Here is a 56,697-nt window from a genome sequence, read left to right on the forward strand (position 1 = left end):
CCCGAAAACCTTCCACGAAGCAGCCCATCTTGGCGGCGACGTGAACATGGTTGCGGTGGTGGATGCCATTCTCTCTGAAGAGGTACGTCGTAAGCAGGCGGGGGATGTACGTCCTATCCCGTTCCGTCCGGATCACGGGCACCAGATGCTGGACGATCTGCGCAAGAAAACGAATCCAGGGTATTCGGCGATTGGCCGTCTGAAAGGGATGGCGGAAGTGCGCGGTATCGAGCTGGCGCTGAAAATGACGAAGTATCCTGAACTTCTTTAAGCCTGATCGCCCGGTGGCGCTACGCTTACCGGGCCTACGAAAAACCGGCTCTGAGGCCGGTTTTTGTGTTTTTGTAGGCCGGGTAAGGCGCAGCCGCCACCCGACAAACGCCGCAATCAGTCAGCACGACCCATATAGCGTTTTTCTTCGATATGGATACGGATTTTCTCGCCCGCTGACAGGTACTCTGGCACCTGTACGACCAGACCGGTAGTCAGGGTAGCCGGTTTGTTACGCGCACTTGCAGACGCGCCTTTGATGCCCGGTGCCGTTTCAACAATTTCCAGATCAACGGTCTGCGGCAGCTCCAGCGCCAGCAGCACGCCATCCCAGGTCAGCACCTGCATGTCCGGCATTCCACCTTCTGGAATAAACAGCAGCTCTTCTTCGATCTGATCTTTGGTGAAGATATACGGGGTGTAATCTTCTTTATCCATGAACACGTATTCGTTGCCGTCGATGTAAGAGAAATCAACGTAGCGACGGGTCAGGGTCACGGTATCAACGATATCGTCGCCTTTAAAACGTTCTTCCACTTTCAGGCCGGTGCGGACATCGGAGAAACGCATTTTGTACAGCGTTGCTGCGCCACGGGCGCTGGGTGCCTGAATGTCGATATCTTTCACAATCAGCAGTTTGCCGTTGTAATTCAGTACCATACCTTTCTTAATTTCGTTCGCTCTTGGCATTGCAGTAATCCTGTTTACGGGAGGTAAAAAATATCGCGCCAAATTACTCGCGCGGGGCCTTTCAGGCAAGCGGAATTCGTGGGTTTTGCTATCAATACATAAAAGGTGTTACTGTGCGCGCAATGCCCGACTGCGCGGGCATCTGCCACCAACAGAGAGCATGTATGGATTGTCGTTCCGACTGTGGCGCGTGCTGTACCGCACCGTCCATCTCAAGCCCCATTCCAGGCATGCCGGAGGGCAAGCCTGCCAATACCCGCTGCGTTCAGCTCTCTGACACTAACCTGTGCATGATCTTTGGCTCGCCCCTGCGCCCGAAGGTGTGCTCCGGGCTCCAGCCAACCGCCGAAATGTGCGGCAGTACGCGCCAGCAGGCCATCACTTATCTGCTTGAGCTGGAAGCGCTCACCGCGCCTTAAACATCTTTGATTCGCGTCAGGCAGCTCAGCGTCAGGACGCACATCACCAGCGCAATCCAGAACACCGTATGATAGTTCCAGATTTCAGCCACAACGCCCGCCAGTGAGCCTGCAATAATCCAGCCCACGCGGGTGGTATTAGTATAAAGGGTGGTGGCAGAGCCTGCCTGACCCGGCATCAGATCCTGGAAGTAGAGCATGCCGATACCGGCCAGAATGCCGATGTAAATGGCGTTCAGCAGCTGTAAAGCCAGAAGCAGGGCTGGCGTATGAACCGTCAGCATACCGACATAAAACAGCAGCCCGGCTACGGCGGCGACGCGCATCAAAAAGCGCTTGCCGAAGCGCTTCGCGTAATAGCCCGCAATCAGCATGGTGGGGATCTCAAGCCCCGCGGCGGTTCCCATCATGATCCCGGCCAGCTTCTCCGGCAGATGCAACTCATCAATAATAAACAGCGGCATATTAATGATATAGAGGCTGTTGGTTCCCCACATTAGCGTACAGATAATGAATAACAGCAGCGCGTCGCGCCGGTTACGTCGCGGAGCTTCCAGCGTACCGGTCGCCACTTTCGGCTCTTTGCGCATGGAGGGCAGAAAGAACCAGACCATTGCGCCGCATACCACGAAGGCCACGGCTGCGCTGAGGTACATCACCGTAAAGCCAAAACCCATCGCCAGCGCGTAGGCGAGCGGGGGGCCAATCACCCAGGCCAGCGACACCTGCGCGCGCAGTATCGAGCTGAACATCACCGCTTCTCGCCCGGTGCGGTCGGCATGCTCGCGGGCAAGGGCGAACATCTGCGGGTTGGCGGTCGAGCCGAAACTGCTCAGGAAGACGCCCACGAACAGCAGAATGAAGTAGTTACGGTTCCACGCAAACAGCAGGCAGGCAAACACCCCGAGCAGGCAGCAAAAAACGATCAGGCTTTTGCGATCGCCTTTGCGGTCTGAACGCCCGGCTAGAAACTGGCTGACGAAAATGCCGATGATGGCGCTCCCGGTGAAGAAGAAGCCAACCATCGCCGGGCGGGCGTGAACTTCGTTGGTCAGAAACAGGCTCAGCGTAGGCGTTTGTAACGCACCGGCAATACCGGTGAGAAAAGCAACGATCAAAAACGCCGTTGACGTCAAATCAAAAGGCTTTGGTGAGGCGGCAGCGGGGGTGTTATGCATGTTCAGTCTTTGCGAGTAACAGAGAGAGGCGGAGTTTACGCCGCCTGTCATTAAATAAACAGAGGGCAAAATCAAGATTGCCACAATAAATCAAAATAGCATTTCAGTTTATCGCCGTTTCGCTGAAGCGTGCTGAACCTGTTTGCTGAACATCAGCAAAAACCTCCCGACTGAAGAAGAAATGTGCTGCACTTCTAAATTCTGCAACAAGAAATGTAACTTTTCTTGCAACCTTTTGTAGAAAAGACAAGACTTCTTGAAACGTTTCAGCGCTATCTTGTCTGTCCTGACGAAGCAGGTTAGCGCCTGGTTTCTCAGTTAAGCTGAAACGATTCAATTTCAGCAGGAGAGGAGAATCATGTTCCAGTTATCTGTTCAGGATATTCACCCGGGCGAACAGGCCGGGAATAAAGAAGAGGCTATTCGCCAGGTCGCCGCTGCGCTCGTGCAGGCTGGCAACGTGGCTGACGGCTACGTCAACGGCATGCTGGCGCGTGAACAGCAGACCTCCACCTTCCTCGGTAACGGTATTGCAATTCCGCACGGCACCACGGACACCCGCGATCAGGTGCTGAAAACCGGCGTGCAGGTCTTCCAGTTCCCGCAGGGCGTGCTGTGGGGCGAGGGGCAGGTGGCTTATGTGGCGATCGGCATCGCGGCCAGCGGTGACGAACACCTGGGCCTGCTGCGTCAGCTGACGCACGTGCTGAGCGATGATGCCGTCGCGGAACAGCTTAAATCCGCCACCACTGCTGAAGAGCTGCGTGCCCTGCTGATGGGCGAAAAACAGAGCGAAGCGCTGAAGCTGGATAATGAAACCCTGACGCTGGACGTCGTTGCGTCCGATTTGCTGACGCTCCAGGCGCTGAACGCGGCCCGCCTGAAAGAAGTGGGAGCGGCAGATACCACTTTTGTGACGCGCGCCATCAATGATAAGCCATTAAACCTGGGTCAGGGCATCTGGCTGAACGACAGTGCGGAAGGCAACCTGCGTAGCGCTATCGCGGTCAGCCGTGCTGCGGTTGCCTTTGAGACAGACGGCGAACGCGCCGCGATGCTGGTAACGGTCGCCATGGCGGACGATCAGCCGGTATCCGTGCTGAAGCGTCTGGGCGATCTGCTGCTGAACAATAAAGCTGAAAAACTGCTGAACGCAGACGCGGCGACGGTGCTGGCCCTGCTGACCAGCGACGATGCGCTGACGGATGACCTGCTGAGCGCAGAGTACGTGGTGCGTAACGAACACGGCCTGCATGCCCGTCCGGGCACCATGCTGGTGAATACCATTAAACAATTTGCAAGTGAGATCACCGTGACCAATCTGGACGGTTCGGGTAAACCAGCCAACGGGCGCAGTCTGATGAAAGTTGTCGCGCTGGGCGTGAAGAAAGGCCATCGTCTGCGCTTTACCGCGCAGGGTGCGGATGCTGAACAGGCGCTGAAAGCGATTGGCGACGCCATCGCGGCCGGTCTGGGGGAGGGCGCATAATGAGCAGACGTGTTGCGACCATTACGCTGAACCCGGCTTACGATCTGGTGGGCTTCTGCCCGGAAATTGAGCGTGGCGAAGTTAACCTGGTGCGGACGACCGGCCTGCATGCCGCAGGAAAAGGGATTAACGTGGCGAAGGTGCTGAAAGATCTCGGCATCGACGTCACCGTTGGCGGCTTCCTCGGTAAAGACAACCAGGACGGTTTTCAGCAGTTGTTCAGTGAACTGGGCATCGCTAACCGTTTTCAGGTTGTGCAAGGCCGTACCCGCATCAACGTTAAGCTGACCGAGAAAGACGGTGAAGTGACCGATCTGAACTTCTCCGGCTTCGAAGTGACCCCGGCTGACTGGGAGCGCTTTGTTGCCGATTCCCTGAGCTGGCTGGGCCAGTTTGACATGGTGTGCGTCAGCGGCAGTCTGCCGTCCGGCGTCAGCCCGGAAGCGTTCACCGACTGGATGACGCGCCTGCGCAGCCAGTGCCCGTGCATTATTTTCGACAGCAGCCGCGACGCGCTGGTCGCCGGTCTGAAAGCCTCGCCATGGCTGGTTAAGCCTAACCGCCGCGAACTGGAGATCTGGGCGGGCCGTAAGCTGCCAGAATTAAAGGATGTGATTGACGCTGCCCATGCGCTGCGCGAGCAGGGTATCGCTCACGTGGTGATTTCGCTGGGTGCAGAAGGTGCCCTGTGGGTGAACGCCTCCGGGGAATGGATTGCCAAACCGCCTTCAATGGAGGTGGTCAGCACCGTGGGTGCCGGGGATTCGATGGTTGGCGGCCTGATCTACGGTCTGCTGATGCGCGAATCCAGTGAACATACCTTACGTCTTGCTACCGCCGTTGCGGCCCTGGCCGTGAGCCAGAGCAATGTCGGTATTACCGATCGTACCCAGTTAGCCGCGATGATGGCGCGCGTTGACTTAAAACCTTTTAACTAACAGCAGGAGAGGAATAATGAAAACGCTGCTGATCATTGACTCCGGTCTCGGACAGGCTCGTGCCTATATGGCGAAGACCCTGCTGGGCGCGGCGGCACAAAAAGCGCATCTGGATATCATTGATAACCCGGGTGATGCTGAAATGGCGATTGTTCTGGGCGACAAAATCCCCGCTGACAGCGCCCTGAACGGCAAAAAAGTGTGGCTGGGTGATATTAATCGCGCGGTGGCACACCCTGAACTGTTTCTGAGCGAAGCAAAAGGTCATGCGACGGTTTACAGCGCACCTGTTGAGGCGGCGCCGGTTGCCGCCGCTGGGCCGAAACGCATTGTTGCGGTAACGGCCTGCCCGACAGGTGTGGCGCACACCTTTATGGCGGCTGAAGCCATTGAAACCGAAGCGAAAAAACGTGGCTGGTGGGTGAAGGTTGAAACCCGCGGCTCTGTTGGTGCGGGCAATGCCATCACGCCTGAAGAGGTGGCGGAAGCCGATCTGGTGATTGTGGCGGCGGATATCGAAGTGGATCTGGCGAAGTTTGCCGGCAAGCCGATGTACCGTACCTCTACCGGCCTGGCGCTGAAGAAGACCGCGCAGGAGTTTGATAAGGCGCTGGCAGAAGCCAAACCGTATCAGGCAACCGGTGCGGCTAAAACTGCGACCGAAGGGAAAAAAGAGTCTGCGGGCGCGTATCGTCACCTGCTGACCGGCGTGTCCTACATGCTGCCGATGGTGGTGGCGGGCGGCCTGTGTATTGCGCTCTCCTTCGCCTTTGGTATCGAGGCGTTTAAAGAGCCGGGCACACTGGCGGCCGCGTTGATGCAGATTGGCGGCGGCTCCGCGTTTGCGTTGATGGTGCCGGTGCTGGCGGGCTTTATCGCCTTTTCCATTGCTGACCGTCCGGGTCTGACGCCGGGTCTTATCGGCGGTATGCTGGCCGTGAGCACCGGTTCTGGCTTTATCGGCGGTATCATTGCCGGTTTCCTCGCCGGTTATGTGGCGAAGCTGATTAGCTCGAAACTGAAGCTGCCGCAGAGTATGGAGGCGCTGAAACCTATCCTGATCATCCCGCTGATTTCCAGCCTGGTGGTCGGTCTGGCGATGATTTACCTGATTGGTAAGCCGGTCGCGGGCATTCTGGAAGGTCTGACCCACTGGCTGCAAACCATGGGGACGGCGAACGCGGTGCTGCTGGGCGCAATCCTCGGCGGTATGATGTGTACCGACATGGGTGGTCCGGTGAACAAAGCGGCATATGCGTTTGGCGTTGGCCTGCTGAGTACCCAGACCTACGCGCCGATGGCGGCGATCATGGCGGCCGGTATGGTGCCTCCGCTGGCGCTCGGTCTGGCGACGATTATTGCCCGCCGTAAGTTCGATAAAGCGCAGCAGGAAGGCGGTAAAGCGGCGCTGGTGCTGGGCCTGTGCTTCATCACCGAAGGCGCAATCCCGTTTGCGGCACGCGATCCAATGCGTGTTCTGCCGTGCTGTATCGTGGGTGGTGCGGTGACGGGGGCTATCTCCATGGCGGTAGGTGCGAAACTGATGGCGCCGCACGGCGGTCTGTTCGTCCTGCTCATCCCTGGCGCCATCACGCCGGTGCTGGGTTATCTGCTGGCGATTGTTGCCGGTACGCTGGTGGCAGGCCTGTCTTACGCGGTGCTGAAGCGCCCGGAAGCGGAAGTGGTCGCAAAAGCAGCCTAAAAGAGGTGTCGGGTGGCGGCTTCGCCTTACCCGACCTACAAAAAAAGCCGGGTGCGTAAGCAGCCCGGCTTTTTTTATGCCGCCTGTTCAGCGGTTTGCTGCGCCTTCAGCCAGGCAATCTCTTCCGCCCAGATATCCGGGTTAATGGTTTCGAGCACCATCGGAATACCGTCGAAGCGGGCGTCCTGCATGATAAAGCGGAACGCATCATGGCCGATGTTGCCTTCGCCCAGGCTGTGGTGGCGGTCAACGCGGCTGCCGAACGCGCTTTTCGCATCGTTTAAGTGCATACCGCGAAGGTATTTAAAACCGACAATACGCTCGAACTCCTCGAAGGTATTTTTCGTGGCCTCGGTTGTGCGCAGGTCATAGCCGGCGGCAAAGGCGTGACAGGTATCGATGCACACCCCCACGCGGGATTTATCTTCCACGCCGTCGATGATCGCCGCCAGATGCTCAAACTTAAAGCCGAGGTTGCTGCCCTGACCGGCGGTATTCTCAATCACCGCCGTCACGCCCTGGGTTTTATCCAGCGTCATGTTGATGGACTCGGCGATGCGCGCCAGACAGGCGTCTTCGTCAATCTGCATCAGATGGCTGCCGGGATGGAAGTTCAGCAGCGTCAGCCCCAGCTGTTCACAGCGCTGAACCTCATCCAGGAACGCTTCGCGGGATTTTTCCAGCGCCTCGGCAACCGGGTGACCGAGGTTAATGAGGTAGCTGTCGTGGGGAAGGATTTGGCCAGGCCCGTAGCCGTATTTCTCACAGGCGGCTTTGAAATCATCAATCACTTCAGCGGTGAGCGCTGCGGCGCGCCACTGGCGCTGGTTTTTGGTGAACAGGGCGAAAGCGGTCGCCTCGATTTCGGCGGCGCGAATGGCGGCATTCGCAAGGCCACCGGCAGCGCTGACGTGCGCTCCAACATATTTCATAAAAAGACTCCTGTTAACCCGAAATGCCTATGATAGCGGGTTAACAGGAGAAGGACGAGATGGTTTATGCTAACAGGCTGTGCACGGCGAGGTTAATCGCACCACCGCCAACGATTAGCCAGATGAACAGCACCAGCGCCATCAGCAGCGGTTTCGCGCCGGCTTTTTTCAGCGCGCTGACGTGTGTGGTGACGCCCAGCGCCGCCATCGCCATCGCCAGCAGGACCGTATCCAGCGTCACCAGCATATCCACCATCGCTTTTGGCAGCAGGTGGAAAGAGTTGAAGACAGCGACCACGATGAACAGGATCGCAAACCACGGAATGGTGATTTTGCTTTTCTCGCTGCCGCCTGCCGGAGCAAGCTGTTTAACCCGCGCCGCGAGGAAAATCAGGAACGGGGCCAGCATCATCACGCGCAGCATTTTGGCGATGACCGCCGCGTTTTCCGCTTCCGGGTTAATGGCGTGACCTGCCGCCACCACCTGCGCCACTTCGTGCATGGTTGAGCCGATATAAATGCCGTAGGTTTCCGGACTAAACCAGTGCGCCACCAGCGGATACATGGCCGGATACAGGAAGATCGCCAGCGTACCGAAGATAACTACCGTTGCGACGGCAACCGTGACTTTACTGGCTTCGGCTTTAACGACGGGTTCTGTTGCCAGTACCGCCGCCGCGCCGCAGATGCTGCTACCCGCACCGATCAGCCAGCTGGTCTGTTTGTCCAGCCCAAAGATCTTCTGGCCGATAAAGCACGCCAGTAAAAAGGTGCTCGAAAGGGTCAGGACGTCAATGGCAATCCCGCTGACACCGACATCCGCAATCTGCGAAAAGGTGAGACGGAAGCCATAAAGGATGATCCCGAGACGTAATAAATGCTGCTTGGCGAAAAGCACGCCGCCGTCGCAGGATTTCCAGATGTGTGGATAAACGGTGTTCCCGACCACCATGCCAAGCAGAATGGCCAGCGTCAGGGCGCTGAACCCTGCGCCGGCAACCGCCGGTATACTCCCGCCCCATAAAGCCACGCCGGTAACCACGGCGCTGAGCGCGAGACCCGGCACGAAGTGCCACACTGTACGATGATGTTGTAAGGTGATTTCTGACATAACCTTCTCCTTTGTCTGGCTAAAGGTTACGGCGCTCTGGCTTAAAAATAAAATTGATTATATATTTATAATCAATCTTTATAAGTGGTAAGCAACCATGCACATTACATTGCGTCAGCTGGAAGTTTTTGCCGAGGTGCTGAAAAGCGGCTCGACAACCCAGGCGTCACAAATGCTGGCGCTCTCGCAGTCCGCCGTTAGCGCGTCCTTGACCGATCTTGAAGGGCAACTGGGCGTTCAGCTTTTCGACAGGGTAGGAAAGCGGCTGGTGGTGAACGAACATGGCCGCCTGCTGTACCCGCGTGCCCTGGCCTTGCTGGAGCAGGCAACGGAGATCGAACAGCTGTTCCGCGAGGACAACGGCGCTATTCGCGTCTACGCCAGCAGCACGATCGGTAACTACATCCTGCCGGAAGTGATTGCCCGCTACCGCCGGGATTTTCCGACCCTGCCGCTGGAAATGAGCGTCGGCAACAGCCAGGACGTGATCAACGCGGTGATCGATTTCCGCGTGGACATCGGGCTTATCGAAGGGCCGTGCCACAACGTGGATATCATTGCGGAACCCTGGCTGGAGGATGAGCTGGTGGTGTTTGCCTCCCCGGCCTCTTCTTTACTCCAGGGCGAGGTGACGCTGGAGCGTCTGGCGCAGGCGCAGTGGATCCTGCGAGAGCAGGGCTCCGGCACGCGTGAGATTGTCGATTATCTGCTGCTGTCCCATCTGCCGCAGTTCCAGTTAGGGATGGAATTAGGTAACTCCGAGGCGATTAAGCATGCGGTGCGTCATGGCCTGGGCATTAGCTGTCTTTCCCGACGGGTGATTGCCGAACAGCTGGAAACCGGCTCTCTGGTTGAGATCCCCGTTCCGCTGCCGAAGCTGGTGCGCACGCTGTGGTGCATCCATCATCGTCAGAAACACCTTTCCAGCTCGCTCCAGCGTTTTCTGCGCTACTGCGCCATTTAACGTTCCCCGGTGGCGCTTCGCTTACCGGGGCTATGTGCGCTTATCACCCCACATTTTTATGCTTTACTTATAATCTTGGCCGAGTCATGAAGCTCTCTTATAACTGAGCATTTCTGCCGGAAGCAACGCAGATCGTCTGCTACAATCGCGCCTCATTTATTGAATGGACAGCATTTTCACATGGTTTCAGAAACTAAAACCACAGAAGCGCCCGCGCTACGTCGCGCACTTAAGGCGCGTCACCTGACGATGATCGCCATTGGCGGCTCCATCGGTACGGGTCTTTTCGTTGCCTCTGGCGCAACAATTTCGGCAGCCGGCCCGGGTGGGGCATTATTCTCTTATATCCTGATTGGCCTGATGGTCTACTTCCTGATGACCAGCCTGGGTGAACTGGCGGCATACATGCCGGTGTCTGGTTCGTTTTCGACCTACGGACAAAAATACGTTGAGGAAGGCTTCGGCTTCGCGCTGGGCTGGAACTACTGGTACAACTGGGCGGTGACCATCGCCGTTGACCTCGTCGCGGCACAGCTGGTGATGACCTGGTGGTTCCCGGACACGCCAGGCTGGATCTGGAGCGCCCTGTTCCTGGCGGTCATCTTCCTGCTGAACTACATCTCCGTGCGCGGCTTTGGCGAAGCGGAATACTGGTTCTCTTTGATTAAAGTGGCAACCGTCATCATCTTTATCGTTGTCGGTGTGGCGATGATCGTTGGTATTTTCAAAGGGGCTGAACCGGCGGGCTGGAGTAACTGGACTATAGGCGATGCGCCGTTTGCCGGGGGCTTCTCGGCGATGATTGGCGTGGCGATGATTGTCGGCTTCTCCTTCCAGGGTACCGAGCTGATTGGTATCGCGGCCGGTGAATCCGAAAACCCGGAGAAGAACATTCCGCGCGCGGTGCGTCAGGTGTTCTGGCGTATCCTGCTGTTCTATGTGTTCGCGATCCTGATTATCAGCCTGATTATTCCGTATACCGACCCAAGCCTGCTGCGTAACGATGTGAAAGACATCAGCGTCAGCCCGTTCACGCTGGTCTTCCAGCACGCGGGTCTGCTCTCTGCCGCGGCGGTGATGAACGCGGTGATCCTGACGGCGGTACTGTCTGCGGGTAACTCCGGGATGTACGCCTCCACCCGCATGCTCTACACCCTGGCCTGCGACGGTAAAGCGCCGCGTATTTTCTCGAAACTGTCTCGCGGTGGCGTGCCGCGCAACGCGCTGTATGCGACCACGGTGATTGCGGGTCTCTGTTTCCTGACCTCCATGTTCGGCAATCAGACGGTCTACCTGTGGCTGCTTAACACCTCTGGTATGACGGGCTTCATTGCCTGGCTGGGCATTGCCATCAGCCACTACCGTTTCCGTCGCGGGTACGTCAAGCAGGGGCATGATCTGAATAATCTGCCGTACCGGTCAGGGTTCTTCCCGCTGGGGCCGATCTTCGCCTTCGTTCTGTGCCTGATTATTACCCTGGGTCAGAACTATGAGGCCTTCCTTGCGGACACCATTGACTGGGGCGCCGTCACGGCCACCTATATTGGCATTCCGCTGTTCCTGATCATCTGGTTTGGCTACAAACTGACGAAAGGAACACGCTTCGTTCGCTACAGTGAAATGGATTTCCCGGAACGATTTAAACAATAACCGCACTTCCTCTCTTTTAGCCCGCTCAGTTGAGCGGGCTTTTTTATGGGCAGATCAGAAGCTGTAGGTCATGCCGACGGTGTAGCGACGGCCATCCAGCACGGTGTCATACGTATCGTAATCAATCTGCTTATCGAGCACGTTATACACACCGGCAGTAACCAGCAGGTTTTTGTTGGCGTTGTAGCGCATACCGACATCAACCTGAGTGTAGGACGGCGTACCCTGGGACATTGACGTGCGGCTCAGGTACTCAGACGTTTTACCGCGCAGGTTCAGACGGCTCCAGAATCCGACATCTGGCGTCGCCTGCCAGTCCAGGGTGGTGTTGAACATGTGTTTCGGCATTTTGTTCAGTGGCTTGCCGGAGAACTGGCCGCTCTTCTGCTCAGACTCCGTATAGGTGTAGTTTGCAGTCCAGTTCACATCGCGCGTGATTTTCCACCCGAAGGAGGACTCCACACCGCGCATGTTGGCTTTGTCCACGTTGACGCGATCGCTGACGAAATCATAGCTGTGATCGCCAATCGTACAGGCGGGATCGGCGCTGCTGTTACAGCGCCGAACTTCCGTAATCTTGTCCTTGAAGTCGGTATTAAACAGCGTTACGCCGGCATTCAGGTTATCGTTGTTATCCCAGAGCAGGGCGAGCTCTTCGCTCAGGCTCTTCTCTGGTTTCAGATCCGGGTTGCCAACGATGATACCGTCAAGACGGCCGCCACCCGTTACCTGGCCCCAGCTGGCAGACGACTGACGCAGATCCGGCGCACGATAGCCAGCCGAAACCCCGCCTTTTAACGTCCACTGATCGGCCAGGTGCCATACGCCGTAACCGCGCGGCGTCCAGTTAGTACCGTAGTTTTGGTCTTTGTCCATACGCAGGCCGCCGGTCAACGTAAAGCTTTCCGTCATTGCCCATTCATCTTCGGCAAACAGGGCCCAGCTCCAGCGCGTCAGTTTGTTCAGGCCGTCAGCAGCTTCCAGCTGATTACCCTTGTCGCGCAGTTTCTCATAACGATACTGCCCGCCGAGGGTCAACGTATGATCGCCGAGGAAAATCTGGTTCTGGTTGTTGAAGGTGGTGTTATAGGAGCGCATTTTGCGACCTGGATTATTGGTCTCTTCCTGCTGGATATAGCTGGTGGTATTGAAGTCGTCGTAATACCCGCTGTGCGTTAAGGAGTAGGTCGTGTGCTCATAGCGCGAGTCGCTTTTGGTATTTGGCGTACAGGTTGTTCCCCGGCAGGTTTCAGCCGCTTTCGACATCCCCGGGGTGCTGTTTCTGTCCTGAAGCTCGCGAGCAAAGTCGAGGTCGAAATCGTTCTTCTCGTCCGGCGTGAAGTTCAGCGTAATGCCACCGTTACGCATTTTCTGCTCGTTATAGCCGTTCACGATTTTATCTTCTGCGCGGCGTGACAACAGCCCCGTCACTTTTGCGCCCAGCAGTCCGTCGATCAGGGGACCAGAAGCGTAGGCGTTGGTCTGGAAGATATCGCCGGAATCATTGTTTTCCTGGAAGGTCGCATCGCCATGCAACGAACCGGTCCAGGCTTTAGTGTTCGAGACTTTTTTGGTAATGACGTTAATTACGCCACCCATAGCATCGGAGCCGTAAAGCGAGGACATCGGGCCGCGGATGACCTCGATGCGCTCAATGGACTCCAGCGGCGGCAGCCAGCCTTGTTCAATACCCGAGTTGTCGCTGTTGGGGCGGGTGCTTCGCGTACTGACGCGTTTGCCGTTCACCAGGAACAGGGTGTACTGAGAGGCCATGCCGCGAATACTGATATCACTGCTGCTCCCGCCGCCAGTGACGACAACGCCCGGGACGTCTCTCAGGGCATCGGTAACATCACGGTAGGCTTTATCTTCAATCTGCTGTTTTGAAATCACAGAGATGGAGGCGGGGGCATTCTGGATTTTTTGTTCAAAACCCGTCGCGGTGACGACAACGGTGTCCTGATCGGCTGCGTGAACGAAGGGGGAACATGTGGCAGCGCCAATGGCGACGGCCAGGAGCTTAATGCGCGGTATTGTCATTTGTACATTCCGTATAAAAATGAATAAAACTCCATCGGGATAACCCTGAGAACTGTATGTTTTTGTCTTGTAAGAACTCTTTGAGATGGAGAAGAGCCTGGAATTGTACAAAAGAATGTAGAATTGTAAACACAAATGATAATTGAAATCATTTGTGTTTGGGTGTCGGAGACAGAAATCAGGCTGGATTCAAGCGGATAGAAGTATGTAAAGAGGGGGAGGGGAAGACCCGGTAGGCAGGAGGGCTACCGGGCAAAAGGCGGAACTTATCTGAACAGATGCTCCGCATGGAAGCGGAGATGATCCTCAATAAAGGACGCCATGAAGTAATAGCTGTGGTCGTATCCCGGCTGAATGCGCAGCGTTAGCGGCCAGTCCTTCTGGCGCGCGGCTTCCGCCAGCACCGCAGGCTGTAGCTGTCCGGCGAGGAACTGATCCGCATCGCCCTGATCGATAAGCATCGGGATCGCATTCACCGAATCGCTCGCCAGCATCAACGCGCAGCTGTCCCATTCCTGCCATTTTTCTGCTTCTTCACCCAGATAGTGCGTAAAGGCTTTTTGCCCCCACGGCACCTGCGTTGGGTTCACAATCGGCGCAAATGCGGACACGCTGGTGTATTTCCCCGGATTTTTCAGCGCCATTATCAGCGCCCCGTGGCCACCCATCGAATGTCCGCTTATCGCGCAGCGCTCGCTGACCGCGAACTGAGAGTGCACCAGGGCAGGCAGTTCATCGCGAATGTAGTCATACATGCGGTAATGGCTCGCCCACGGTTCTTCCGTGGCGTTGAGATAGAACCCGGCGCCTTTACCCAAATCGTATCCGGCATCGTCGGCCACGTCATCGCCACGCGGGCTGGTATCTGGCATCACCAGCGCAATGCCCAGTTCGGCGGCAATACGCTGGGCACCCGCTTTGGTGGTGAAGTTTTCGTCGTTGCAGGTCAGGCCTGAAAGCCAGTACAGCACCGGTGGATTGTCCGCAGGGGGCAGGAAAATGCTGAACGTCATAGCACAATTCAGCGTGGTGGAGTCGTGCCGCCAGCGCTGCTGTCGACCTTCAAAACAACGATGCTCTTCGAGCAGTTCCATGCAGGGCTCCTTAAAGGTAAGACGATTCATAAAACGCATAATACAGAGTTTTCATTGACCTGTGAGCAACTTTCACTTTCGCAGGACGGCGAGATGTTGCATCATAAATTTACTTTTCTTTAACAATTGGAGCGATCATGGCGCTGCGTATCGCGCTCAGCGGATTTGTGGTTCTGGTCGTGGCGATGGGGATAGGGCGCTTCGCCTTCACGCCTCAGGTGCCGCTGATGATAGCCGCCGGGCAACTCACGCTTACCAGCGCGGGGCTGGTGGCGGCAATGAACTATCTGGGCTATCTGGTGGGGGCATGGGATGCCATGCGCGCCCATCGCTTCGTTGAAACGCGTCTCTGGCTTGGCATCACCGGTGCGGTGGCGCTAACGCTGCTCTCCGCGGCGGCAGATAATGCCGTTGTTCACGGTCTGCTGCGCTTTGTGATCGGCTGCATGAGCGGCTGGTCGATGGTGCTGATTGCCGCCTGGACCAACGAGCGGCTGGGGCAGCTGGGCAAACCGGGACTCAGTGCGGCCGTCTTTGCCGGACCCGGGGCCGGCATCGCCCTGAGCGGCTTGCTGGCGGTCTATATTCAGGCGAAATCCTTGTCCGCCGGGGCGGCATGGCAAATCTACGGCGTACTGGCGCTGGTGCTGATTGTGCTGGTGGCGCGCTACCTGCCGCGGTCCGGGCAGCTCCATCGGCCCGGTACCGCGCCTGAACCGCTGCTGCTGACCGCAGATCTCAAGCGTCTGGTCTGGAGCTACAGCCTGGCAGGGTTCGGCTATATCCTCCCGGCGACCTTTTTATCGCAAATGGCGGCGGTGCGTTTTCCTGGCAGCCTGTTTGCCCAGTTTGTCTGGCCGATATTTGGCGCCGCCTCGGTGGTGGGAATTGCGCTCAGCATTGCCCTGCGGCATACATCAAGCGCTAACCGCAGGCTGGCGATTGTTCTGTGGTTACAGGGGATTGGCGTGCTGGCGGCCTGGCTGCTGCCGGGCATAGGCGGCTTGCTGACGGGTGGGCTGCTGGTGGGCGGCGGGTTCCTCTGCGCCGTGCAGCTCTCTCTTTTGTACGGTCGCGAGCTGGCGCCAGACCACACGCGTTATATGGCGGGACTGCTCACCACCGGGTATGCCATTGGTCAGCTGGTGGGTCCGGTCACGTCGGCACTGTCGACCTGGCTCACGCATCGGCTGGAACCTGCGCTGGGGCTGGCGGGGATCGCGCTGTTCGTTGGCGGAGCGTTAGTCTGGAACCGTCAGGCTGAAAGGCAACAGCAATTGCAATAATTATCGTCGTGAATACTGGATTATGTGCGTCGCCTCACGCACAATGAGCGCACACTTTTGCCACAACGAGGGCAAAAGACGCCACACCTGCAGGAGAAAAGAATGTCATCACTCAGTAAAGAAGCAGCCCTTGTCCATGAAGCGCTGGTTGCGCGCGGTCTTGAAACGCCACTGCGCCCGCCCGTGCAGGAGCTGGACAATGATACCCGCAAGAGTCTGATCGCCGGCCATATGACGGAGATCATGCAACTGCTGAATCTCGATCTGAGCGACGACAGCCTGATGGAGACGCCGCACCGCATCGCGAAGATGTACGTCGACGAAATTTTCTCCGGCCTGGATTACGCGAACTTCCCGAAAATCACCGTCATTGAAAATAAGATGAAGGTCGATGAGATGGTGACGGTACGCGATATCACGCTGACCAGCACCTGCGAGCATCACTTTGTGACCATCGATGGTAAAGCGACGGTGGCCTATATTCCAAAAGATACGGTCATTGGCCTGTCCAAGATCAACCGCATCGTGCAGTTTTTTGCCCAGCGTCCGCAGGTGCAGGAGCGTCTGACGCAGCAGATCCTGACCGCACTGCAAACTCTGTTGGGTACTAACAACGTGGCGGTGTCTATCGACGCGGTGCACTACTGCGTGAAGGCGCGCGGCGTGCGTGATGCAACCAGCGCAACCACCACCACTTCGCTGGGCGGCCTGTTCAAATCGAGCCAGAACACCCGCCAGGAGTTCCTGCGCGCCGTGCGTCACCACAACTAATCAGACAGGGCAGGGACCATGGAGCGAAACGTCACGCTCGATTTTGTTCGCGGCGTCGCCATTCTCGGTATCCTGCTGCTGAATATCAGCGCCTTCGGTCTGCCGAAGGCCGCTTATCTGAATCCTGCGTGGTATGGCGACATCACGCGCAGCGACGCCTGGACGTGGGCAATCCTCGATCTCTTTGCACAGGTTAAATTCCTGACCCTCTTTGCGCTTCTGTTTGGCGCGGGACTTCAGCTTCTCCTCAAACGCGGTACGCGCTGGATCCAGTCGCGTTTAACGCTGCTGGTTATCCTCGGTTTTATTCACGGGCTGCTGTTCTGGGACGGCGATATTCTGCTCGCGTATGGTCTGGTGGGGCTGATTTGCTGGCGGCTGATCCGCGACGCGCCCGGTGTGAAAAGCCTGTTTAATACCGGCGTGATGCTCTATGTCATGGGACTGGCCGTGTTATTGCTGCTTGGCATGATTGCCGATGCTTCCACCAGTCGTTCATGGATCCCGGATGCGGCCAACCTGCAATATGAGCAGTTCTGGAAGCTGAAAGGCGGCATGGAAGCGATAGGCAACCGGGCCGATATGCTCGGCGATAACCTGCTGGCGCTGGGCGCGCAATACGGCTGGCAACTGGCGGGGATGATGCTGATGGGCGCAGCCCTGATGCGCACCGGCTGGCTGAAAGGGGAATTTAGCCTGCGACACTATCGTCGTACGGGAGCAGGGCTGGTGCTGCTCGGCGTGATCATCAACCTCCCGGCGGTGATGATGCAGTGGCATCTTCAGTGGGATTACCGCTGGTGTGCATTCCTGTTGCAGGTGCCGCGCGAACTGAGCGCGCCGTTCCAGACTATTGGCTATGCGGCGCTGATCTACGGCTTCTGGCCCCAGCTTTCCCGCCTGTGGATCGTCAGTGCGGTGGCCTGCGTTGGGCGGATGGCGTTAAGCAATTACATCCTGCAAACGCTGATATGCACCACGCTTTTCTACCGATTCGGCCTGTTTATGAAATTCGACCGCCTGACGCTGCTGGCGTTTGTTATTCCGGTCTGGATTGTTAACGTGGTGTTTTCGGTTGTCTGGCTGCGTTTTTTCCGCCAGGGCCCGCTGGAATGGGCATGGCGACGGTTAACCGCCCGTGCTTCGGGCGTGTCATTGCGTAATACATCCAGATAACGATCTGGATCACAATCATTAACAAAACGGATGTAAGCGTTTTCATCTGTGTGAGCTTCTTCACGTAGTCTCCTCTCTCTCGCTGCCAGAATAGCCACCTTGCTAAACACAGGGGGTGTCTGTGAGTTGCTGCAATCCTTTAAAGGGTGGTGAATATGATCACCATTCGTGACGTCGCCCGCCAGGCGGGTGTTTCTGTTGCTACTGTCTCCCGCGTGCTGAACAACAGTGCGCTGGTCAGCCCTGAAACGCGTGAAACCGTAATGAAAGCCGTGACCCAGTTGGGGTACCGGCCAAACGCTAATGCCCAGGCGCTGGCGACGCAGGTCAGCGATACCATTGGCGTAGTGGTGATGGACGTGTCGGACGCCTTCTTCGGCGCGCTGGTCAAAGCGGTGGACGTCGTTGCCCAGCAGCACCAGAAATATGTGCTGATTGGCAACAGCTATCACGAGGCTGAAAAAGAGCGTTATGCCATTGAGGTACTGATCCGCCAGCGCTGTAACGCCCTGATTGTGCACTCTAAAGCCCTGAGCGATGAAGAGCTGGCCGGGTTTATGGAGCAGATCCCCGGCATGGTGCTGATCAACCGTATCGTCCCCGGCTACGCGCACCGCTGCGTCGGTCTGGATAACATCAGCGGCGCGATGATGGCGACGCGGATGCTCATCAGCAACGGCCATCAGCGCATTGGTTATCTGGCCTCCAGCCACGGTATTGAAGACGACATGATGCGCCGCGAGGGCTGGCAAAACGCCCTGAAAGAGCAGGGCATTGCGCCGCTGGAAAGCTGGGTAGGTACCGGTTCGCCGGACATGCAGGGCGGTGAAGCGGCAATGGTGGAACTGCTGGGGCGTAATCTTCAGCTGACGGCCGTGTTTGCCTATAACGACAGCATGGCGGCAGGTGCGCTTACCGCGCTGAAAGACAACGGCATTGCGGTGCCGCAGCATTTATCGCTGATCGGCTTTGACGATATCCCGATTGCCCGTTACACCGATCCGCAGCTGACAACGGTGCGTTACCCCATTGCGTCGATGGCGAAACTGGCGACAGAGCTGGCGTTACAGGGGGCGGCAGGGCTGTTAGATCCTAACGCAACGCATTGTTTTATGCCGACTTTAGTACGCCGCCATTCGGTCGCTATCCGACAAACTGTGGCTCCGATCACTAACTGATAACATCACGTGATGTAACCGTTTTCAATCTGTGAGTAAATTCACAGTATCTTAACAAGCCGCTGTCTATGATGTCAGCGTTTTAGGGGCTGAAACACAATGTAACGGTGATTATTCACTTTTACCGTTACCAGCATGCCTCAAACAACGAATAAAACGCATTCCTGGAGCGTTACCGAACACGGAAGCTGGACATTTTATAAGTGAACTTCGGCGATCAGTAACGTTTTATTAACATCTGCCCGCCGACCGTTTTTCACAAGAACTACCCTGCATAAAAAAAACCGGAGATACCATGAATAAGAAGGTGTTGACTCTGTCTGCTGTCATGACAAGCATGCTTTTTGGCGCAGCAGCGCACGCAGCGGATACCCGTATTGGCGTGACTATCTATAAATACGACGACAACTTCATGTCCGTTGTGCGTAAAGCAATTGAAAAAGATGCTAAATCAGCGCAAGACGTGCAGCTGCTGATGAATGACTCCCAGAATGACCAGTCCAAACAGAACGATCAGATTGACGTTCTTCTGGCAAAAGGCGTGAAAGCGCTGGCTATTAACCTGGTTGACCCGGCTGCGGCAGGCACGGTGATCGAGAAAGCGCGCGGCCAGAACGTGCCAATTGTCTTCTTCAACAAAGAACCTTCCCGTAAGGCGCTGGACAGCTACGATAAAGCGTATTACGTGGGTACCGACTCCAAAGAGTCCGGGATTATCCAGGGCGATCTGATTGCGAAACACTGGGCGGCGAACCCGAACTGGGATCTGAACAAAGATGGTCAGATTCAGTTCGTTCTGCTGAAAGGCGAACCGGGCCATCCGGATGCTGAAGCACGTACCACCTACGTTATTAAAGAGCTGAACGACAAGGGCCTGAAAACCCAGCAGCTGGCGTTAGACACCGCAATGTGGGACACCGCTCAGGCGAAAGATAAGATGGACGCGTGGCTCTCTGGTCCGAACGCCAACAAAATTGAAGTGGTCATCGCCAACAACGATGCGATGGCAATGGGTGCGGTTGAAGCGCTGAAAGCCCACAACAAATCCGCCATTCCTGTATTCGGTGTGGATGCCCTGCCAGAAGCGCTGGCGCTGGTGAAATCTGGCGCTATGGCCGGTACCGTGCTGAACGATGCCAACAACCAGGCGAAAGCCACCTTCGATCTGGCGAAAAACCTGGCCGACGGTAAAGGCGCCGCTGACGGGACTAACTGGAAAATTGACAACAAAATCGTTCGCGTTCCTTACGTGGGCGTAGACCAGTCCAACCTGGCTGAGTTTATCGGTAAATAAGTTATCTGCATTGTCTTCACTGGGCGCAATTCGTTGCGCCCTTTTATAACGCGATATGCGAGGCCAACAAGGTATAATTATGGTCAGCACAACTACTCAGTCGTCCGGTGAATACTTGTTGGAAATGACCGGTGTCAACAAGTCATTCCCCGGTGTTAAGGCGCTCGATAATGTTAATTTAAAAGTTCGTCCACACTCTATTCATGCGTTAATGGGTGAAAACGGTGCGGGTAAATCAACATTATTAAAATGCCTCTTTGGGATCTATCAAAAAGATTCTGGCAGCATTCTTTTTCAGGGAAAAGAGATCGACTTCCATTCAGCGAAAGAAGCGCTGGAGAACGGTATCTCGATGGTACACCAGGAATTAAACCTGGTTCTGCAACGTTCAGTTATGGATAATATGTGGTTGGGTCGTTATCCAACCAAAGGTGTCTTTGTCGATCAGGATAAAATGTATCGCGACACCAAAGCCATTTTTGATGAGCTGGATATTGATATCGACCCGCGCGCACGCGTCGGGACATTATCCGTTTCCCAGATGCAGATGATCGAAATTGCCAAAGCGTTCTCCTATGATGCGAAAATCGTGATCATGGATGAACCGACATCGTCATTAACGGAAAAAGAGGTTAACCACCTTTTTACCATTATTCGTAAGCTGAAAGATCGCGGCTGCGGCATTGTCTATATCTCACATAAAATGGAAGAGATCTTCCAGCTATGCGATGAAATCACCATCCTGCGCGACGGCCAGTGGATCGCCACCCAGCCGCTGGAAGGGCTGGATATGGACAAGATCATCGCCATGATGGTTGGCCGTTCTCTGAACCAGCGCTTCCCGGATAAAGAAAACAAGCCAGGCGAAGTGATTCTGGAGGTGCGTAACCTGACCTCGCTGCGTCAGCCGTCTATCCGCGATATCTCTTTCGATCTGCACAAGGGGGAGATCCTTGGCATCGCAGGGCTGGTGGGCGCCAAGCGCACCGATATCGTGGAAACCCTGTTTGGTATCCGTGAGAAAGCCGAAGGCACCATTACGCTGCACGGTAAGAAGATCAACAACCACAACGCCAACGAAGCCATTAATAATGGCTTTGCGCTGGTGACGGAAGAGCGTCGTTCCACCGGTATTTATGCTTATCTGGATATTAACTTTAACTCGTTAATTTCTAATATTCGCAATTACAAAAATAAAGTCGGGCTGCTGGATAATTCCCGTATGAAGAGCGATACCCAGTGGGTGATTGACTCCATGCGCGTGAAAACGCCGGGCCACCGCACGCAAATTGGCTCACTCTCGGGAGGGAACCAGCAGAAAGTCATTATTGGTCGCTGGCTATTAACCCAGCCTGAAATTCTGATGCTGGATGAACCTACGCGCGGTATCGACGTTGGTGCAAAATTTGAGATTTACCAGCTGATCGCCGAGCTGGCGAAAAAAGATAAAGGGATCATTATTATTTCTTCCGAAATGCCGGAATTGTTAGGGATCACAGACCGTATTCTGGTTATGAGCAATGGTCTCGTTGCCGGTATTGTTGAAACCAAAACGACAACGCAAAACGAAATTTTGCGTCTTGCGTCTTTGCACCTTTAAGATCAGGGGCTCCTCATGAGTGCGTTAAATAAAAAAAGTTTTCTCACTTATCTGAAAGAAGGCGGTATTTACGTTGTTCTTTTAGTCTTGCTGGCGATTATTATTTTCCAGGACCCTACGTTCTTAAGTCTGCTGAACTTGAGTAACATTCTGACCCAGTCTTCCGTACGTATTATTATCGCGCTTGGCGTGGCGGGACTTATCGTTACCCAGGGGACTGACCTTTCGGCAGGGCGCCAGGTGGGTCTGGCGGCGGTCATTGCGGCAACCCTGTTGCAGTCGATGGAAAACGCCAACAAGGTGTTCCCGGAGATGGCGACCATGCCGATTTTCGTGGTGATCCTGATCGTGTGCGCCATCGGCGCGGTAATTGGCCTGATTAACGGCATCATCATTGCTTACCTGAACGTGACGCCATTCATCACCACGCTTGGCACGATGATCATCGTTTATGGTATCAACTCCCTGTACTACGATTTCGTCGGCGCGTCTCCAATCTCTGGCTTCGACAGCGGCTTCTCGACCTTCACGCAGGGGTTTGTTGCGCTGGGCAGCTTCCGTCTCTCCTACATCACCTTCTATGCGCTGATTGCGGTGGCGTTCGTCTGGATCCTGTGGAACAAAACCCGTTTCGGTAAAAACATCTTTGCTATCGGCGGTAACCCTGAAGCGGCGAAAGTGTCCGGGGTCAACGTGGCTCTGAACCTGCTGATGATTTACGCCCTGTCCGGGGTCTTCTACGCCTTCGGCGGGATGCTGGAAGCGGGCCGTATCGGCTCTGCAACCAACAACCTCGGCTTTATGTACGAACTGGATGCGATTGCAGCCTGCGTGGTTGGCGGCGTCTCCTTCAGCGGCGGCGTGGGGACCGTGCTGGGCGTGGTGACCGGTGTGATCATCTTCACCGTTATCAACTACGGCCTGACCTACATCGGCGTGAACCCGTACTGGCAGTACATCATCAAGGGTGCCATCATCATCTTCGCGGTTGCGCTGGATTCACTGAAGTACGCGCGTAAGAAGTAAGATCTTCAGAATGAAAAGGCCCGCTCACGTAGCGGGCCTTTTTTTGCCTGGTGGCGCGACGCTTACCGGGCCTACAAAATCGCGATCGTAGGTCGGGTAAGGCGAAGCCGCCACCCGACAAAAGTTATTACTTCTTCTGAATTTCCAGCAACTGCTCTGGCGTTACCGCCGGGTAACCCTGTGCATTCTCCGGCACTTCGTGCATCGTTGGGATCGGCACCAGCGGGCCTAAAAAGCGCGGTTCACGTTTGAACAGGTACAGGTCAGCCAGCGCGCCAAAACGAGCGCCAAACTCACGTACGCGCACGCTCAGCATATCCTTTGGCGATGGCACCGCATAACACTGCGCCTGAATGCCCATATGCAGGGCGATAAACAGCGCCCGCTCGCAGTGGAAACGCTGGGTAATGATGATGAAATCATTGGTGTCGAACACCTTGCGGGTACGCACGATGGAATCAAGCGTGCGGAATCCGGCGTAGTCGAGCACGATATCGGCCGGGTCGACGCCTGCGGCAATCAGATCTTTGCGCATCGTCACCGGCTCGTTATAGCTTTGCAGCGCGTTATCGCCGCTCAGCAGCAGATAGTTCACCTTGCCGCTGTTATAGGCGTTCAGCGCGCCCTGAATACGATACCGGTAATACTGATTTATGACGCCAGTGCGGTAATACTTGGCGGTGCCAAGCACCACGCCAACCTGACGGTAGGGGAGATCCTGTAGGTCATCAAAAATGTAGGGGGCTGTTTTCCAGCTCATCCAGCGGTCGAGACCCAGCACGATCAACAGCAGTATGCCGACCAGGACAGACAGGCTGTAAAACACGCGCTTTAACATGCAGATGGCTCGTACCGATGATGAAATTTCCCTCAGGCTACTGTACCCGCCTGGTTAGCGCAAGAAACAGCGATTCAACTGAGGGGTTTTTCGTCAGACTGGCGGGCAACTCTGCCCGCCGAACAGATTATGCCAGCAGCACGCGGTCGATGGTTGAACAGCCCAGCGCTTTCAGCGTGGCTGCGGTCGCGTCCCACTGGATCAGCGGCGCATCGGCCTTTTCAGCCAGGATTGCGCGCTGAATATCCGGGTAGTCATACCCGTTCAGGCTAAGCAGGTTCAGGGCACCCTGGAGCGGAGGCAGCGTCGGGTTAAATGCGGCGTTCTCTGCATAGCTGCCGGTGAAGATGCGGCCGTCGCGGCACTGAAGGGCGACGCCGCTTGGAGATTTGCTGTAGGGCGTGTGGCTTTTATTGGCGGCGGCAATGGCCGCTTCGCTCAGCTCATCTCCCGAGAGCGCATAATCGTGGTCCTGCTCGTCCATCAGCAGGGTTTTGATCTCAAGATCTTTCGGGCCGAAAGCATCCGGCAGGTAATCACCCAGCGTATGCGGTGCGCGTCCCGGCAGGTTGATACGCAGTTCAAGACCGCTGTTCAGCTCATTCATAAACTGGCGGCAGTGGCCGCAAGGGGTATAGTTGACGGTGATGGCGCGCAGGGCTTTTTCGCCGCGCAGCCAGGCGTGACTGATGGCGCTCTGCTCCGCGTGGACGGTTTGCTGCATGGTCGCACCAAGAAACTCCATGTTTCCGCCGAAGTACCAGGTTCCGCTCACGCCGCGCGCAATTGCGCCTACGTTAAAATGGGAAAGGTCAGCGCGGGCGCAGGCAGCCGCAAGGGGCAGCAGGGCGAAAGCCAGCGCGTCTTCGTCCAGCCCCGTTGCCTGTTTAAGGGCCGTGACCTGATCTGCCGTCAGCAGGGCGGGGAAATGCGCATCCGCCAGAACCGGAGCCAGGGCTGATTGCAAATTCTCTGCAAGCTGAGAGAAAGCAGCTTGAAAACGTGGATGCATGACGTTGCCTCATCAAGGTTAATGGATCGGTAGTGTACGGAGCCGTACGGCCTTTATATGTGATCCAAATCTCATTATGTGTGCAACTTATGAAATGAAAATGAAATTTGCGCGACGCATCGCAAATTTTAGCCCATGACTGCCAGAATAATCGGGAAGATAAACGGCGCGACCAGGGAAGTGATAATCCCGCAGATCACCAGCGCCAGCGAGCTGAATGCCCCTTCCTGATAATCCAGTTCCGCGCAGCGTGCGGTGCCCAGCGCGTGCGAGGCGGTACCCATCGCCAGACCGCGTGCCGCTTTGGTCCGAATTTTCATGATATTGAGCAGCGTATGACCAAACACCGCGCCCAGGATACCGACAAAAATCACGCACACGGCGCTGATGGCCGGAATGCCCCCGATGCTGCCGCCCACGGCCATGGCAATCGGCGTGGTGACGGATTTAGGCAGGATAGAGGCGGCGATCTGCGGCGACGCGCCCATCAATAAGGCCACCGAGGTACCGGTGATCATCGCAACAAGGCTACCCACAAAGCAGATGGTAATGATGGATTTCCAGCGCGCGCGGATCTGATGCAGTTGCTCATATAAAGGAAACGCCAGCGCCACCACGGCAGGCTGCAACAAATCGTTGAGGATCTTGCTCCCGGCGAAGTAACGTTCATAAGGAATGCCGGTGAGCAGCAGAAAAGGAATAATCACCACCATGGCGACCAGCAGCGGGTTGAGCAACGGCATTTTGAAACGCACCGCAAGCTTACGCGCAGCAAAGAACACCACCAGGGTTAACGGCAGGGACCACCAGATATTCGCCATCATTTTTTTGTTTTCTCCCCGACGACCTTGCGTTCGCCATGCACAATGTGTGAACTCCAGCTGACGACCAGGAATACCACCAGCGTACTGATGGCGCAGGAGACCACAATCGGGCCGAACTGCGCTTTAAGCACATCGTAATACTGCATCACCCCAACGCCGATAGGCACAAAAAGCAGGGCCATATAGCGAATGAGAACGAAGCACCCCGGATTAACCCATTTCGCGGGCAGCACCTGTAATGCCAGCAGCACAAACAGGATCAGCATGCCGATAATGCTGCCGGGTATCGTAATCGGCAGCAGCGAAGCGATAAAAATGCCGGCGTATAGGCAGGCATAAATGAGGACGAAGGCGCGAAGGTATTGCCAGATAGTATTCAGTGATTTGCTCATGGTGAAAGTCCTTGCTGAGACGTATTCATCATACAATTAAACCTGAAAATGTGCCACGGATCACATCATGAATTTTGGGCATACCAGACATTCCGCAATGGAACGCCGGGCTTTCAACATACATAGAGAGCAGCTACTATAGCGCGTCTTTTTTCACAGGTACTCAGAATGCGTGTTTTACTGGCCCCGATGGAAGGTGTGCTCGACTCTCTCGTGCGCGAGCTGCTTACCGAGGTGAACGATTACGATCTCTGCGTGACGGAGTTCCTGCGCGTGGTCGATATGTTGCTGCCAGAAAAATCATTTTATCGTCTCTGCCCGGAACTGCATCGTCAGAGCCGTACCCCGTCCGGTACGCTGGTGCGTGTCCAGCTGCTCGGCCAGTATCCCGAGTGGCTGGCTGAAAACGCCGCCCGCGCGGTAGCGCTTGGTTCGTACGGCGTCGATCTTAACTGCGGCTGTCCGTCAAAGCTGGTCAACGGCAGCGGCGGGGGGGCGACGCTACTTAAAGATCCGGAGCTGATTTATCGCGGCGCAAAGGCCATGCGTGAGGCGGTGCCATCGCACCTGCCGGTGACGGTCAAAGTGCGTCTGGGATGGGACAGCGACGACAAGCAGTTCGAAATTGCTGACGCGGTGCAGCAGGCGGGCGCCACCGAGCTGGTGGTGCACGGGCGAACCAAAGAGGATGGTTATAAAGCCGAGCGCATTAACTGGCAGGCGATTGGCGAGATCCGCAAACGGCTTACGATCCCGGTGATTGCCAACGGCGAAATCTGGGATTATGAGAGCGCGCAGGCCTGCCTCAAAGAGACCGGCTGTAATGCCGTGATGATTGGCCGCGGTGCGCTGAACGTGCCGAACCTCAGCCGGGTGGTGAAATATAATGAGCCGCGGATGCCGTGGGCGGATGTGGTGAAACTACTGCAAAAATACACGCGGCTGGAAAAGCAGGGCGATACCGGCTTGTATCACGTCGCGCGCATTAAGCAGTGGCTGAGTTATTTGCGTAAAGAGTACGACGACGCGCTGGGATTATTTCAGGAGATCCGTACGCTACAGACGTCTGCGGATATTGCCCGGGTGATCCAGTCAAAATCCTGAGCGAAGTGTGAAGTGTTTGCCCGGCGCGGAGCCGGGCTACGGAATCAGAAAATCATCTTGAATACGCCGGTTACCACCAGCAGCCCTATCAGAAATATAATCAAAATAACCCACAATAATATTTTCATTCGCCTCTCCTGCGTATGTCTGTCGAAGTAAGTGTAGCAGTCAATTCATAATTAGCATGAATACATGAAATTAAATCATTGTCTTGGGGAATAAATTTCCGGATATGAAAATGTATAACAATATGCGGATTGCCACGCGTTACTAAAAAACGGAACGTCAGTAAGCGTAAGTTGCGCCTTTATTTTTTTGAGTTCATGGCGTAATGAAACGTTCTCTTACTTTATCTCTGAGTGCTCCTCTTGTTTTTATGCTGGCCGCCTGCGCGCCGGAACATGCCACGGTGTCTCCAGTAAAAACGCAAGCCGCCGCCGCAGCTGTAAATACCCAACTGCGTCATGCCGACTGGCCAAAAAGCGAATGGTGGAAAGACTTTAACGACCCCCAGCTCAACGCGCTGATCGACAAAGCGCTGGCGGATGCGCCGGATATGCAAATTGCCCGTCAGCGTATTACCCTGGCGGAAGCACAGGCGAAAGCCGCTGTCGCTGCTGAGGGTCCACAGCTGGATTTTTCCGCAGATGTTGAACGGCAAAAAATGTCGGCAGAGGGGCTGATGGGTCCATTTGCGCTGACCGATCCGGCGGCGGGGACAACCGGCCCCTGGTACACCAACGGCACCTTTGGTCTGACGGCGGGTTGGGATTTGGATTTATGGGGTAAAAACCGCGCCCAAATTGAGGCCCGCATCGGTCAGGTGAATGCGCAAAAAGCGGAGCTGGAGCAGACCCGCCAGCTGCTCGCCAGCAGCGTCGCGCGGCTGTACTGGGACTGGCAGACCGAGGCCGCGGTGGGTGACGTACTCGCGCAAATCAAACGGGAGCAGGAAAATATCATCGGTGCCGATCGTGAGCTTTATCAGCACGGCATTACCTCCTCGGTGGAAGGCGTTGAAACGGATATTAATGCCAGCAAAACCGATGAGCAGCTCGCTGACGAGCACGGCAAAATGAAGGTCATTGAGGCGCGTCTGAATGCGTTGACCCATACCCCTTCAGTCACGCTCGCCCGGCATGCCTTACCTGACGCAGAGGCGTCGTTGCCATCAACGCTCGGTTATGAACTGCTGGCTCGGCGCCCGGATTTGCAGGAGGCGCACTGGTATATCGAAGCATCCATGAGCGAAGTGGATGCCGCCAGAGCCGCGTTCTACCCTGACATCAATTTGATGGCATTCTTGCAGCAGGATGCATTGCACCTGAGTGACCTGTTCCGCTCATCTGCGCAGCAAATGGGCGTAACCGCCGGGCTGACGCTGCCAATTTTTGACAGCGGTCGGTTGAATGCGAACCTGGATATCGCCCAGGCGCAAAACAACCTCTCCGTGGCGAACTACAACAAGGCCGTGGTAGATGCCGTAAACCAGGTTGCCCGGACGGCCAGCGAAGTGGAAACGCTGACCGCCAAAAATCAGCACCAGCAGCAGATCGAAAAAGATGCGGCGCGCGTCGTTGCGCTGGCACAGGCGCGCTTCAGCGCCGGGATCATTGCCGGCTCCCGGGTGAGTGAAGCAAAAATTCCGGCGCTCAAAGAGCGTATTACCGGGTTGATGCTGAAAGGTCAGTACGTGGATGCCACGCTCCAGCTCACCTCCGCGCTGGGTGGCGGATATCATCACGGCTAACATTGCGCATTATCTATACTTACCTCTTTGCAGATTATCAGGAGGTGAGTATGACGCGAGTCGCAATTGTTACCGCATCGGATTCAGGAATTGGCAAAACGACGGCCCTGATGCTGGCCGAACGCGGGTTTGATGTCGGAGTAACCTGGCATTCAGATGAGAAAGGGGCGCTGGCAACCTGCCGTGAAATTGAAACGCGCGGGCAGCGTGCCGAGGCCATTCATCTCGACTTAAGCAATTTGCCGGAAGGCGCAAAGGCCATTGAAACCCTGATTACGCGTTTCGGGCGGCTGGATGTGCTGGTTAACAATGCCGGGGCGATGAATAAAGCGCCATTTCTGGACCTGTCGTTTGACGACTGGCGGCACATATTCACCGTTGACGTGGACGGCGCGTTTCTCTGCTCGCAAATCGCGGCGCGTCAGATGGTGAAGCAGGGGGAAGGGGGGCGGATCGTGAATATCACCTCGGTGCATGAACATACGCCATTGCCGGACGCCAGCGCCTATACGGCGGCCAAACATGCGCTGGGCGGGTTAACGAAGTCGATGGCGCTGGAGTTGGTTAAACATAAGATTCTGGTGAACGCCGTTGCGCCCGGAGCGATCGCCACGCCGATGAATGATATGGACGACAGCGAAGTGAAAGAAGGCGCAATGCCGGAAATCCCGCTGGCACGGCCAGGGCATACCAAAGAAATTGCCAGCCTGGTGGCGTGGCTGTGTGACAGCGACGCCAGCTACACCACCGGGCAGTCGTTTATCGTCGACGGCGGTTTTATGCTGGCGAATCCGCAGTTTAAGCCTGCGGAATAAGCATTCCCCTCACCCCCAAGGGGAGAGGGTGTATAGCGTTTGGGGAGAGGGGTAGGGTGAGGGGCAGCAGGCCGAACTCACTCTTCATCCCGCCGCTTTTCGCGATGCTTGAGCCACAGCCGTACCACAATCACCACTGCAACAACCAGGATCAACCAGGCCCAGTGTTTAAGATGCTGATCGAGATTATGCAGCCACGGACCTATTACTTCGCCACCCACGTAGCCAAGCGTGGTGAAAATCAGCGCCCAGGCAATCGCCCCGAGAATGTTCAGCGGCAGGAAGATTTTCGGCGGTAAGCGGCTCGCGCCAATCAGTATTGGCCCGATGATGCGAAAGCCGTACATAAAGCGGGTACCAATCACAAACAGCCAGGGACGTCGCTGGATAAGCCGCTGAGCACGGCGAATTTTCTTTTGATGCTTAGCAAAACGTTGCAAAAGCGTCGGGCCAAAGCGCAGCCCCAGAAAGTAGAGCAGCTGATCGCCAATCATACCGCCCAACGCGACGGCGGCGACCACCAGCGAGAATTTCAGCAATCCCTGATGTGCGGCCACCCCGCCCAGCAGCGTGATGGTTTCGCCTTCCGCGACGCTGCCGATCACCAGCGCGGCGTATCCATATTGTTCAATAAGACCGTTGATATCCATTACGTAAACGTCATCTCCCTTACTGTGCCTGCGTTAATCATATACCCCATCCATCAACCGCGCGGCAATCAACGGAAATTTCCCACTGTACATAAAATAATCTAAAGCCTGCATTATACTTAAGCTATCGCTGACGGGCCGACAACAAGGGGGCGTTATGAACCATGTCTGGGGACTTTTCTCCCATCCCGATCGTGAAATGCAGGTGATCCGTAACGAGAACGAAACGGTCGCGCATCACTATACCCACCATGTCCTGCTGATGGCAGCGGTGCCGGTGGTCTGCGCGTTTATTGGTACTACGCAGATAGGCTGGAACTTTGGTGACGGCACCGTGGTTCAGCTTTCCTGGTTTACCGGACTGTACCTGGCCATTCTGTTTTATGGCCTTATGCTGGCCGGGGTGGCGGTGATGGGGCGGGTCATCCACTGGATGGCGCGCAACTATCCGCAGCGCCCGTCGCTGGCACACTGTATGGTCTTCGCCGGATACGTCGCGACCCCGCTGTTTTTAAGCGGTATTGTCGCGCTCTATCCACTGGTCTGGCTGTGCGCGCTGATCGGTACGGTTGCCCTCTTTTACACCGGTTATCTGCTGTATGTAGGGGTGCCAACCTTCCTCAATATCAATAAAGAAGAGGGCCTGAGCTTCTCCAGCTCTACGCTTGCCATCGGCGTACTGGTCCTTGAGGCGCTACTGGCCCTGACAGTTATTCTTTGGGGTTATGGATACCGTCTCTTTTAAGTTCCCTGCATTGCTGGCGTAAATGCCAGCAATGCAGCATCTGGTTATGATTCTCCGCTGGCGACAACGCACGGTGACCGCTATGATGCCGAAGCCAGCCTGTGTTTATCCGTTGACACAGGCGGTGTACGTCATAACGTGCGTGAATCATTATCAGAAGTCTCATCATGCTGAAATTTCGAGTGTCACTCCTTAGTCTTGCGCTGCTGCTGGGCGTCTCCGCTACCGCGCCAGCCATCGCCAAAACGACCGCAGTCGCCACCGCTGCTGCGCAACCCCAGATTGCGTCCGGCAGCGCGATGATCGTTGACCTGAATACCAACAAGGTGATCTACGCCAGTCATCCGGATCTGGTGCGCCCGATCGCTTCCATAACCAAAGTCATGACCGCGATGGTGGTGCTTGATGCACGACTGCCGCTGGACGAAAAGCTGAAGGTGGATATCAGCCACACGCCAGAGATGAAAGGGATCTACTCTCGCGTGCGTCTGAACAGTGAAATCAGCCGTAAAAATATGCTGCTGCTGGCGCTGATGTCCTCTGAGAACCGCGCGGCGGCGAGCCTTGCCCACCATTATCCTGGTGGTTACGACGCGTTTATCCGCGCGATGAACGCCAAAGCCAAAGCGCTGGGGATGAAAAATACCCATTTCGTAGAGCCAACCGGTCTGTCGATTCATAACGTCTCGACGGCGCGTGATTTAACCAAGCTGCTGATCGCCAGTAAGCAATACCCGCTGATCGGTCAGCTCAGTACCACGCGTGAGGAGATGGCGACATTCTCGAACCCGGCGTATACGCTGCCGTTCCGCAACACTAACCATCTGGTGTATCGCGATAACTGGAATATTCAGTTAACCAAGACCGGATTCACTAATGCGGCAGGGCACTGCCTGGTGATGCGCACCGTGTTTAACGGTAAGCCAGTGGCGCTGGTGGTGATGGATGCCTTCGGCAAATATACCCACTTTGCGGACGCCAGCCGCCTGCGCACCTGGATTGAAACCGGGAAAGTGCAGCCGGTGCCGGCTTCAGCGCTGGCGTATAAAAAGCAGAAAGCGGAACAGATGGCGACGGCGCAGAACGACTGAGCCGCCTGTCTGTGCCGGGTGGCGGCTTCGCCTTACCCGGCCTACGGCCCTAAAGCGGCCCCGATACGTAGGCCCGGTAAGCGAAGCGCCACCGGGCGAAAGCGCCTACTCCGGCAGCGTCCAGTCACCATCGTTGAGTGGACGCTGCATGATCAACGTATCCCGCCAGTCGCCCTTCTTATACCCCACGCTGCGCAGTTGACCGACAACCTCGAAGCCATGTTTTTTATGCAGCCGTAACGATCCCGCATTATTGTTTCCGTCACCAACCACGGCAATCATCTGCCGCCAGGGTCCTTGTTCACAACGGGCGATCAGTGCCTGGAGTAAGGCCGAGCCAAACCCGCGCCCGGTAGTGCTGGCATCCACATAGATGGATTCCTCAAGGGTGTACCGGTAGGCCTGGCGTGGACGATAAAACGTGGCGTAGCAGTAGCCGACAACAATGCCGCGATACAGCGCAACCAGCCACGGTAAACCGCTGTCGGTCACGCTCTTCATCCGCTGACGCATCTCATCGACGGTGGGAGGAATTTCCTCGAAGGACGCACGGCCATGAAGCACATGCCAGGCGTATATCGCCGAGATGGCATGCGCATCGTCAGGAAGGGCGTCGCGCACCTCGATTTCAGTTTCGGGGAAAATTTCTACAGCCGACATGTTCTGCCCGCTCCATGTTTGGAAAGCCAGAAAAACGTTTCTCTGGCAACAGGCAGATACTCTAGTACGTTTGAGGAGGGCTTAACAATCTCTTAAATTTGGCTATAAGAGTTCATCAGAGGCTTGCGTATTGTGTTCCTCTGTTTCGGCACTCTCTTTCCAGTATTTCTTCCGCGTTGTCTTACCAATGCCCGGGTTCATACTGTTTGTAGGGTCATTTTTGCGATAAAACTGTTTAAGCGTCTCCGGCGCTTTGTACAGGTGTCCTACGTTGTGCTCGGCAGGATATTGCGCGCCACGCTCGTGCAGCAGCGCCAGCATCTGTTCTTTCAGCGCGTGTGCATCGACCCCTTTTTTGACGATGTAATCCTGATGGAAGACATAGCACATAAAGTGGCCGTAATAGAGCTTATGCACCAGCTTGCTGTCGATCTCCGGCGGCAGATGTTCAAACCACTCGGTATCGTTGCGACGCAGGGCGATATCCAGCGCCAGAATATCCTCCACCTCTTCGGAATGCACCGCCTGATAACGGATGGCAGCACCCGCCGCGGCGAAGCGGTGCAGGAAGGCTTTGCTGCCTTCTTCCGGCGTACAGGCAAAGAAATCCCCGTCGGCGGTTTTGAAGAATTCGGTGAGCCAGCTCTGCGCTTCGGCAATTCCGTCCCCGGCCATTTTCAGCAGCAGATGGTGCTCATACTTGTCGTGCCAGGTCTTCATCCGCTCCGGTAAATGCGCCGGGAAGACGTTACCCAGCTTCTGCATAAAGCGGTCGGTGAAGTGCGGTTTGAACAACGATACTTTCTCCAGCATCGCGTCGGTGCGGCCCTTCATAGTGAAGAAGAACGGCATTTTGTCGGTGCCGAGCTTGTCGATCATCAGGAAGGTATCTTTGCCGTAGCGCTCGGCGATGTCGTAAATGTCCCGGTGCATATACTCGCCCGCCACCGGCAGGTGAGTGAACTCGGCCAGAATATGACGACGGATCTCCGTCAGCACCTCCGGCTGATTGGTGCCGATGTAAAACACCTGCTGCTTTTTCTCTGCCGGGAAGGTATCGAGGCGCACCGCAAAAACGGCCAGCTTGCCCGCGCAGCCGGAGGATTCAAACAGGCGATCCGGATCGGCGTTATAGCGCGCCGGCGTATCGGCATTGATATCGCGCACGCGGGTGATGTAATCGTGGTCATGCGCGTGACGGCCATCGTGCTGAACGTCTTCGTCCTTTACGCGGTCATCGTCGAGTTTGCTGAGGATCTGCTCTGGCGTTACGCCCAGATCGATCCCCAGATGGTTAACCAGCGTCAGCTTGCCGTTTTCATCGATACGGGCGAACAGCGACATTTCCGTGTAAGCCGGGCCGCGCTGCACCAGCGAGCCGCCGGAGTTATTGCAGATCCCGCCGATCACCGAGGCGCCAATGCACGATGAGCCGATCACCGAGTGCGGTTCGCGTCCCAGCGGCTTAAGCGCTTTTTCCAGCGAGTAAAGCGTGGTGCCGGGGAAGGCGAGCACCTGTTCGCCCTTGTCCAGCAGGTGTAGTTTGTCGAGGCGCAGGGTGCTGATAATCACGATGTCACGATCGTAATCGTTGCCGTTCGGCGTGGAGCCTTCGGTCAGGCCGGTATTCGCAGCCTGCATTAAAATAATCTTGTCTGCCGCAACGCAGGCGCTGAGCACGCGCCACAGTTCGAGCAACGTACCGGGGAAGACTACCGCCAGCGCGTCGCCCTGGCCGGAGCGAAAGCCCTTACGATAGCGGGCGGTTTTGGCCGGGTCGGTAAGCAGGTGAGAGTGACCAACCAGGCGAGACAGTTCGTTAATAAATGTAGTGTTATCGTCAGTTCGAACAGAAGACATCTTCCACTCCTTGTGGTGGGGCAAATTTCTCGCTGTAAAGCATAGCGCGATTAGCCGTTGAGCGGTCGGGTATTCATGAGAAAAATCAGAGAATAACCCTGCAAGGTTTTCAGGCTTTATGGCACACTGCGCTTTTCGCACGGTCTGGCCGGGTGCTTCCCGCGGTTATTGATGAGAGAGAATAACAACATGAAATGGCTATGTTCTGTAGGTGTCGCCGTCAGCCTGGCGCTGCAACCTGCGCTGGCAGAGGATTTGTTTGGTAATCACCCGCTCACGCCCGAAGCCCGCGACGCCTTTGTCACGGATTTACTCAAAAAGATGACGGTCGATGAGAAAATCGGCCAGCTGCGCCTGATCAGCGTCGGTCCGGATAACCCGAAAGAAGCCATTCGCGAGATGATCAAAGACGGGCAGGTAGGGGCCATTTTTAACACCGTTACCCGCCAGGATATCCGCAAGATGCAGGATCAGGTGATGGAGCTGAGCCGCCTGAAAATTCCACTGTTCTTCGCTTATGACGTGGTGCACGGCCAGCGTACCGTCTTCCCGATTAGCCTCGGCTTAGCCTCCTCTTTTAATCTTGATGCGGTGAAAACCGTCGGGCGCGTTTCGGCATATGAAGCCGCAGACGACGGCCTGAATATGACCTGGGCGCCGATGGTTGACGTCTCCCGCGATCCGCGCTGGGGCCGCGCTTCGGAGGGCTTCGGTGAAGACACGTATTTAACCGCCACGATGGGCAAAACCATGGTGGAAGCGATGCAGGGCAAAAGCCCGGCAGATCGTTACTCGGTCATGACCAGCGTCAAGCACTTCGCCGCCTATGGCGCGGTGGAGGGCGGTAAAGAGTACAACACCGTCGACATGAGCCCACAGCGCCTGTTCAACGACTACATGCCGCCATACAAGGCAGGGCTGGACGCGGGCAGCGGGGCGGTGATGGTAGCGCTGAACTCTCTCAACGGCACGCCTGCCACCTCCGATTCGTGGCTGCTGAAAGACGTGTTGCGCGACCAGTGGGGCTTTAAGGGCATTACCGTCTCTGACCACGGCGCGATTAAAGAGCTGATTAAACACGGCACGGCGTCCGATCCGGAAGACGCGGTACGCGTGGCGCTCAAGTCCGGCATCAACATGAGCATGAGCGACGAGTACTACAGCAAATACCTGCCGGGGCTGGTGAAGAGCGGCAAAGTGACGATGGCAGAGCTGGACGACGCCGCTCGCCACGTGCTGAACGTGAAATATGACATGGGGCTGTTTAACGATCCTTACAGCCATCTGGGGCCGAAGGATTCAGACCCGGCGGACACTAACGCCGAAAGCCGTCTGCACCGTAAGGAAGCCCGGGAAGTAGCGCGCGAAAGCCTGGTGCTGCTGAAAAACCGTCTCGACACGCTGCCGCTGAAAAAATCCGGCACCATTGCCGTGGTTGGTCCGCTGGCCGACAGCAAGCGCGACGTCATGGGCAGCTGGTCCGCCGCAGGCGTGGCGGATCAGTCCGTTACCGTGCTGACCGGCATTAAGAGCGCCGTGGGTGATAATGCAAAAGTGGTTTACGCCAAAGGCGCGAACGTCACCAACGATAAAGACATCGTGACCTTCCTCAACCAGTACGAGGAAGCGGTGAAGGTGGATCCGCGCACGCCGAAAGAGATGATCGACGAAGCGGTGAACGCCGCGAAGCAGTCCGACGTGGTGGTCGCGGTGGTGGGTGAAGCGCAGGGGATGGCGCACGAAGCCTCCAGCCGTACCGACATTACCATCCCGCAAAGCCAGCGCGATCTGATCGCGGCCCTGAAAGCCACCGGCAAGCCGCTGGTGTTGGTGCTGATGAACGGGCGTCCGCTGGCGCTGGTGAAAGAAGACCAGCAGGCTGACGCCATTCTGGAAACCTGGTTCGCCGGTACCGAAGGCGGTAACGCCATTGCCGACGTGCTGTTTGGCGATTACAACCCGTCCGGCAAGCTGCCGATGTCCTTCCCGCGCTCCGTCGGGCAGATCCCGGTTTACTACAGCCACCTGAACACCGGTCGTCCGTATAACGCCGACAAGCCGAACAAGTACACGTCTCGTTATTTCGATGAGGCGAACGGCCCGCTGTATCCGTTTGGCTATGGCCTGAGCTACACCACCTTTAAGGTCTCTGACGTGAAAATGTCAGCGCCGACCCTGAAGCATGACGGCAAAGTGACCGCCAGCGTGGAGGTGACCAACAGCGGCAAACGCGAAGGCGCGACGGTGATCCAGATGTACATTCAGGATGTCACGGCCTCCATGAGCCGTCCGGTGAAACAGCTGCGCGGCTTCGAGAAGGTCAACCTGAAACCGGGCGAAACCAGAACGGTCAGCTTCCCGATTGACGTGAATGCGCTGAAGTTCTGGAACCAGCAGATGAAATACGATGCCGAGCCTGGCAAATTCAACGTCTTCATTGGCGTGGATTCCGCCCGCGTGAACAAAGCCGAATTCGAGCTGCAATAATCTTACCTTCCTCCCCATCCCCCGCCTGGCGGGGGATGCCTCTCATCTTGTACGAAAAACGGTTAAATTCGCTGTTTTAAGCTACGCTTTTGTCTCAAGCCTATGAAAAAGGCCACAAAATAATGAGGAAAGCAGAATGACGATTATTAAGGGGATAACAGGATCGGCGGTGCTTCTGGCGGCGCTAAGCCTGCCGCTACAGGCCGCAGAGCCGGTTAAGGTGGGTTCCAAAATTGATACCGAGGGCGCGTTGCTCGGCAATATCATTTTGCAGGTACTCGAAAGCCACGGCGTGAAAACGGTCAATAAAGTACAGCTTGGCACCACACCTGTCGTACGCGGTGCCATCACGTCCGGCGAGCTGGATATCTACCCGGAATACACCGGCAACGGGGCATTCTTCTTCAAGGATGAAAACGATCCGGCCTGGAAAAATGCCAAAGCCGGGTACGAAAAAGTCAAAAAGCTGGACGCGGAAAAAAATAAGCTGGTCTGGCTTACGCCGGCACCGGCCAACAACACCTGGACCATCGCGGTGCGTAAAGATATTGCCGAGAAAGGCAAGCTCACCTCGCTTGACGATCTCAGCCGCTACCTGAAAGAGAAGGGCGAGTTTAAGCTCGCGGCCTCGGCAGAGTTTATCGAACGCGCTGATGCCCTGCCAGCGTTTGAAAAAGCCTATGATTTCAAGCTCGATCAGTCCCAGTTGCTCTCGCTGGCGGGCGGCGACACGGCGGTGACCATTAAGGCGGCGGCGCAGCAAACCTCCGGCGTCAACGCGGCGATGGCCTACGGCACCGACGGCCCGGTCGCGGCGCTTGGTCTGCAAACCCTGACCGACCCGAAAGGCGTTCAGCCCATTTACGCCCCAACCCCGGTCGTGCGCGAGGCGGTGCTGAAAGCCTACCCGGATATTGCGGAATGGCTCAAACCGGTGTTTGAAAAACTGGATGCGAAAACGCTGCAACAGCTGAATGCCAGCATTGCCGTTGAGGGGCTGGATGCCAAAAAGGTGGCTGCCGACTTCCTGAAACAACAAGGGCTTGTGAAGTAACGGGACAAGGCTGTGCCAATAAAATGTTATAACCGCGTCCTGCTGCTGTTGGCCTGTGTGGCCATTGCGGCGGTCGCGTTACCCTTTGTAAATGTCGCGCCAAACCGTCTGGTGTCGGGCGAACCGCGCGCGCTCTGGCAGATCTGGTCATTTACGCCGCTACTGCTGGGCGCGGCGCTGGCGAGTACTGTAGCCTTAGCCTTCTGGCCAGGGCGAGCCGCCCTTTGGCTGACGCTTCTGCTCAGCGAAGCACTGTTTATCGTGCTGTTCTGGAGCGCGGGACAGGCGGCAACGCAGATGGCCTCGGTTGAAAGCCCGCTGGCGCGCACGTCGATTGGCAGCGGGCTGTGGCTGTGGCTGGCACTTTGTCTGCTGGTCTGTAGCGATGCCATTCGCCGTCTCACGCCGCTACCCGTCTGGCGCTGGCTGCTGAACGCGCAATTCTGGGTCATCCCTCTGCTGATCCTCTTCAGCGGCGATCTGAATCAACTCTCGCTGTTAAAAGAGTACGCCAACCGCCAGGAGGTGTTTGACAACGCGCTGGCGCAACATCTGACGATCCTGTTCGGGACGCTGATCCCGGCGCTGCTGCTGGGCGTGCCGCTGGGCATCGGGTGCTACCGGCATCCCAGCCGCCAGGGTGCCGTCTTTACCGTGCTCAACGTTATTCAGACCATCCCCTCCGTTGCCCTGTTTGGCCTGTTGATTGCCCCCCTGGCCGGTCTGGTGAAATCCTTCCCTGCGTTGGCCGCGGCAGGCATTGCCGGAACCGGGCTGACGCCTGCCCTTATCGCCCTTGTGCTGTATGCGCTGCTGCCGCTGGTGCGCGGCGTGGTGGCGGGGTTAAGCCAGGTTCCGCCTGACGTGCTGGAAAGCGCCCATGCGATGGGGATGAGTGCGCGCCAGTGTTTCTGGAAAATACAGCTGCCGCTTGCGCTTCCGCTGCTGGTTCGCAGCCTGCGGGTGGTGACGGTGCAAACCGTGGGGATGGCGGTGATTGCCGCGCTGATCGGGGCGGGAGGCTTTGGGGCACTGGTGTTCCAGGGGCTGCTGAGCAGCGCGCTGGATCTGGTGCTGCTGGGCGTTGTGCCCACGATTGCGCTGGCGGTCGTACTGGATGCCCTGTTTGCCCTGTGGCTCGCGCTGCTCAGGAGAAGAGCCAATGATTGAATTTCATGATGTGAGTAAAACCTTTGCGGGCCGTCCGGCGGCAAGCCACCTCAATCTGCATTTTGCCGAGGGGGCGTTCTCGGTATTGATCGGGACGTCGGGGTCGGGAAAATCGACGACGCTGAAGATGATCAACCGGCTGGTGGAACATGACAGCGGGACGATTCGCTTTGCCGGAGAGGAGAGCCGCAGCCTGCCGGTGCTGGAACTGCGGCGGCGTATGGGCTACGCCATTCAGTCCATCGGCCTGTTTCCCCACTGGACGGTGGCCCAGAACATTGCCACCGTGCTACAGCTGGAAAAATGGTCCCGGGGGAAGATCAATGAGCGTGTCGACGAGCTGATGGCGCTGCTGGGCCTGGACGCGTCGCTTCGCGACCGCTATCCGCACCAGCTTTCCGGCGGACAGCAGCAGCGGGTCGGGGTGGCGCGCGCGCTGGCCGCTAACCCGCAGGTGCTGCTGATGGATGAGCCCTTCGGCGCGCTGGATCCGGTCACCCGCGGCGCACTTCAGGCGGAGATGAGTCGCATCCACCGTATTCTAGGGCGCACCATCGTGCTGGTGACNTGCTGCTGATGGATGAGCCCTTCGGCGCGCTGGATCCGGTCACCCGCGGCGCACTTCAGGCGGAGATGAGTCGCATCCACCGTATTCTAGGGCGCACCATCGTGCTGGTGACGCATGATATCGACGAAGCGCTGCGGCTGGCCGATCGTCTGATACTGATGGATCACGGCGAAGTCGTCCAGCAGGGTACGCCGCTTGAGCTGTTAACCTCGCCGGCGAATGATTTTGTGCGTGAATTTTTTGGCCGCAGCGAGCTGGGCGTCAGGCTGCTCTCGCTACGCACCGTCAGGGACTATCTGCGTCCGCAGGATGCGCAAATCGGTGGTGAACCGCTGCACGATGGGATGAGCCTGCGCGATGCCCTGTCGGCGTTTGTCGCCCGGCAGTGCGAGGTGTTACCCGTTGCGGACGGGCAGGGGACGCCATGTGGGACGATCCATTTTCGCGATCTGCTGGCGGGGGAGGTGACGCGTGAAGTGGGTCCGTGATCCGTTACTCTGGCTGACAGGGCTGTTTATCGCCTTACTCTACCTGATGCCGCACAGCGCGGCGCTGTTTAATGCGCTTATCCCCGGGCTGCCGCGCCCGGTGTACCAGCAGGAGAGCTTTGTTAATCTCACCCTGGCGCACTTCTGGCTGGTGGCGGTGTCAAGCGTGATTGCCATCGTGCTGGGCACAGGCGCCGGGATTGCGGTGACGAGACCTGCGGGCAGGGAGTTTCGTCCGCTGGTGGAGACCATCGCCGCAACGGGGCAGACCTTCCCGCCGGTGGCCGTGCTGGCGATTGCCGTGCCGGCGATTGGTTTTGGGCAGGAGCCTGCCATCATTGCGCTGATTTTGTACGGCGTGTTGCCCATTCTGCAAGGGACGCTGGCGGGGATTGCGGCGGTGCCTGCATCGGTGCTGAGCGTAGCGGAAGGGATGGGGATGAGCGCCTGGCAGCGGCTGGTGAAGGTCGAACTGCCGCTGGCCGCACCGGTGATTATCGCTGGCGTGCGAACGTCCGTGATTATCAACATTGGTACGGCAACCATCGCCTCGACGGTCGGAGCCAATACGCTGGGAACGCCGATCATTATCGGGTTAAGCGGGTTTAATACGGCTTACATTATTCAGGGGGCGGTTCTGGTTGCGCTGGCGGCGATTGTGGTGGATCGCCTGTTTGAACGCCTGGCCGGATACCTCAGCCAACACCGCCGCGAACAATAAATGAATAACCTGCAAGCATAACGCCACCGATACCGCTGATGGCCATCAGTGCAAAGAGGGTAATTACGGCCAGTTTCGTTGCCTTCATCATGTGCTCCTGTTGTTAACGGAACAATTATACGGTGAAGCGCAGCTGTTAATGAACCATTAAATGCCGTTACGACGCATTTGGCCCCAGCGAGTAAACGGGATAACCATGTTCGCGCCATTCCGTCAGGAGCTGCTGCTGGGAAGCGGAGGGGACTTCGCCGCACCAGACCAGCAGCGTCTGTCCCTCAAACAGTTCCGGCCTGAGCTGGGCCAGGGAGTGGGCAAGCACGTCAACGCGCCAGCCCTGCTGGGTGGCAATCCAGGCTTCGAGCCACAGCCGGGTGGTATCGTGTACGTTCCAGCCGATCACCAGCGCATCTTTGCTGTTTTTATTCCGCGCTGAGGCAAGACAGACGGAAATATAGTTAATCAGCACGCCATCAAGCATGCTGAGCAGTGCCTGTAAGGTGGTTTGCTGACACTGAAGCCGACGCCGTAGGGGAATAAAAAGATGGGTGATCAGGGTTTGCGCCGGGTAGTCTCGACCCTGTTCTTTGATCCAGCCGCGCAGACGCTGCAAATTGCCACTCTGCAACAGCCTCAGCAGCGTTTCCTGCTGCTCGCGCCAGAGAAGCTGCGTATCTGGATCGTCCTGGCTCAGAAGCGATTTTACCTTGCCGACCTGTACGCCATTGTCGATCCAGCTTTTGATCTCGCGGATCCGGTCAATATCCGCATCGTTAAACAGGCGGTGCCCGCCGTCCGTTCTTTGCGGCTTAAGCAATCCATACCGTCGCTGCCACGCCCGTAGCGTAACGGGATTGATATCACACAGGAGTGCCACTTCACCTATTGTGTAAAGCGCCATTTTCGCCCCCAGGCTTGCGCGTCCCCAGCTTAACTGTAGACCCACTTTGCGGAACCAGGAAGATTTGATTCTTTTTTGTACAAATTATACGAAAGACAGGTTATCTCCGGCAAAAGGTGTGATGGCGGACACGATTTATCGCTTTTTTGGCACGTTTCAAAGAAAGTTAACCGCTATCAGTGTATGTTACGCGTTTTTAGAATGTGCGGTTTGTGAGTATGTACGAGTTTAATCTGGTGCTGCTGTTGCTTCAGCAGATGTGCGTGTTCCTTGTCATCGCCTGGTTGATGAGCAAAACGCGCCTGTTTATCCCGCTGATGCAGGTCACCGTCCGTCTGCCGCACAAATTCCTCTGCTACGTCGTATTTTCCATATTCTGCATTATGGGGACCTGGTTTGGTCTCCATATCGAAGATTCCATCGCCAATACGCGCGCCATCGGCGCGGTAATGGGCGGGCTGCTCGGAGGCCCGGTTGTCGGCGGTCTGGTGGGGTTAACCGGCGGCCTGCACCGCTATTCGATGGGCGGTATGACGGCGCTGAGCTGCATGATCTCCACCATCGTCGAAGGGCTGCTCGGTGGTCTCGTCCACAGCTATATGATTAAGCGCGGTCGCCCGGATAAAGTGTTCAGTCCCTTTACCGCAGGGGCGATTACCTTTGTGGCGGAAATGGCGCAGATGGCGATCATCCTGCTGATCGCGCGCCCGTTTGACGATGCGTTACATCTGGTCAGCAGCATTGCCGCACCGATGATGGTCACCAATACTGTAGGTGCGGCGCTGTTTATGCGCATTCTGCTCGACAAACGCGCCATGTTCGAAAAATACACCTCGGCATTTTCTGCCACCGCCTTAAAAGTTGCGGCGTCGACGGAAGGGATCCTGCGGCAGGGATTCAACGAGGAGAACAGTATGAAGGTGGCGCAGGTGCTGTATAAAGAGCTGGATATCGGAGCCGTGGCGATTACCGATCGCGAGAAGCTGCTGGCGTTTACCGGTACCGGCGACGACCACCATCTGCCGGGCAAACCGATCTCCTCGGCCTATACCCTGCGCGCTATTGAAACGGGTGAAGTGGTGTATGCCGACGGAAATGAAGTGCCGTACCGCTGTTCCCTGCATCCGCAGTGCAAACTCGGCTCTACGCTGGTCATTCCCCTGCGGGGTGAAAACCAGCGCGTCATGGGCACTATTAAGCTTTACGAAGCCAAAAACCGCCTGTTCAGCTCCATCAACCGCACGCTGGGGGAGGGGATCGCCCAGCTGCTTTCGGCGCAAATCCTGGCGGGGCAGTATGAACGGCAAAAAGCGCTGCTGACGCAGTCAGAAATTAAGCTCCTGCACGCTCAGGTGAACCCGCATTTCCTGTTTAACGCGCTCAACACGCTGAAAGCGGTGATCCGCCGCGACAGCGATCAGGCCGCGCAGCTGGTGCAATTTCTCTCGACCTTTTTCCGCAAAAATCTGAAGCGACCCTCGGAGATCGTCACCCTCGCGGACGAGATTGAGCATGTAAACGCCTATCTGCAAATTGAAAAAGCGCGCTTCCAGTCACGTTTACAGGTGTCGTTATCCGTCCCGGACGATCTGGCGTATCAGCATCTTCCGGCCTTTACCCTGCAACCGATTGTAGAAAATGCCATTAAGCATGGGACGTCGCAGCTGCTGGGAAGTGGAGAGATTATGATTTCCGCTTCCCGTTTTAACCACCATCTGGTGCTGGATATTGAAGACAACGCGGGGCTGTATGAAGCTTCCGCGTCAGGCGGTCTGGGCATGAGCCTGGTGGATAAACGCCTGCGCGCGCATTTTGGTGACGACTGCGGTATCACCGTCGCCTGTGAGCCAGACCGCTATACCCGAATTACCTTACGATTGCCGCTGGAGGAGAACGCATGTTAAGAGTGCTGATTGTCGATGATGAGCCGTTAGCACGGGAAAACCTGCGTGTTCTGTTGCAGGAGCAGAGTGATATCGAGGTTGTGGGGGAATGTGCCAATGCGATTGAAGGCATCGGTGCGGTGCATAAACTGCGCCCGGACGTGCTGTTCCTCGATATTCAGATGCCGCGCATCAGCGGGCTGGAGATGGTCGGCATGCTCGACCCGGAGCACCGTCCCTATATCGTCTTTCTGACGGCCTTTGATGAGTACGCGGTAAAGGCGTTTGAAGAGCACGCATTTGATTATCTGCTGAAGCCGATTGAAGAGAAACGCCTTGAAAAGACCCTGACCCGCCTGCATCAGGAGCGTACCGTGCAGGACGTGACGCTGCTGCCGGAGCATCAGCAGCCCCTGAAGTTTATACCCTGTACCGGGCACAGCCGGATTTACCTCCTGCAAATGGACGACGTTGCCTTTGTCAGCAGCCGTCTGAGCGGGGTATACGTCACCAGCGCTGAAGGTAACGAAGGCTTTACCGAGCTGACCCTGCGCACGCTGGAGAGTCGCACGCCGCTAATCCGCTGCCATCGTCAGTATCTGGTGAACATGGCGCACCTGAAGGAGATCCGTCTGGAAGATAACGGCCAGGCCGAGCTGGTGTTACGTGCCGGGCAAACCGTTCCCGTCAGTCGTCGCTACCTGAAAAGTTTGAAAGAGGCGATAGGGCTGTAAAACTGGTACACTGCGCGCCATTGCATCATCGACATTCGAAGGCTCTATGCTAAGTAACGATATTCTTCGTAGCCTGCGCTACACCCTGAAAGCGAACAATAATGACATGGTGCGCATTCTTGCGCTCTCCGACATGGAATCCACGTCCGCCGGGTTCGACACCTGGATGACTAAAGAAGATGAAGAGGGTTTTGTTCGCTGCCCGGACATTATTCTGTCGGGCTTTCTGAATGGCCTGATCTACGACAAGCGCGGCAAAGATGAATCTGCGCCTGAGCTGGCGCTGGAGCGTCGGGTGAATAACAACACGGTGCTGAAAAAGCTGCGTATTGCTTTCTCCCTGAAAACTGACGACATTCTGGCGATCATGACCGAGCAGAAATTTCGCGTGTCGATGCCGGAAATCACCGCCATGATGCGCGCGCCGGATCATAAGAATTACCGCGAGTGTGGGGATCAGTTTCTGCGTTATTTCCTGCGTGGGTTGACGCAGCGGGTGCATAACCAGAAGGGGTGATTTTAGCCGGATGGCGGCTTCGCCTGACCCGGCCTACAAAACCCGTAGGCCCGTGCAAGCGTAGCGCCGCCGGGCAAAAAAAAGCCGGATTCTCATCCGGCTTTTTTATTACTTCACCTGCTGACCCGGCTTCGCGCCTTCGTCAGGGCTTAACAGGAAGATATCTTTCCCGCCCGGGCCTGCGGCCATCACCATCCCCTCAGAGATGCCGAAGCGCATTTTGCGCGGCGCCAGGTTTGCCACCATCACGGTCTGACGACCAATCAGCACCTGCGGATCGGGATACGCGGAACGAATGCCGGAGAAGACGTTACGCTTCTCGCCGCCCAGATCCAGGGTCAGACGCAGCAGTTTGTCAGAACCTTCCACGAACTCCGCGTTTTCGATCAGCGCCACGCGCAGGTCGACTTTGGCGAAATCATCAAAGGTGATGGTCTCCTGAATCGGATCGTCCGCCAGCGGGCCGGTCACCGGTGCGGCGGCCGCTTTCACCTCTTCTTTGGATGCTTCCACCAGCGCGTCAACCTGCTTCATCTCGATGCGGTTATACAGCGCCTTGAAGGTGTTCACCTTGTGGCCGAGCAGCGGCTGCTGGATGGCATCCCAGGTCAGTTCGGTGTTCAGGAATGCTTCCGCGCGGGCTGCCAGCTGCGGCAGAACCGGCTTCAGCCAGGTCATCAGCACGCGGAACATGTTCAGACCCATGGTGCAGATCGCCTGCAAGTCGGCGTCGCGGCCTTCCTGTTTCGCCACCACCCACGGCGCCTGCTCGTCCACATAGCGGTTGGCCACGTCTGCCAGCGCCATGATTTCGCGAATGGCTTTACCGAATTCACGGCTTTCCCAGGCTTCGCCAACCGCAGCGGCGGCGTCGGTGAAGGTTTTATACAGTTCAGGATCGGCCAGTTCGGCAGAAAGCACGCCGTCAAAGCGTTTGGCGATAAAACCTGCGTTACGGGACGCCAGGTTCACCACCTTGTTGACGATGTCCGCGTTCACGCGCTGCACGAAATCTTCCAGATTCAGGTCGATATCGTCGATGCGGGAAGAGAGCTTCGCGGTGTAGTAGTAGCGCAGGCTGTCCGCGTCAAAGTGGTTCAGCCAGGTGCTGGCCTTAATAAACGTCCCGCGAGATTTAGACATCTTCGCGCCGTTCACCGTTACGTAGCCATGTACGAACAGGTTGGTCGGCTTGCGGAAGTTGCTGCCTTCCAGCATTGCTGGCCAGAACAGGCTGTGGAAGTAAACGATGTCTTTACCGATGAAGTGATACAGCTCGGCATCGGAATCTTTCTTCCAGTATTCGTCGAAGCTTACGGTGTCGCCGCGCTTGTCACACAGATTCTTGAACGACCCCATGTAGCCAATCGGCGCATCCAGCCAGACGTAAAAATATTTGCCCGGCGCGTTCGGGATTTCGAAGCCAAAGTAGGGCGCATCGCGGGAGATATCCCACTGTTGCAGACCGGATTCGAACCACTCCTGCATTTTGTTCGCGACCTGCTCCTGCAACGCACCGCTGCGGGTCCACGCCTTCAGCATTTCGCTGAACGACGGCAGGTCGAAGAAGAAGTGCTCGGAGTCACGCATCACCGGCGTCGCGCCGGAGACCACGGACTTCGGTTCGATAAGCTCGGTCGGGCTGTAGGTTGCGCCGCACACTTCGCAGTTATCGCCGTACTGGTCCGGGGATTTACATTTCGGACAGGTGCCTTTGACGAAACGGTCCGGCAGGAACATGCCTTTTTCCGGATCGTACAGCTGAGAGATGGTGCGGTTTTTAATGAAACCGTTCTCTTTCAGACGGGTGTAGATCAGCTCTGACAGCTCGCGGTTTTCGTCGCTGTGCGTGGAGTGATAGTTGTCATAGCTGATGTCAAAGCCAGCAAAATCGGTCTGATGCTCCTGACTCATTTCGGCGATCATCTGTTCCGGGGAAATGCCCAGCTGCTGCGCTTTCAGCATGATCGGCGTGCCGTGGGCATCGTCCGCACAGATGAAGTTCACCTCGTGGCCGCGCATTCGCTGGTAACGGACCCAGACATCAGCCTGGATATGCTCCAGCATGTGGCCGAGGTGGATTGAGCCGTTGGCGTACGGCAGGGCGCACGTTACCAGAATTTTTTTCGCGACTTGAGTCATAGTAGGCATTACTTCTTTTAACTGTGAAAAGGGTTTTCGATATTACCAAAAGGGGCATTATTAAGTAAGCACAAACCGCGGCCTTTCAGGTAAACTTGTTTGTCTAAGGTCTTATTCACAAGAACAAAGGAGTCGGGATGAGTTCTCAATCCCAGGCCAAATCACCGGAAGCCTTACGAGCAATGGTCGCCGGGACGCTGGCTAATTTTCAGCATCCAACCCTGAAGCACAATCTCACGACGTTGAAAGCGCTTCATCACGTCGCATGGCTGGACGATACGCTGCACATTGAGCTACAGATGCCGTTCGTCTGGACCAGCGCCTTTGATGCCCTGAAAGAGCAAACCAGCTCTGAGCTGCTGCGCATTACCGGCGCAAATGCAATTGACTGGAAGCTAAGCCACAGCATCGCCACGCTCAAGCGCGTGAAAAATCAGCCGGGCGTTAACGGCGTGAAGAACATCATCGCCGTCAGCTCGGGCAAGGGCGGGGTGGGTAAATCGTCGACCGCCGTGAACCTGGCGCTTGCGCTGGCGGCTGAAGGGGCGAAAGTCGGCATTCTGGATGCGGATATCTACGGCCCGTCCATTCCAAACATGCTGGGGGCGGAAAACCAGCGTCCAACTTCGCCGGACGGCACCCACATGGCGCCAATCGTGGCGCACGGTCTGGCGACCAACTCCATTGGTTACCTGGTCACGGACGATAACGCAATGGTCTGGCGTGGCCCGATGGCCAGCAAGGCGCTGCTGCAAATGTTGCAGGAGACAATGTGGCCTGACCTCGATTATCTGGTACTGGACATGCCGCCGGGCACCGGTGATATCCAGCTGACGCTGGCGCAGAACATTCCGGTTACCGGCGCCGTCGTGGTCACCACGCCGCAGGATATCGCGCTGATCGACGCCAAAAAAGGCATCGTCATGTTCGAGAAGGTGGAGGTGCCGGTACTGGGTATCGTCGAGAACATGAGCATGCACATTTGCAGCAACTGCGGGCACCATGAGCCTATCTTTGGTACCGGTGGCGCCGAAAAGCTGGCGGCGCAATACCACACGCAACTGCTGGGGCAACTGCCGCTGCATATCACACTGCGTGAAGATCTGGATAGCGGTAAGCCAACGGTGGTCAGCCGTCCGGATAGCGAATTCACGGAAATCTATCGTCAGCTGGCGGGGCGCGTTGCGGCGCAGCTTTACTGGCAGGGCGAAGTCATTCCGGGGGAAATCGCCTTCCGCGCGGTGTAACGCCTCTGCGCGTTAGTGCCGGGTGGCGGCTTCGCCTTACCCGGCCTGGCTCGATTTTGTAGGTCAGGTAAGCGTAGCGCCACCTGACTTTACCCAAGCCGATAGTGCATCAAATAATACTCTCCGTCCGGAGAATCTCCCGTCGCCTCAATGTGCCAGCCGTGGCGCTGGTAAAACGCAACCGCCCGCTCATTCTTCACCAGACACTTGAGTGAACCCGTGCTGGTAAACGTCTTCTGCACGTGTTCAAGCAACACATGTCCGACGCCCAGGCTCTGATAGTTCGGATCGACAAACAGGTTGTGCAGAAAATTATCGTTCGTCGAGACTGAGGCAAAGCCAAGTCGGTGCCCATCCTGCTCCGCCACCCAAATCCCTTCGTCCAGGGTTGCCGCGTCAAAATCTTCAAGCTGCCACGCAGAACTGTCCAGCCACGGCCAGGCTTCACGTCGGGCGTGAAGGAAGAGCGTGCGCAGGAAAGGGCGATCGCTCTCCTGCCACGGACGGATTAGGATCGTATCAGCGGTGATAGAAAATATCTCCGTTATAGGCTTTGTAGATTTTGCCATCGGCATCGCCAATCAGAACATAATTCTCACCCATGTAGGTCCAGTGTGTGCCGGCATCGGGCGCGGGAAGGTTACGCAGCTGGTACTGTTTGATGGTGTACTCAGGCGTCTGATACTGCGCGGGCGCGGTGTCGCCGATTTTAAACTTCGTAAAATCGGCAATAAACTCTTGCTCTTCATAGGCCTTGATGCCGGAAGGCGCTGTCGATGTTTGCGGTGCAGCGTGCGCGGCCCCCGCCAGTGACAGTAATACACCCAGAAGCAACAATTTACGCTTAGCCATTTTTTCTCCAGTCATATCGTTACTGATACTTTTTGTGTGCAGATCCGCTAACGGATGGCAGACAGTTCATTTTAAGTATCCTCACAGGGTGAGTTTGCAAAAAATGTAACAAAAGTGCACGGTTTTGTGTAGTCGCAACCGTCATTAATTATTACTTCGACGAATAAATATGAGCTTATACAGATAACATAATTATTGGTTTATTAATTAATTCTGAAAAAACATTTTCAAGGCAAATTTACTAAGATTCAGGCATGCATTCAACAAATAGAACATTTAAGATTGCCTGAAACCCTCTTTCCGAAAGCCTGATTAAGACAATGCAGGGCTGTAAAGTCTGCCCAAAGGAATGTCGTGTGGTTTTATAAATACTCTTTGTGTTTCTGTTAATTCATTGAATAACAGCAACTTGTGCTTGAGTGAAATGTTACTGTTTTATCCTGTATACGATAATCACTACTATAAAAGATATTATGTAATAAATGAAAAACACAACAGTTGTATCGATATTATTTTTAATTATTACCTCCTTATCTGGCTGCGTATTTTACCCTGGCCAGCATCTCGATCTCGCTGGGAAAAAGATAATTGCCGCAGAAGATGCAAATGATCGTCTTGAGAAACGGATTGATGTTTATCCTCTTACGCCTTCGTTAATTGAAAAAATGCGACCATCGGTTTTGAAATCTCAGGCAAATCCTAATCTGGATGAACAGGTCAAAAACTGGGAATACCGTATCGGCGTTGGGGATATTCTAACCGTCACCGTCTGGGATCACCCTGAACTGACAACCCCGGCAGGGCAGTATCGTAGCGCCAGTGACACCGGTAATTGGGTCAATGCCGACGGCACGCTTTTCTATCCCTATGTCGGTAAATTGCCGGTGGCTGGCAAAACGGTCGCACGGGTACGCGAGGAGATCACGGCCCGGCTGAACAATGTTATTGAAAGCCCGCAGGTGGATGTCAGCGTCGCCTCTTTTCGCTCACAAAAAGCCTATGTGACGGGCGAGGTGGTGAAGTCAGGGCAGCAGGCTATTACCAATATCCCGTTAACGGTCATGGATGCCGTGAACGCCGCTGGGGGGCTCTCTGCCGACGCGGACTGGCGCAATGTCGTGCTGACGCATAATGGGAAGGACACGCGCCTCTCGCTATATGCGCTGATGCAGCATGGCGATCTCACGCAAAATAAGCTGCTCTATCCCGGCGATATTCTGTTTGTCCCCCGCAACGATGCGCTGAAAGTGTTCGTCATGGGCGAGGTCGTTAAACAGAGCACGCTGAAAATGGATCGCAGCGGCATGACCCTGGCCGAAGCGCTGGGCAATGCCGGCGGGCTGAACCAGAATATGGCCGATGCCACCGGAATTTTTGTCATTCGTTCGCTGCCGAAAAGCGAGCGTTCAGAAAAAATTGCCAACCTCTACCAGCTCAATGCTCAGGACGCATCAGCCATGGTGTTAGGCACCGAGTTTCAGCTTGAGCCCTATGACATTGTCTATGTCACCACTGCACCACTGTCCCGCTGGAATCGTGTGATATCACAGCTTGTTCCGACCATCAGCGGGATGCATGACCTTACCGAAACGGTTCGTTACATCAGATCGTGGCCGCAATAATGTTCAAATCAATACTCGTGGTTTGCACCGGAAATGTCTGCCGTTCTCCGATTGGGGAGCGGCTTTTGCGCCAGCACCTGCCCGACAGATATATCGCCTCGGCGGGCATATTCGGGCTTGAAGGGTGCCCGGCGGATGACAGCGCCCAGGACGTAGCCTGGCGGCATGGGATTTCCCTCGACGGTCATGTGGCGCGCAGGCTGACACGCAATTTGATGCAGGGATCCGATCTTATCCTGGTTATGGAGCCGGAACATCTTCGCTTCATTGCGGCCATGGCGCCGGAGATTCGAGGAAAGTCGCTGCTTTTTGGGCAATGGCTGGAGCCGCAGGAGATCCCCGATCCCTACCGTCAAAGCCGGGAAGCGTTTGAATATGTGTTTGGGCTATTGGGTAAAGCCAGTCAGGAATGGGCACGTCGTTTAGGTCAGAAAGGAATGAAGCATTAATGTCGTCTTACACAACAGACAATTATGGTGCAGCGGCACCCCAACAACATGAAGTCGATCTCGTTCGTTTGCTCGTCGAGATGATCGACCACCGCACGATGATTCTGTGCGTGACGTTCCTGTTCATCATGTGCGCCGGTCTCTATGCCTGGATTGCGCCACCTGTTTATCAGGCGGATGCCATGGTGCAAATTGAAAACAAACACGATAACAACCTGCTCAAAGGTTTGAGCCAGCTGGGCACCGATGTGTCGCCGGATGTTGCCCCTGAAATTTTACTGCTGAAATCCCGCATGATCCTCGGCGAGACCGTTGACAAATTAGCTCTGACACAGCAGGCAAAGCAGCGCGTTTTGCCTGTGGTGGGGCGTCTCTGGCAGCGTCTGCAAGGGCGTGAGCAGGGCAAAATCACGTTAGGCGAACTCCAGATCCCGCAGGTGGAAGGCAAAGCGCAAGAGCTCACGCTGACCGTACAGGAAGCGGGAAAATATCACCTGACGGGCGAAAACATTGAGGCCGACGGCCAGGTTGGGAAAACGCTGGTTACGCAAGGGATCGTTCTGCTGGTGACGTCGATTGAGGCTGAGCCAGGCACGCAATTTTCGCTTAAGTCGTTGACGCGGCTTGAGACGATCAACGCGCTTAAGAAGCGTCTCACGGTTGCAGAATCGGAGAAACAGAGCGGTATCGTTACCTTAACCCTGACGGGCGAAGACCCTGACAGCATCGCCCGGGTGCTGAATGCAATTGCTGAAAATTATCTCCAGCAAAATATCGCGCGCCAGGAGGCTCAGGATTCTCGTAGTCTGGATTTTTTACAGGCGCAGTTGCCGAAAATCAGCGCGGACCTTGATCAGGCAGAAGCGCGGCTGAATGCCTACCGGGCGCAGCGAGACTCGGTGGACCTGTCTCTGGAGGCAAAATCTGTCCTGGATCAGGTTGTTAACGTTGAGAATCAGCTAAATGAGCTGACGTTCCGGGAGGCAGAGATCTCCCAGCTCTTTAAAAAAAGTCACCCTACCTATCGTGCATTGCATGAAAAGAGACAGACCCTTGAGCGGGAACGGGAGCGTCTCAATAACCGTGTGTCAGCTATGCCCTCCACGCAGCAGGAGATTTTACGCCTGAGCCGCGATGTTGAGTCGGGTCGCACGATTTATTTACAGCTATTGACGCGCCAGCAGGAGCTGAATATTTCCCGCTCCAGCGCTGTCGGGAACGTGAGGATCATTGATGAGGCTGTTACGCTGCCGGACCCGATAAAGCCGCGTAAAGCGTTAATCATCGTTCTTGGCGCGCTGTTCGGGCTAATGCTCTCAATGGGGACCGTGCTGGTACGTCAGGCGTTCAAACGTGGGATCACGCTTTCCGAACAGCTGGAAGCGCAGGGGATGCCGGTTCTGGCTACGTTGCCACGTTCACAGTGGCTGTGGAGTAAAACGCAGTTGCGCAGAAAAAATCCGTTTTCTCGTCGCTGGAAACACAAAACCTCGGATGTGCCTTTCCTGCCCGTCGATCGCCCTGCTGATATGTTTGTTGAAGCGGTGCGCGGGCTGCGGACCAGTCTGCATTTCACCATGATGGAGGCTGAGAACCGCATTGTGATGATTTCTGGCCCCACGCAGGACTGCGGAAAAACGCTGGTGGCGACGAATCTGGCGGCCATCGCCGGGCAGAGCGGTCAGCGGGTGCTGTTTATTGATGCGGATATGCGCCAGGGCTATGTTCATAATATTTTTGGTCTGGAGAACCGCCACGGATTGTCCTGCCTGCTCGAAGGGAAACGCGACTTAGCGGAGGTCATTCAGCATGCTGAAAAAGGGGGAATTGACGTCATCACCTGCGGCCCGGAACCCCTGCGCCCGTTAGAATTGCTGTTAAGCGAACGATTCCTTTCCGTCATGTCCTGGGTTAACGAGCAATATGACATTGTCATCATTGATACTCCGCCGGTCCTGGCCGTCACCGATGCCGCGCTGGTCGCCAGAGCAGCCGGAACAACGCTAATGGTTGCCCGTTTCGATAAAACCAGCGTGAAAGAGATGGAGAATACCGTTAAACGGTTACAGCACGTTGGCGTGAAGGTCAGCGGCACAATCCTCAACGATATTGTTAAATCCGCAGCGCTGTATTACAGCTCGGGGTACAGCCAGTATGAATACGGCTATGCTTCGAGGAAAAAAGGGGAAAGGCGTTAGCGCGGGAAAAACAATCCCTCTCCCGGGTGGGAGAGGGATAAGCATTACTTCGCCATCACTTCCTGCGCGGTACGCTCAACCAGAGACAGCAGGATTTTTACGTCCTCCAGCGTCACGGTTGGGTTCAGCAGGGTCAGCTTCAGGCAGGTGATACCGTTATGCTCGGTCACACCGACGTTTGCACGGCCAGACTCCAGCAGCGCATCGCCAATTTTCTGGTTCAGCAGGGCAATACCGGCGTCATCCATCTGCGCCTGCGGACGGAATCGGAACAGCACGCTTGCCAGCTGGGGTTGCATCACCAGTTCCAGAGCAGACTGCTCTTTCACGTAAGCCGCAACCTGCTGTGCCAGCGTCACGCCGTGATCGATGATTGCCGCGTATTGCTCCTGACCCAGCGCTTCCAGGCTCATCCACAGTTTCAGCGCGTCGAAACGGCGCGTGGTTTGCAGAGATTTGGAGACCAGGTTAGGTACACCCGCTTCTTCATCGAACTCAGAGTTCAGATAGGCCGCCTGATAGCGCATCAGTTCATAGTGACGCGCTTCTTTCAGCAGGAACGCACCGCAGCTGATGGTCTGGAAGAACTGCTTGTGGAAGTCCAGGGTGACGGAATCCACCAGCTCGATACCGTCCAGGTAGTGACGATACTGCTCAGACATCAGCAGCGCGCCGCCCCAGGCCGCATCAACGTGCACCCAGATATTCTGTTTCGCAGCCAGCTCAGCAATAGCACGCAGCGGATCGATAGCACCCGCATCGGTCGTACCGGCCGTGGCCACAATCGCCAGGATCTGCTCGCCGTTCGCGTTGCACTGTTCGATTTTCGCCGCCAGATCGGTGAGATCCATGCGGGAGAATTCGTCAGTTTTCACCTGCACCACGGACTGGTAGCCCAGACCCATCAGCGCCATGTTTTTCTGCACGGAGAAGTGGGCATTTTCCGAACACAGCACGCGGATCTTACGCAGATCGCCTGTCAGACCGTCCTGCTGAACCGAGTGGCCCTGACGCGCAAAGAACGCGTCACGCGCCAGCATCAGCCCCATCAGGTTACTCTGGGTGCCGCCGCTGGTGAAGACGCCTGCGTCGCCAGCCTGATAACCCACGCGGGTACGCAGCCATTCGATCAGTTTGATCTCAATGATGGTTGCGGACGGGCTTTGATCCCAGGAGTCCATACTCTGGTTAGTGGCGTTGATCAGCACTTCCGCCGCCTGGCTAACCACCAGGCTTGGGCAGTGCAGGTGCGCCACACACTGCGGGTGATGAACGGACAAACTGTCTTTCAGGAAGAACTCCACGGCGCGTTCGATCGCCGCTTCGTTGCCCAGCCCTTTCGGGTTGAAATCCAGCTTAATACGGTCGCGCAGCTCCGCGACCGTTTTGCCCTGGTACATCTCAGGCTGTTTCAGCCACTGCATCACAGCCTGAGTGCTTTGTTCAATCGCCTGCTGGTAAGCTTCAATGCTCTGCGCAGAGGAGAACAAAATTGGGTTTGAATCAGACATCGTATTCAACAACTCCGGTTACGCCGGGCTAACGCCCGCAGCAAGCAGTGCCTGCTCGAATTTATCCAGGAAGACTTTCAGCTCGTCATCGCTGATCAGCAGAGAAGGCAGCAGACGCAGAACGATACCGTTACGGCCGCCACGCTCCAGAATCAGGCCGGCTTCGAAGCATTTCTTCTGGATCAGTGCAGACAGCTCGCCATCGCCCGGGAAGCAACCCATGTGATCGGCGGCTTCATGTGGCTTAACGATTTCAATACCGATCATCATGCCCAGACCGCGAACGTGGCCGATCACCGGATAGCGTTTCGCCATCTCTTTCAGCTGGCCTTTCAGCCATTCGCCCTGTGCAGCTACTTTGCCCGCGATGTTCTGGTCTTTCAGGATCTTCAGCGTGGTCAGACCGGTAGCCATCGCCAGCTGGTTGCCGCGGAAAGTACCGGTATGGTGACCTGGCGCCCATGCATCGAACTGCTTTTTGATACCGAGCACGGCCAGCGGCAGACCGCCACCGACTGCTTTAGACATCACGATGATGTCTGGCTCAATGCCAGCGTGTTCGAAGGCAAAGAATTTACCGGTACGGGCAAAGCCAGCCTGGACTTCGTCGAGGATCAGCAGGATACCGTGTTCCTGAGTGACTTTACGGATGCGCTGCAACCACTCAACAGGCGCCGGGTTCACGCCACCTTCACCCTGAACGGCTTCGAGGATCACCGCGGCAGGTTTACGCACGCCGCTTTCGACGTCGTTAATCAGATTTTCGAAGTAGTAGGTCAGCGCCTTCACGCCCGCTTCACCACCGATACCCAGTGGGCAACGGTACTCGTGTGGGTAAGGCATGAACTGGACTTCTGGCATCATACCGTCAACCGCTTCTTTCGGAGACAGGTTGCCGGTGACGGACAGTGCGCCGTGGGTCATACCGTGGTAACCACCAGAGAAACTGATGATACCGCTACGACCGGTCACTTTTTTCGCTAGCTTCAGCGCCGCTTCAACGGCATCAGCCCCGGACGGGCCAGTGAATTGCAGGCAGTACTCTTTGCCCTGACCAGGCAACAGAGAGAGCAGGTATTCTGAAAACGCGTCTTTCAACGGCGTAGTCAGATCCAGGGTATGTAACGGCAAGCCGCTGGTAATGACATTTTGGATGCTTTTCAGCACATCAGGATGATTGTGTCCAAGCGCGAGGGTGCCTGCGCCTGCTAAACAGTCAAGGTATTCTTTATTATCTGCATCGGTGATCCACACGCCTTCTGCTTTCGTAATCGCTAAAGGCAATTTGCGCGGATAACTCCTGACGTTAGATTCAAATTCGGCCTGACGGGCCAGATAGGTTTCGTTGCTTTTGTGGGCATCTACGGTGTCAATACGGACTTTATCCGTCATCATATCACTCCTACAACCGCCGCTTCGTTATGAGCAACGATTGAATAAAAAGTTAAAAAACAGATGGGGCCTGAAAAAAACGCCGCCAATATAGAGCCTTTTGTCACCGGGCTCAATGGTTAATTTGCTTACTGTTTTGTGACACAGGGCACAGGGCAGGGAAGAACGCCGTTTGTATGGGGGAGATTGCACTTTATGCTAAATAAAAACAGTAG

The 56,697-nt window shown here is 56.1% G+C and carries 50 protein-coding genes and 2 pseudogenes (1 of these 52 running past the window's edge); 32 read left to right on the plus strand and 20 right to left on the minus strand.

Features of this window, described 5'->3' with window-relative positions:
- Positions 1–271: the 3' end of a mannonate dehydratase gene (uxuA, locus tag ACJTMZ_RS14735; RefSeq protein ID WP_023295062.1), read on the plus strand. Its footprint begins 920 nt before the window's first position; 271 of the gene's 1,191 nt are visible here — the last part of the coding sequence; its start codon lies beyond the left edge, outside the window; the stop codon is at positions 269–271.
- Positions 272–387: 116 nt separating this feature from the next.
- Here uxuA and yeiP read toward each other — a convergent pair whose 3' ends face one another.
- Positions 388–960 (minus strand): elongation factor P-like protein YeiP, encoded by a 573-nt coding sequence (yeiP, locus tag ACJTMZ_RS14740; RefSeq protein WP_003859355.1) that lies wholly within the window; start codon positions 958–960, stop codon positions 388–390.
- A gap of 164 nt (positions 961–1,124) precedes the next feature.
- Between yeiP and ACJTMZ_RS14745 the strand changes: the two genes are divergently transcribed.
- The gene (locus tag ACJTMZ_RS14745; RefSeq protein WP_003859353.1) at positions 1,125–1,379 is read left to right on the plus strand and encodes a YkgJ family cysteine cluster protein; all 255 of its coding nucleotides are present in this window, start codon (positions 1,125–1,127) and stop codon (positions 1,377–1,379) included.
- On the opposite strand, the gene setB is transcribed toward ACJTMZ_RS14745, so the two are convergent.
- Complete coding sequence (gene setB, locus ACJTMZ_RS14750) at positions 1,376–2,557, minus strand: sugar efflux transporter SetB (RefSeq protein WP_015572310.1); 1,182 nt, start codon at positions 2,555–2,557, stop codon at positions 1,376–1,378. The genes ACJTMZ_RS14745 and setB overlap by 4 nt on opposite strands.
- A gap of 358 nt (positions 2,558–2,915) precedes the next feature.
- Here setB and fruB point away from each other — a divergent pair, with 358 nt between their 5' ends.
- From fruB to fruA, 3 genes are read left to right on the plus strand one after another with little or no spacing between them, the layout of a single operon-like run.
- Complete coding sequence (fruB, locus tag ACJTMZ_RS14755) at positions 2,916–4,046, plus strand: fused PTS fructose transporter subunit IIA/HPr protein (RefSeq protein WP_017693041.1); 1,131 nt, start codon at positions 2,916–2,918, stop codon at positions 4,044–4,046.
- Positions 4,046–4,984, plus strand: a complete 939-nt coding sequence (gene fruK, locus ACJTMZ_RS14760) for a 1-phosphofructokinase (protein ID WP_006811313.1) — start codon at positions 4,046–4,048, stop codon at positions 4,982–4,984. The genes fruB and fruK overlap by 1 nt, the downstream gene beginning before the upstream one ends.
- Before the next feature lie 16 nt (positions 4,985–5,000).
- A complete protein-coding gene (gene fruA, locus ACJTMZ_RS14765; protein ID WP_015572312.1) occupies positions 5,001–6,686 on the plus strand; it encodes a PTS fructose transporter subunit IIBC in 1,686 nt (561 codons plus the stop codon).
- A gap of 74 nt (positions 6,687–6,760) precedes the next feature.
- Here the strand turns inward: fruA and nfo are convergent, their stop codons facing one another.
- Complete coding sequence (gene nfo / locus ACJTMZ_RS14770) at positions 6,761–7,618, minus strand: deoxyribonuclease IV (protein WP_017383389.1); 858 nt, start codon at positions 7,616–7,618, stop codon at positions 6,761–6,763.
- Between the two features lie 64 nt (positions 7,619–7,682).
- Entirely contained in the window at positions 7,683–8,729 is a 1,047-nt protein-coding gene (locus ACJTMZ_RS14775; RefSeq protein ID WP_033487350.1) for a YeiH family protein, read from the minus strand.
- 97 nt (positions 8,730–8,826) lie between these two features.
- Between ACJTMZ_RS14775 and yieE the strand changes: the two genes are divergently transcribed.
- Positions 8,827–9,693 (plus strand): DNA-binding transcriptional regulator YeiE, encoded by an 867-nt coding sequence (gene yieE, locus ACJTMZ_RS14780; protein ID WP_103270051.1) that lies wholly within the window; start codon positions 8,827–8,829, stop codon positions 9,691–9,693.
- 180 nt (positions 9,694–9,873) lie between these two features.
- On the plus strand, positions 9,874–11,343 hold the full coding sequence (locus tag ACJTMZ_RS14785) for an amino acid permease (protein ID WP_006811308.1): 1,470 nt from the start codon (positions 9,874–9,876) through the stop codon (positions 11,341–11,343).
- A gap of 54 nt (positions 11,344–11,397) precedes the next feature.
- On the opposite strand, the gene ACJTMZ_RS14790 is transcribed toward ACJTMZ_RS14785, so the two are convergent.
- Both ACJTMZ_RS14790 and fghA read right to left on the minus strand, forming a co-directional pair.
- Entirely contained in the window at positions 11,398–13,383 is a 1,986-nt protein-coding gene (locus ACJTMZ_RS14790) for a ligand-gated channel protein (protein WP_015572315.1), read from the minus strand.
- 266 nt (positions 13,384–13,649) lie between these two features.
- Positions 13,650–14,477, minus strand: a complete 828-nt coding sequence (gene fghA, locus ACJTMZ_RS14795; RefSeq protein ID WP_063134524.1) for an S-formylglutathione hydrolase — start codon at positions 14,475–14,477, stop codon at positions 13,650–13,652.
- A gap of 137 nt (positions 14,478–14,614) precedes the next feature.
- Between fghA and ACJTMZ_RS14800 the strand changes: the two genes are divergently transcribed.
- The 7 genes from ACJTMZ_RS14800 to mglC all read left to right on the plus strand — a co-directional run bounded on the left by ACJTMZ_RS14800 (position 14,615) and on the right by mglC (position 22,808).
- A complete protein-coding gene (locus ACJTMZ_RS14800; RefSeq protein WP_017383385.1) occupies positions 14,615–15,763 on the plus strand; it encodes a YbfB/YjiJ family MFS transporter in 1,149 nt (382 codons plus the stop codon).
- A 102-nt stretch (positions 15,764–15,865) separates the two neighbouring features.
- Positions 15,866–16,534 (plus strand): GTP cyclohydrolase I FolE, encoded by a 669-nt coding sequence (gene folE / locus ACJTMZ_RS14805; RefSeq protein ID WP_015572317.1) that lies wholly within the window; start codon positions 15,866–15,868, stop codon positions 16,532–16,534.
- An 18-nt stretch (positions 16,535–16,552) separates the two neighbouring features.
- Positions 16,553–17,710, plus strand: coding sequence for a DUF418 domain-containing protein YeiB (gene yeiB, locus ACJTMZ_RS14810; protein WP_015572318.1), 1,158 nt, complete (start codon positions 16,553–16,555; stop codon positions 17,708–17,710).
- A 155-nt stretch (positions 17,711–17,865) separates the two neighbouring features.
- Entirely contained in the window at positions 17,866–18,888 is a 1,023-nt protein-coding gene (galS, locus tag ACJTMZ_RS14815; RefSeq protein WP_045341031.1) for an HTH-type transcriptional regulator GalS, read from the plus strand.
- A gap of 295 nt (positions 18,889–19,183) precedes the next feature.
- Positions 19,184–20,182, plus strand: a complete 999-nt coding sequence (mglB, locus tag ACJTMZ_RS14820) for a galactose/glucose ABC transporter substrate-binding protein MglB (RefSeq protein WP_047365148.1) — start codon at positions 19,184–19,186, stop codon at positions 20,180–20,182.
- Between the two features lie 79 nt (positions 20,183–20,261).
- On the plus strand, positions 20,262–21,782 hold the full coding sequence (mglA, locus tag ACJTMZ_RS14825; protein ID WP_047365146.1) for a galactose/methyl galactoside ABC transporter ATP-binding protein MglA: 1,521 nt from the start codon (positions 20,262–20,264) through the stop codon (positions 21,780–21,782).
- A 15-nt stretch (positions 21,783–21,797) separates the two neighbouring features.
- A complete protein-coding gene (mglC, locus tag ACJTMZ_RS14830; protein ID WP_003859318.1) occupies positions 21,798–22,808 on the plus strand; it encodes a galactose/methyl galactoside ABC transporter permease MglC in 1,011 nt (336 codons plus the stop codon).
- Positions 22,809–22,935: 127 nt separating this feature from the next.
- Here the strand turns inward: mglC and sanA are convergent, their stop codons facing one another.
- The 4 genes from sanA to ACJTMZ_RS14850 form a co-directional block, all read right to left on the minus strand.
- Positions 22,936–23,646 (minus strand): outer membrane permeability protein SanA, encoded by a 711-nt coding sequence (gene sanA / locus ACJTMZ_RS14835; RefSeq protein ID WP_017383381.1) that lies wholly within the window; start codon positions 23,644–23,646, stop codon positions 22,936–22,938.
- A 127-nt stretch (positions 23,647–23,773) separates the two neighbouring features.
- A complete protein-coding gene (gene cdd, locus ACJTMZ_RS14840) occupies positions 23,774–24,658 on the minus strand; it encodes a cytidine deaminase (RefSeq protein WP_032671769.1) in 885 nt (294 codons plus the stop codon).
- A gap of 128 nt (positions 24,659–24,786) precedes the next feature.
- Positions 24,787–25,482, minus strand: coding sequence for a CidB/LrgB family autolysis modulator (locus ACJTMZ_RS14845; protein ID WP_015572322.1), 696 nt, complete (start codon positions 25,480–25,482; stop codon positions 24,787–24,789).
- Complete coding sequence (locus ACJTMZ_RS14850; RefSeq protein ID WP_003859308.1) at positions 25,479–25,874, minus strand: CidA/LrgA family protein; 396 nt, start codon at positions 25,872–25,874, stop codon at positions 25,479–25,481. Before ACJTMZ_RS14850 ends, ACJTMZ_RS14845 begins: the two co-directional genes overlap by 4 nt.
- Before the next feature lie 168 nt (positions 25,875–26,042).
- Between ACJTMZ_RS14850 and dusC the strand changes: the two genes are divergently transcribed.
- From dusC to ACJTMZ_RS14865, 3 genes are all read left to right on the plus strand, one after another.
- Complete coding sequence (gene dusC, locus ACJTMZ_RS14855; protein WP_015572323.1) at positions 26,043–26,978, plus strand: tRNA dihydrouridine(16) synthase DusC; 936 nt, start codon at positions 26,043–26,045, stop codon at positions 26,976–26,978.
- A gap of 331 nt (positions 26,979–27,309) precedes the next feature.
- Entirely contained in the window at positions 27,310–28,728 is a 1,419-nt protein-coding gene (gene mdtQ, locus ACJTMZ_RS14860; protein WP_064489658.1) for a multidrug resistance outer membrane protein MdtQ, read from the plus strand.
- 50 nt (positions 28,729–28,778) lie between these two features.
- On the plus strand, positions 28,779–29,543 hold the full coding sequence (locus ACJTMZ_RS14865) for an SDR family oxidoreductase (RefSeq protein ID WP_073971596.1): 765 nt from the start codon (positions 28,779–28,781) through the stop codon (positions 29,541–29,543).
- A gap of 77 nt (positions 29,544–29,620) precedes the next feature.
- On the opposite strand, the gene ACJTMZ_RS14870 is transcribed toward ACJTMZ_RS14865, so the two are convergent.
- The gene (locus tag ACJTMZ_RS14870) at positions 29,621–30,193 is read right to left on the minus strand and encodes a DedA family protein (protein WP_015572327.1); all 573 of its coding nucleotides are present in this window, start codon (positions 30,191–30,193) and stop codon (positions 29,621–29,623) included.
- Positions 30,194–30,350: 157 nt separating this feature from the next.
- Here ACJTMZ_RS14870 and ACJTMZ_RS14875 point away from each other — a divergent pair, with 157 nt between their 5' ends.
- A complete protein-coding gene (locus ACJTMZ_RS14875; RefSeq protein WP_003859296.1) occupies positions 30,351–30,938 on the plus strand; it encodes a Yip1 family protein in 588 nt (195 codons plus the stop codon).
- Positions 30,939–31,105: 167 nt separating this feature from the next.
- Positions 31,106–32,029, plus strand: coding sequence for a D-alanyl-D-alanine endopeptidase (gene pbpG, locus ACJTMZ_RS14880; RefSeq protein WP_015572329.1), 924 nt, complete (start codon positions 31,106–31,108; stop codon positions 32,027–32,029).
- A gap of 105 nt (positions 32,030–32,134) precedes the next feature.
- Here the strand turns inward: pbpG and ACJTMZ_RS14885 are convergent, their stop codons facing one another.
- Together ACJTMZ_RS14885 and dld are read right to left on the minus strand one after the other, a co-directional pair.
- Positions 32,135–32,689, minus strand: coding sequence for a GNAT family N-acetyltransferase (locus ACJTMZ_RS14885; RefSeq protein ID WP_015572330.1), 555 nt, complete (start codon positions 32,687–32,689; stop codon positions 32,135–32,137).
- Between the two features lie 102 nt (positions 32,690–32,791).
- A complete protein-coding gene (gene dld, locus ACJTMZ_RS14890) occupies positions 32,792–34,549 on the minus strand; it encodes a D-lactate dehydrogenase (RefSeq protein ID WP_023295052.1) in 1,758 nt (585 codons plus the stop codon).
- Between the two features lie 189 nt (positions 34,550–34,738).
- On the opposite strand from dld, the gene bglX reads away from it, so the two are divergent.
- The 6 genes and pseudogenes from bglX to ACJTMZ_RS14920 all read left to right on the plus strand — a co-directional run bounded on the left by bglX (position 34,739) and on the right by ACJTMZ_RS14920 (position 41,037).
- Entirely contained in the window at positions 34,739–37,036 is a 2,298-nt protein-coding gene (bglX, locus tag ACJTMZ_RS14895) for a beta-glucosidase BglX (RefSeq protein WP_032654276.1), read from the plus strand.
- A gap of 136 nt (positions 37,037–37,172) precedes the next feature.
- Complete coding sequence (locus ACJTMZ_RS14900) at positions 37,173–38,090, plus strand: ABC transporter substrate-binding protein (protein ID WP_015572333.1); 918 nt, start codon at positions 37,173–37,175, stop codon at positions 38,088–38,090.
- Positions 38,091–38,102: 12 nt separating this feature from the next.
- Positions 38,103–39,260: an ABC transporter permease gene (locus ACJTMZ_RS14905; protein ID WP_023295049.1), complete on the plus strand. Its 1,158-nt coding sequence runs from the start codon at positions 38,103–38,105 to the stop codon at positions 39,258–39,260.
- Positions 39,253–39,798, plus strand: a pseudogene (locus tag ACJTMZ_RS14910) (ATP-binding cassette domain-containing protein); the annotation flags it as partial. The gene ACJTMZ_RS14905 and the pseudogene ACJTMZ_RS14910, both read left to right, overlap by 8 nt.
- 32 nt (positions 39,799–39,830) lie before the next feature.
- A pseudogene (locus ACJTMZ_RS14915) lies at positions 39,831–40,316 on the plus strand (ABC transporter ATP-binding protein); the annotation flags it as partial.
- Positions 40,300–41,037, plus strand: a complete 738-nt coding sequence (locus ACJTMZ_RS14920) for an ABC transporter permease (RefSeq protein WP_017383373.1) — start codon at positions 40,300–40,302, stop codon at positions 41,035–41,037. The pseudogene ACJTMZ_RS14915 and the gene ACJTMZ_RS14920, both read left to right, overlap by 17 nt.
- Here the strand turns inward: ACJTMZ_RS14920 and ACJTMZ_RS14925 are convergent.
- Both ACJTMZ_RS14925 and mlrA read right to left on the minus strand, forming a co-directional pair.
- Positions 41,012–41,125 carry a protein YohO gene (locus ACJTMZ_RS14925; protein ID WP_017383372.1) on the minus strand — a complete coding sequence of 38 codons (114 nt, stop codon included), beginning with the start codon at positions 41,123–41,125 and terminating at the stop codon, positions 41,012–41,014. The two genes, ACJTMZ_RS14920 and ACJTMZ_RS14925, sit on opposite strands and share 26 nt — an antisense overlap.
- Before the next feature lie 69 nt (positions 41,126–41,194).
- Entirely contained in the window at positions 41,195–41,935 is a 741-nt protein-coding gene (mlrA, locus tag ACJTMZ_RS14930) for an HTH-type transcriptional regulator MlrA (protein ID WP_017693055.1), read from the minus strand.
- Positions 41,936–42,153: 218 nt separating this feature from the next.
- Between mlrA and ACJTMZ_RS14935 the strand changes: the two genes are divergently transcribed.
- Genes ACJTMZ_RS14935 through ACJTMZ_RS14945 form a run of 3 tightly spaced genes read left to right on the plus strand, consistent with a single transcriptional unit; the run spans position 42,154 to position 45,069 of the window.
- Positions 42,154–43,839, plus strand: coding sequence for a sensor histidine kinase (locus ACJTMZ_RS14935; protein ID WP_017383370.1), 1,686 nt, complete (start codon positions 42,154–42,156; stop codon positions 43,837–43,839).
- On the plus strand, positions 43,833–44,552 hold the full coding sequence (gene btsR, locus ACJTMZ_RS14940; RefSeq protein WP_015572336.1) for a two-component system response regulator BtsR: 720 nt from the start codon (positions 43,833–43,835) through the stop codon (positions 44,550–44,552). Before ACJTMZ_RS14935 ends, btsR begins: the two co-directional genes overlap by 7 nt.
- Before the next feature lie 46 nt (positions 44,553–44,598).
- Complete coding sequence (locus ACJTMZ_RS14945; protein ID WP_015572337.1) at positions 44,599–45,069, plus strand: DUF1456 family protein; 471 nt, start codon at positions 44,599–44,601, stop codon at positions 45,067–45,069.
- 108 nt (positions 45,070–45,177) lie between these two features.
- Here the strand turns inward: ACJTMZ_RS14945 and metG are convergent, their stop codons facing one another.
- The gene (metG, locus tag ACJTMZ_RS14950) at positions 45,178–47,211 is read right to left on the minus strand and encodes a methionine--tRNA ligase (protein WP_015572338.1); all 2,034 of its coding nucleotides are present in this window, start codon (positions 47,209–47,211) and stop codon (positions 45,178–45,180) included.
- Between the two features lie 137 nt (positions 47,212–47,348).
- Between metG and apbC the strand changes: the two genes are divergently transcribed.
- Positions 47,349–48,458: an iron-sulfur cluster carrier protein ApbC gene (gene apbC / locus ACJTMZ_RS14955; RefSeq protein WP_023295046.1), complete on the plus strand. Its 1,110-nt coding sequence runs from the start codon at positions 47,349–47,351 to the stop codon at positions 48,456–48,458.
- A gap of 89 nt (positions 48,459–48,547) precedes the next feature.
- On the opposite strand, the gene ACJTMZ_RS14960 is transcribed toward apbC, so the two are convergent.
- Together ACJTMZ_RS14960 and ACJTMZ_RS14965 are read right to left on the minus strand one after the other, a co-directional pair.
- Positions 48,548–49,027 carry a GNAT family N-acetyltransferase gene (locus ACJTMZ_RS14960; protein WP_032654255.1) on the minus strand — a complete coding sequence of 160 codons (480 nt, stop codon included), beginning with the start codon at positions 49,025–49,027 and terminating at the stop codon, positions 48,548–48,550.
- Positions 48,978–49,310 (minus strand): RcnB family protein, encoded by a 333-nt coding sequence (locus ACJTMZ_RS14965; protein ID WP_017383366.1) that lies wholly within the window; start codon positions 49,308–49,310, stop codon positions 48,978–48,980. The genes ACJTMZ_RS14960 and ACJTMZ_RS14965 overlap by 50 nt, the downstream gene beginning before the upstream one ends.
- Positions 49,311–49,792: 482 nt before the next feature.
- On the opposite strand from ACJTMZ_RS14965, the gene ACJTMZ_RS14970 reads away from it, so the two are divergent.
- Genes ACJTMZ_RS14970 through ACJTMZ_RS14980 form a run of 3 tightly spaced genes read left to right on the plus strand, consistent with a single transcriptional unit; the run spans position 49,793 to position 53,579 of the window.
- Positions 49,793–50,932, plus strand: a complete 1,140-nt coding sequence (locus ACJTMZ_RS14970; RefSeq protein WP_203435874.1) for a polysaccharide export protein — start codon at positions 49,793–49,795, stop codon at positions 50,930–50,932.
- Positions 50,932–51,381 (plus strand): protein-tyrosine-phosphatase, encoded by a 450-nt coding sequence (locus tag ACJTMZ_RS14975; protein WP_017383364.1) that lies wholly within the window; start codon positions 50,932–50,934, stop codon positions 51,379–51,381. The genes ACJTMZ_RS14970 and ACJTMZ_RS14975 overlap by 1 nt, the downstream gene beginning before the upstream one ends.
- Complete coding sequence (locus ACJTMZ_RS14980; protein WP_048219772.1) at positions 51,381–53,579, plus strand: polysaccharide biosynthesis tyrosine autokinase; 2,199 nt, start codon at positions 51,381–51,383, stop codon at positions 53,577–53,579. Before ACJTMZ_RS14975 ends, ACJTMZ_RS14980 begins: the two co-directional genes overlap by 1 nt.
- 44 nt (positions 53,580–53,623) lie before the next feature.
- Here ACJTMZ_RS14980 and ACJTMZ_RS14985 read toward each other — a convergent pair whose 3' ends face one another.
- On the minus strand, positions 53,624–55,090 hold the full coding sequence (locus ACJTMZ_RS14985; protein WP_023304100.1) for an aspartate aminotransferase family protein: 1,467 nt from the start codon (positions 55,088–55,090) through the stop codon (positions 53,624–53,626).
- Between the two features lie 18 nt (positions 55,091–55,108).
- Complete coding sequence (locus tag ACJTMZ_RS14990) at positions 55,109–56,485, minus strand: diaminobutyrate--2-oxoglutarate transaminase (RefSeq protein WP_015572345.1); 1,377 nt, start codon at positions 56,483–56,485, stop codon at positions 55,109–55,111.
- Positions 56,486–56,697: the final 212 nt, after the last annotated feature.

The organism is Enterobacter sp. DN (assembly GCF_046054285.1).
Taxonomy (GTDB): domain Bacteria; phylum Pseudomonadota; class Gammaproteobacteria; order Enterobacterales; family Enterobacteriaceae; genus Enterobacter; species Enterobacter hormaechei_C.

Bases quoted from the DNA above. Each gene is read 5' to 3' on its own strand.
- yeiP (WP_003859355.1), bottom strand. From the start codon at position 960: ATGCCAAGAGCGAACGAAATTAAGAAAGGTATGGTACTGAATTACAAC.
- ACJTMZ_RS14745 (WP_003859353.1), top strand. From the start codon at position 1,125: ATGGATTGTCGTTCCGACTGTGGCGCGTGCTGTACCGCACCGTCCATC.
- setB (WP_015572310.1), bottom strand. From the start codon at position 2,557: ATGCATAACACCCCCGCTGCCGCCTCACCAAAGCCTTTTGATTTGACG.
- fruB (WP_017693041.1), top strand. From the start codon at position 2,916: ATGTTCCAGTTATCTGTTCAGGATATTCACCCGGGCGAACAGGCCGGG.
- fruK (WP_006811313.1), top strand. From the start codon at position 4,046: ATGAGCAGACGTGTTGCGACCATTACGCTGAACCCGGCTTACGATCTG.
- fruA (WP_015572312.1), top strand. From the start codon at position 5,001: ATGAAAACGCTGCTGATCATTGACTCCGGTCTCGGACAGGCTCGTGCC.
- nfo (WP_017383389.1), bottom strand. From the start codon at position 7,618: ATGAAATATGTTGGAGCGCACGTCAGCGCTGCCGGTGGCCTTGCGAAT.
- ACJTMZ_RS14775 (WP_033487350.1), bottom strand. From the start codon at position 8,729: ATGTCAGAAATCACCTTACAACATCATCGTACAGTGTGGCACTTCGTG.
- yieE (WP_103270051.1), top strand. From the start codon at position 8,827: ATGCACATTACATTGCGTCAGCTGGAAGTTTTTGCCGAGGTGCTGAAA.
- ACJTMZ_RS14785 (WP_006811308.1), top strand. From the start codon at position 9,874: ATGGTTTCAGAAACTAAAACCACAGAAGCGCCCGCGCTACGTCGCGCA.
- ACJTMZ_RS14790 (WP_015572315.1), bottom strand. From the start codon at position 13,383: ATGACAATACCGCGCATTAAGCTCCTGGCCGTCGCCATTGGCGCTGCC.
- fghA (WP_063134524.1), bottom strand. From the start codon at position 14,477: ATGGAACTGCTCGAAGAGCATCGTTGTTTTGAAGGTCGACAGCAGCGC.
- ACJTMZ_RS14800 (WP_017383385.1), top strand. From the start codon at position 14,615: ATGGCGCTGCGTATCGCGCTCAGCGGATTTGTGGTTCTGGTCGTGGCG.
- folE (WP_015572317.1), top strand. From the start codon at position 15,866: ATGTCATCACTCAGTAAAGAAGCAGCCCTTGTCCATGAAGCGCTGGTT.
- yeiB (WP_015572318.1), top strand. From the start codon at position 16,553: ATGGAGCGAAACGTCACGCTCGATTTTGTTCGCGGCGTCGCCATTCTC.
- galS (WP_045341031.1), top strand. From the start codon at position 17,866: ATGATCACCATTCGTGACGTCGCCCGCCAGGCGGGTGTTTCTGTTGCT.
- mglB (WP_047365148.1), top strand. From the start codon at position 19,184: ATGAATAAGAAGGTGTTGACTCTGTCTGCTGTCATGACAAGCATGCTT.
- mglA (WP_047365146.1), top strand. From the start codon at position 20,262: ATGGTCAGCACAACTACTCAGTCGTCCGGTGAATACTTGTTGGAAATG.
- mglC (WP_003859318.1), top strand. From the start codon at position 21,798: ATGAGTGCGTTAAATAAAAAAAGTTTTCTCACTTATCTGAAAGAAGGC.
- sanA (WP_017383381.1), bottom strand. From the start codon at position 23,646: ATGTTAAAGCGCGTGTTTTACAGCCTGTCTGTCCTGGTCGGCATACTG.
- cdd (WP_032671769.1), bottom strand. From the start codon at position 24,658: ATGCATCCACGTTTTCAAGCTGCTTTCTCTCAGCTTGCAGAGAATTTG.
- ACJTMZ_RS14845 (WP_015572322.1), bottom strand. From the start codon at position 25,482: ATGATGGCGAATATCTGGTGGTCCCTGCCGTTAACCCTGGTGGTGTTC.
- ACJTMZ_RS14850 (WP_003859308.1), bottom strand. From the start codon at position 25,874: ATGAGCAAATCACTGAATACTATCTGGCAATACCTTCGCGCCTTCGTC.
- dusC (WP_015572323.1), top strand. From the start codon at position 26,043: ATGCGTGTTTTACTGGCCCCGATGGAAGGTGTGCTCGACTCTCTCGTG.
- mdtQ (WP_064489658.1), top strand. From the start codon at position 27,310: ATGAAACGTTCTCTTACTTTATCTCTGAGTGCTCCTCTTGTTTTTATG.
- ACJTMZ_RS14865 (WP_073971596.1), top strand. From the start codon at position 28,779: ATGACGCGAGTCGCAATTGTTACCGCATCGGATTCAGGAATTGGCAAA.
- ACJTMZ_RS14870 (WP_015572327.1), bottom strand. From the start codon at position 30,193: ATGGATATCAACGGTCTTATTGAACAATATGGATACGCCGCGCTGGTG.
- ACJTMZ_RS14875 (WP_003859296.1), top strand. From the start codon at position 30,351: ATGAACCATGTCTGGGGACTTTTCTCCCATCCCGATCGTGAAATGCAG.
- pbpG (WP_015572329.1), top strand. From the start codon at position 31,106: ATGCTGAAATTTCGAGTGTCACTCCTTAGTCTTGCGCTGCTGCTGGGC.
- ACJTMZ_RS14885 (WP_015572330.1), bottom strand. From the start codon at position 32,689: ATGTCGGCTGTAGAAATTTTCCCCGAAACTGAAATCGAGGTGCGCGAC.
- dld (WP_023295052.1), bottom strand. From the start codon at position 34,549: ATGTCTTCTGTTCGAACTGACGATAACACTACATTTATTAACGAACTG.
- bglX (WP_032654276.1), top strand. From the start codon at position 34,739: ATGAAATGGCTATGTTCTGTAGGTGTCGCCGTCAGCCTGGCGCTGCAA.
- ACJTMZ_RS14900 (WP_015572333.1), top strand. From the start codon at position 37,173: ATGACGATTATTAAGGGGATAACAGGATCGGCGGTGCTTCTGGCGGCG.
- ACJTMZ_RS14925 (WP_017383372.1), bottom strand. From the start codon at position 41,125: ATGAAGGCAACGAAACTGGCCGTAATTACCCTCTTTGCACTGATGGCC.
- mlrA (WP_017693055.1), bottom strand. From the start codon at position 41,935: ATGGCGCTTTACACAATAGGTGAAGTGGCACTCCTGTGTGATATCAAT.
- ACJTMZ_RS14935 (WP_017383370.1), top strand. From the start codon at position 42,154: ATGTACGAGTTTAATCTGGTGCTGCTGTTGCTTCAGCAGATGTGCGTG.
- btsR (WP_015572336.1), top strand. From the start codon at position 43,833: ATGTTAAGAGTGCTGATTGTCGATGATGAGCCGTTAGCACGGGAAAAC.
- ACJTMZ_RS14945 (WP_015572337.1), top strand. From the start codon at position 44,599: ATGCTAAGTAACGATATTCTTCGTAGCCTGCGCTACACCCTGAAAGCG.
- metG (WP_015572338.1), bottom strand. From the start codon at position 47,211: ATGACTCAAGTCGCGAAAAAAATTCTGGTAACGTGCGCCCTGCCGTAC.
- apbC (WP_023295046.1), top strand. From the start codon at position 47,349: ATGAGTTCTCAATCCCAGGCCAAATCACCGGAAGCCTTACGAGCAATG.
- ACJTMZ_RS14960 (WP_032654255.1), bottom strand. From the start codon at position 49,027: ATGGCAAAATCTACAAAGCCTATAACGGAGATATTTTCTATCACCGCT.
- ACJTMZ_RS14965 (WP_017383366.1), bottom strand. From the start codon at position 49,310: ATGGCTAAGCGTAAATTGTTGCTTCTGGGTGTATTACTGTCACTGGCG.
- ACJTMZ_RS14970 (WP_203435874.1), top strand. From the start codon at position 49,793: ATGAAAAACACAACAGTTGTATCGATATTATTTTTAATTATTACCTCC.
- ACJTMZ_RS14975 (WP_017383364.1), top strand. From the start codon at position 50,932: ATGTTCAAATCAATACTCGTGGTTTGCACCGGAAATGTCTGCCGTTCT.
- ACJTMZ_RS14980 (WP_048219772.1), top strand. From the start codon at position 51,381: ATGTCGTCTTACACAACAGACAATTATGGTGCAGCGGCACCCCAACAA.
- ACJTMZ_RS14985 (WP_023304100.1), bottom strand. From the start codon at position 55,090: ATGTCTGATTCAAACCCAATTTTGTTCTCCTCTGCGCAGAGCATTGAA.
- ACJTMZ_RS14990 (WP_015572345.1), bottom strand. From the start codon at position 56,485: ATGATGACGGATAAAGTCCGTATTGACACCGTAGATGCCCACAAAAGC.